Below are 57,671 nucleotides of genomic sequence, written 5' to 3'. Positions count from 1 at the left end.
TTACCATTTGCCAGGGTAAAAGTTATAGCTTTAATGGTGCGACCTATACGACATCCCAATCGGGTTTAAAGGATACCCTGCAAAACGCTGCAGGTTGCGATAGTATCGTAACGCTGAATCTTACAGTAGCACCTTATCTTACCGGAACGGCTGATGTTACCATTTGCCAGGGCCAGGGTTATAGCTTTAATGGGAGTACCTATACCACATCACAATCGGGTTTAAAGGATACCCTGCAAAACGCTGCAGGTTGCGATAGTATCGTCACGCTAAACCTTACGGTAACGCCTTATCCAACGGGTACCGATGTAAAGACCATTTGTCAGGGCAAGAGTTATGTATTCAATGGCGTTACCTATACCACTACGAATAATACCGCCAAAGATACCTTCCAGACTGCTGCAGGCTGCGATAGTATAGTCACGCTGAATCTTACGGTTACGCCCTATCTTACGGGAACGGCTCATGTTACCATTTGCCAGGGCCAGAGTTACAGCTTTAATGGCACGACCTATACCACATCGCAGTCGGGTTTAAAGGATACCCTGCAAACTGCTGCAGGCTGTGATAGTATTGTAACGTTAAACCTTACCGTAACGCCTTATCCCACGGGTATCGATGTAAAGACGATCTGTCAAGGGCAGAGTTATTTATTTAATGGCGTTACCTATACCACCTCGCAATCGGGCTTAAAGGATACCCTGCAGACTGCTGCCGGCTGCGACAGTATCGTAACCCTAAACCTTACGGTCTCACCTTATCTTACGGGTACCGATATAAAGACGATCTGTCAAGGCCAGAGCTATCTATTCAATGGCGTTACCTACACCACATCTAATAGTACGGCAAGGGATACGTTAACCACGGCAGGCGGTTGTGATAGTATTGTCACGCTAAACCTTACGGTCTCACCTTATCTTACAGGAACGGCCAATATTACCATTTGCCAGGGCCAGAGTTATAGCTTTAATGGTGCGACCTATACGACATCGCAGTCGGGCTTAAAGGATACTCTGCAAACGGTTGCAGGCTGTGATAGTATTGTAACCTTAAACCTTACCGTAACCCCTTATCTAACGGGTACCGATGTAAAGACGATCTGTCAGGGCCAGAGCTATCTATTTAATGGCGTCACGTATACCACATCCAACAGTACAGCAAAGGATACGGTAACCACGGCAGGTGGTTGTGATAGTATTGTAACCCTAAACCTTACGGTAACACCTTATCTTACGGGAACGGCTGATGTTACCATTTGCCAGGGCCAGAGTTATAGCTTTAATGGGAGTACCTATACCACATCGCAGTCCGGTTTAAAGGATACCCTGCAAACTGCTGCAGGCTGCGATAGTATTGTAACATTAAACCTGACCGTAACCCCTTATCTTACGGGTACCGATGTAAAGACGATCTGTCAAGGCCAGAGTTATCTATTTAATGGCGTCATGTATACTACATCCAACAGTACGGCAAGGGATACTTTAACCACGGCAGGTGGTTGCGATAGCATAGTCACGCTGAATCTTACGGTTTCGCCTTATCTTACGGGTACCGATATAAAGACGATCTGTCAAGGTCAGAGTTATGTATTCAACGGCGTTACTTATACCACGACGAATAATACCGCCAAAGATACCTTCCTGACTGCTGCAGGTTGCGACAGTATTGTAACCCTAAACCTTACGGTCTCACCTTATTTTACGGGTACCGATGTAAAGACCATCTGTCAGGGCCAGAGTTATCTATTTAATGGCGTCACGTATACGACATCTAATAGTACGGCAAGGGATACGTTAACCACGGCAGGTGGTTGCGATAGTATTGTAACGCTAAACCTTACCGTTACGCCCTATCTTACAGGAACGGCCAACGTTACCATTTGCCAGGGCCAGAGCTATAGCTTTAATGGGAGTACCTATACCACATCGCAGTCGGGTTTAAAGGATACCCTGCAGACTGCTGCAGGCTGCGATAGCATTGTAACGCTGAATCTTACGGTTTCGCCTTATCTTACGGGTACCGATGTAAAGACCATTTGTCAAGGCCAGAGTTATGTATTCAATGGCGTTACTTATACCACAGCGAATAATACCGCCAAAGACACGTTTCAGACTGCTGCAGGTTGCGATAGTATTGTCACGCTAAACCTTACTGTTACGCCCTATCTTACGGGTACCGATATAAAGACCATATGTCAAGGGCAGAGTTATTTATTTAATGGCATCACGTATACGACATCCAACAGTACGGCAAGGGATACTTTAGCCACTGCAGGTGGTTGTGATAGTATCGTAACCCTAAATCTTACGGTTTCGCCTTATCTTACGGGTACCGATGTAAGGACGATCTGTCAAGGCCAGAGTTATCTATTTAATGGCGTCACGTATACGACATCCAACAGTACAGCAAGGGATACGTTAACCACGGCAGGTGGTTGTGATAGTATTGTTACGCTAAACCTTACCGTTACGCCCTATCTTACAGGAACGGCCAATATTACCATTTGCCAGGGCCAGGGTTACAGCTTTAATGGGATTACCTATACCACATCGCAGTCCGGCTTAAAGGATACCTTGCAAACGGTTGCTGGCTGCGATAGTATTGTAACGCTAAACCTTACGGTTTCGCCTTATCTTACGGGTACCGATGTGAAGACCATTTGCCAAGGGCAAGGTTATTTATTTAATGGCGTCACGTATACGACATCCAACAGTACGGCAAGGGATACTTTAACCACGGCAGGTGGTTGTGATAGTATTGTCACGCTGAACTTAACGGTAACACCTTATCTTACCGGAACAGTCCATGTTACCATTTGCCAGGGACAGGGTTATAGCTTTAATGGGAGTACCTATACCACCTCGCAATCGGGCTTAAAGGATACTCTGCAAACGGTTGCAGGCTGTGATAGTATAGTAACCCTGAATCTTACCGTTACACCTTACCTGGCCGGTATCGATGAGCAGGTAATCTGCCAGGGCCAGGCTTATGTGTTTAATGGCATTACCTATACTGCAGCTAATAATACCGCTACGGATACCCTCCTGACTGCTGCAGGTTGCGATAGTATTGTTACCCTGCAGCTTACCGTCAACCCCTTGCCCACGGTCGGTATCAGTATAGATACTGAGCGCAGCGGCGCCTTCTGTACCGGCGATTCGGTGCGCCTCAGGGCAACAGGCGCAACGGATTATACCTGGAGCGATTACCGGGGGGCTATGGGCAATGGCGAAACGATAACAGTACTGCTGACACAGGCCGGTAATACCTTCCGGGTGAAGGGTAGGGATGATAACAGTTGTACCGACACTGCACAGATCGCTATAAATACAGAGCCCTGTTGTAAGGTCTACATGCCCAATGCCTTTAGCCCCAACGGGGATGGGCTGAACGACGAAATAGGACCGGTTACGCAAGGACATCCCCTGGGGTACCGGTTCCGGGTATTCAATCGCTGGGGACAACTGGTGTTTGTCTCGTATAAAATAGAAGAGCGCTGGAAGGGGACTATGAATGGGGCGCCGGCCGACATGGGTACTTATTATTATGTAGTCGGTGGTACCTGCGTGGATGGCACACCCATCCATTTACAGGGGGATATCGTGTTGATCCGTTAAGCCGGGACGATAAAAATAACAGCGGGCTATCTTTATAGGATAGCCCGCTGCCGTATGGGTGCGCCGGTTAGCGGATCACCACATCTTTTACCACCTGCTCTTTAAAATATTCGTTGATATTGGCGACGATCTGCGCCTTGCCGAACTGCAATTCCTGCTTCAGGGGGGCTACATCGGTAGTGATATGCAGCACGCCGTCTTTCAGCGATACGTCGCGCGTGTATTTGGCAATGGTATTGCCCATAATTTTTTCCCATTCTCCCTTAACCCGGATCTCGTCGATCCTCGCTTTTAGCCTTGCACTTTTCAAAAAGCTGCTCAGGGCATCGCCAACACTTACAGAAGCCATATTCCGGTTTTTAATTATTACATTCTTTGCAGATGCCTTTCACCTGTACATCCAGGGTATTCTTCTTAAACCCGCGCGGCACTTTTACATCTTTCAGCGGGAAACTATCTTCGAGGCAAAATACCTCTTCACATTTCAGGCAGATAAAATGGGCATGACAATGATCCTTGTCTGCTTCGTCGGCAGCTGAATAAGCGTATTTGGCTGTTCCGTTGGGATCGATTATCTTATGAAGGATGCCCGCATCTTCGAAGGAATGTAAGGTACGGAAAAGGGTAACCCGGTCGAAGTCCACATCCAGCGCCCGCGACAGGTCCTGGTGCGATAAGCCTTTCTCTGCATGGATCAGTACGGATAATACCGCTTTCCGGAGCTTCGTATTCTTAAGGCCATGTTGTTGCAATATATCTTCTTCACCTTTCATGATGCGAAGATAAGAAATTTAAATGCAACATTGTTGCGTTTTTGTAAAAAAATCAGTTAGTTTTGCCGCCCCATCTTTAAGGATATATGTTTTTGTTCTATAATTTAATTTTGTTTTTAATAACGCTGGCCGGTGGCAGCATTCCCTTGTGGAGCCGCTCCTGGAGCGAGCAGCGTATGAAATACCTGCTGGCATTTTCCGGCGCTTTCCTCTTAAGTATTACCCTGTTGCACCTCGTACCGGAAACGGTGGAACACTCGGGGCACGAAGCCGGTTTGTTCATCCTCGGCGGTTTCTTCCTGCAGCAGGTTATCCAGCGCTTTACCCATGGGGTAGAGCACGGGCATGCGCATGTCGGCGGCGATCACCACCACCATATTCCCGTATTGCCGGTCTTCGCCGGTCTTGCGGTACATGCCTTCAGCGAAGGTTTGCCCCTGGGCATATCCTACAATGATACGGCTACTTTACCCTCGCTGTACCTGGCGGTAGCCCTGCACAAACTGCCCGAGGCCATGCTGATCACTTCGCTGGTTTATGCGGGCAACGGGCGAAAGGGCAGGGCAGCGCTTTCGCTGGTATTGTTCTCGCTCATTACACCGGTGGCGGGGTTGATCACCTATTTCCTGGGCAGCCGTTACGCAGGTATCGAACACTTTATCCATTTGTGCATTCCCGTTATCGCAGGTGCTTTTATCCATATTGCTACGACCATATTCTTCGAAAGTGGTACCAAATCGCACGATATGAACTGGAGAAAATGGGCCGTCACTTTATCGGGGATCGGCCTGGCCCTGCTTACGATGCTGGGCGGTGGTCATTAGTATCCTCTTTTTAGGTAATTTGCAATGTTTTACTGCAATACCGGATTGTTATGTTATGGAAACGAATGCCGATGAAAAAGATTTTTGCCTTCTGCGGCGCTTTGCTGCTGGGCTGGACCGCGGGCCGGGCGCAAAACCGCAAAGCGCCTGAAAATATCCCTGCGGGCGACCATTCCCTGCTCTGGAAAATAAGCGGCAAAGGATTGAAATCACCTTCCTACCTGTTTGGTACGATACACATGATCTGCCCGGATGATTACCTCTGGACACCGGCCATGCAGCGTGCGCTCGACCAGTCCCGGAAAGTAGCCTTCGAACTGGATATGGACGATCCGCAGTTATCGATGCAGGTAGCCATGGGCATGATGTTGCCTCCCGGCAAAACCCTCAAAGATTTTTATACCGAAGCAGAATACAACGAGCTGAAAGCCGCGGTAAACAAAAATGCCGGTATGTCGATAGATATGCTGCAGACCCTGAAGCCTTTTGCCGTAATGAGTATGCTGGCTTCCAGATCTGTAGACTGCAGTACGCCCGATTCTTATGAAGGCAATATTATGAAAGCGGTGTCCAGCAGTGGTAAAGAGATCGTGGGTCTTGAAGCGGCGCAGGACCAGATCGATGTGATCAGCAAAATAAATGCCGATAGCGCGGCGCATATGCTGCTTAAGGTAACCCGGGAAATGGACGAGATGAAAACACAATTTGCCGATATGATCGCTGCTTATAAACAGCAGGATTTGCCGGCACTTTACGAGCTTATTATCGCTTCGCCCGATTATAAAGAAGACCTGAATACCCTGTTGTTTGACCGCAACCGGAAATGGATACCGGTTATAACGCGCCTGTGCAAAGCGCAATCTACCTTTGTAGCCGTGGGCGCGGGCCATCTCTGGGGCGACCAGGGTGTAATCAGCCTGTTGCGCAAGGCCGGTTATACCGTATCCGCAATAAAATAAACAAAGCATCCCGAAGCCGGTTATACCCACCGGTCAATTACCTGCCAACCTCTTGAAATGATGTATCGCAACCTGGAAGAATGCCTGAACGATCTTGAAAAGCATGGACACCTGATCCGGATTAAGGAAGAAGTAGATCCGCACCTCGAAATGGCCGCGATCCATTTACGCGTTCATGCCATGAAGGGGCCGGCCCTGCTGTTCGAAAAGGTAAAGGGCTCCCGCTTCCGGGCTGCATCCAATATATTCGGCACCACCGAACGCAGCCGTTTTATTTTCAGGGATACCTGGAAAGCTGTGGAAGAGATTATCGCATTGCGTAACGATCCTATAAGCGCGCTCAAAAAACCTTTCCGCCATATCGGTACCGGTCTGGCCGCCTTGAAAGCCTTGCCGCTGAAGCGTTCCGGCTTACCTTCAGGCTTCGAGGAGATCCGTATCTCCGACCTGCCGCTCATCAAACACTGGCCTATGGATGGCGGCGCTTTTGTAACGCTGCCGCTGGTATATACCGAAGACGCCGACAAACCTGGTATTATGAATGCCAACCTGGGTATGTATCGCATACAGCTTACCGGTAACGATTACGTAACTGATAAGGAGGTAGGCCTGCATTACCAGATACACCGGGGCATCGGTATCCACCAGGCCAAAGCCAATAAGAAAGGTATACCGCTTAAGGTCAGCTGTTTTGTTGGGGGGCATCCTGCCCATACCCTTGCAGCCGTAATGCCATTGCCCGAAGGGCTTAGTGAGCTTACCTTCGCCGGCCTGTTGGCCGGAAGGCGCTTCCGGTATAGTTATGAAGAAGGTTTCTGCATCAGTCACGATGCTGATTTTATTATTACCGGCGAGGTATTGCCCAACGAAAACAAGCCCGAGGGGCCCTTTGGCGATCACTTGGGTTATTACAGCCTTACGCATCCCTTCCCCTTGATGAAGGTAAACAAGGTATATGCCCGTAAAAATGCCATCTGGAACTTTACGGTTGTTGGCCGTCCCCCGCAGGAGGATACGGCTTTTGGCGCATTGATCCACGAGCTTACCGGCGACGCTATACGCCAGGAAATACCAGGGGTGCAGGAAGTGCATGCGGTAGATGCGGCCGGGGTGCATCCCCTGCTGTTTGCTATCGGTAGCGAACGCTATACGCCTTACCTGCAAACACGGCAACCTGCTGAGATCCTGACCCAGGCCAACCGTATATTGGGTACCGGGCAGCTGAGCCTGGCCAAATTCCTGTTCATAACCGCCGGTGAGTCTTTAAGTACACACGACGAAGCAGCATTTCTACGCTACGTCCTGGAGCGGATCGACCTGCGCAGGGATATCCATTTCCATACCAATACCACGATCGATACCCTCGATTATTCCGGTACCGGGCTGAACTCGGGCAGTAAGGTCGTATTTGCAGCTTATGGCGAACCCTTACGGCAACTGGATACAGCCGTACCTGCTGTGCTTACCGCCCCGGGTGTTTTCCGTGCAGCCCACCTGGTAATGCCCGGTGTAGTAGCAGTAACGGCGCCTGCTTTCGAAAATTATGAAAAAGCTGCTGCGGAAATGCAGCAAATCAGCGACCGCCTGCTGGCTGATGCCAACGCCCTGAAAGGCTTGCCCTTCCTGGTTGTTTGCGACGACAGTGCTTTTATGGCGGCAACGGTCAATAACTTTTTATGGGCCACCTTTACCCGCTGTAATCCCTCGCACGATATCTACGGGGTCGACAGCTTTATACAGCATAAACACTGGGGTTGCAGGGGACCTTTGCTGATCGATGCGCGTACCAAACCGCATCATGCGCCGCCGCTTATTCCCGATCCGGAAGTAGAGCAGCGTGTAGACCGTTTGTTTGAAAAAGGCGGTAGTTTAGAGCGCCTGGGCAACGGGCGGTAAGGGCAGGGCGCCCGGGTATTTACGCGGCGCCTGCACCACTGTTTTAACCAGGCCGTTAATACAGGCTACAATATTGGCTTTCCGTTTCTGTTCCCAGAGGCGTTGCGACTGCTTCAGCTCTTCCTGTCCGTAATTGGCGGCATGATCGAGGTGATAAACGATTGCCCGGAATTTCATGGAAAACAGGTGACAGCCGGTTTGCAACAGGCGCCATTCGATATCCAGGTCTTCCCCGTAAGCGGCCTGCTGGTAATCTTCGTCAAAGCCGTTGATCTCGAGCAGGCGCTCCTTCATTACACCCCAGTTGCAGCCGAGTATTCCTTTGGCTTTGGTCCTGGGCATAAAGGGCAGGTACAATCCTTCTTCAATATGGCTGCTGCCCGCAGCAATAATACGCAACAGCGATAAAGGTTGCAGCGAGTTATACCGGTACAGCCGCTGGGTAATGCGCTGGTGCAGCATCACGCGCCTTCCGGTCATGATGCGGTGGGAGGTCCCGTGCCGGATGTATTCTTCTACAAGACTGGGATGCGGAATACAGTCGCCGTCCAGGAAAATAAGCAGTACGCCTTTTGCTGCGGCAATACTCCTGTTGAGCATCTGGTTTTTGCGGAAGCCTTCATCGGCATCCTGGCTCAGGTGAACAATAGGGAAGGCATGGCGCTTTTGTGCTACGGAAATATAAAAAGCCATTTCCGGGTTATGGTCGTCCTCGGAAATAATGACTTCAAAATTATTGCAGGTTTGCCGGTCCAGGGCTTGCAGGATAAGGGAGAGATTGTCTGTCCGTTTATAGGTGGAGATAATGACAGAGGCTTTCATAGGTTCGATTTTTGAATGGTAATTTTTAACATCACAATTCTTAAACACGCACTACACTGTTCTCAATGCAAAGATATTAACATTTTCTAAGCGCCGTCGCAATGTAGCTTTGCCGCATAAATTTTAACACCTTATAATCATGTCTGTTTTATTCCCTGATTTCTTTGAAACGAATAACTACTTTATCGACGAAAAAGTTGGCTTTTTCAAATTCTCCAATGCCTATAAAGTGTTCAACGAACATGGCGAACAGATCGGTATGATCCAGCAACAGGTGCCCGGTTGGCATAAGGTGCTGCGCATGATCCTGAACAAGGCCATGTTGCCGTTTACGCTCGAGATTAAAGATATGGGCGACAACCCGCTTGTAACGATCAGGCGCGGCTGGACCTTCTGGATGTCGAAGATCGTACTGACCGATAGCAAGGGCATGCCGCTGGGCTCTATTGTACAGAAGTTCAAATTCTTTAAACCCACTTTTCGCATATTTGATGTGCACGAGATGCAGGTAGCCGAGATCACCGGCGACTGGAAAGGCTGGAATTTTACCATCAAAGACGCCCGGGAAATGCCCGTGGGCACCATTACAAAAAAATGGAACGGCATCCTGAAAGAAGCTTTTACCACGGCAGATAAATATATTGTATCGATCAATGAAGAAGTGGCCGAAGATACCCGTAAGATGATTATGGTATCGACTGCTATTACGATAGATATGGTGCTTAAGGAAAGTAAATAATCGGTTGCACCTTCCGTATCTTCGCGTTATGATAAAACAGATCTTAATCGGCATAGCCCTGCTTTTGTCCGCTTCGAAGGCTCCGGCGCAGCAGCGCCTGCCCTTTGCCCTGCAAACCGGCGATCTCCTGTTCCAGGATCTCGATTGCGGCGATATGTGCAATGCAATCGAAGAAGTAACGCAGGGCTTCGATGGTAAGCGGTTTTCGCATGTCGGCCTGGTCGCGCTGAGCGGCGATACCGTACGCGTGATCGAAGCGATGGGGCCGGGTGTACGGATCGTATCCCTGGATGACTTCCGCAAACGCAATGCCAATAAGATCTATATCGGCAGGGTACAACAGCAATACGCGGCGTTGCCGGCTGAAGCGATCGTTTTTGCCCTGAAACAGGTAGGCGCGCCCTACGACGACGACTTTATCTATGGCAACGGCAAATATTATTGTTCCGAATTGGTATACGATGCTTATAAATATGCCAATAAGGAACGGCCTTTTTTCGAATTGCAACCCATGACCTTTAAGCAACCCGGCAAACCGGACTATTACCCGGTATGGGTCAGCTATTATAAAAAGCTGGGCCGGGATATCCCGGAAGGCGAACCGGGCTGCAACCCCGGGGGGCTGTCCCGCTCGCCGAAAATTGAAATTGTTGGTGGATTCTAAGCCGGCCAGCCGGTAAAACGGGTCAGGCGAAATAGCGATTGCAACTGGTTTACAGCCCATTTTGCAATCGCTTTTTTTTCTTGGCGGGCGAAGCGTTATCTTTGTACGATGGCGAAAATCTTTTTAAGAAAAAAAATAAGTTCCCGTATCGCAGATGGACATCCCTGGATTTTTGGTAATGAAATAGGTGATGAAGACGGGGCATATGAGCCCGGAGATATTGTAGACGTGTTCTCCTCCAACGGCTCCTTTGTAGGCAGGGGCTATATCAACCCCGCATCACAGATCAAAGTACGGTTGCTTACCCGCAACCAGCAGGAAGAGATCAACGACGCCTTTTTCCTGAACCGTATCCAGAAAGCATGGAAGTACCGGCAAAAACTGGGATATGTAGAAAACTGCCGCCTTATTTTTGGGGAAGCCGACGAATTGCCAGCGCTTATTATCGATAAATTTAATGACTACCTGGTGATCCAGACCCTTTCGCTGGGTATGGAACGTTGGAAAGATGCGATCATAAAGGCGCTCGAAGTGACCTTTAACCCCAAAGGCATCTACGAACGCAACGATGTGCCCGTGCGGGAACTGGAAGGTATGAAGCAGCAGAAAGGCTTTCTCAGCGCGCCTTTCGACACCAATATCATCATCAATGAAAATGGACTTAAGTTCCATGTCGATATCGAGAACGGCCAAAAGACCGGTTATTTCCTCGATCAGCAGGACAATCGCCGTTGTATCGGCCAGGTGGTAGAGGGTGCAGACGTGCTCGAAGCCTTTTGTTATACCGGTACCTTCTCGATGCATGCGGCCAAATACGGCGCTAAAAGCGTGCTCGGGCTCGATATTTCCGACTTCGCCATCAATACGGCGCGCCGCAATGCCGAACTGAACGGCTTCCAGGATATCTGTAAATTTGAAAATGTAAATGCTTTTGATGTACTGAAGCAATGGGTAAAAGAAGGCCGCCGTTATGATACGGTCATCCTCGATCCGCCGGCCTTTACCAAAAGCAGGGAAAACATACAGAAAGCCGTTACGGGGTATAAAGAGATTAACCTGAGGGGGATGAAACTGCTGAAACCCGGCGGATTCCTGGTTACGGCCTCCTGTACCAACCTGGTACCACCCGAGCTGTTCCTGCAGATCATCGAAATGGCGGCTAAAGATGCCCGTAAAACTATACGCCAGGTAAGCTGGCAGACCCAGGCGGCCGACCATCCTATTCTCTGGAATGTGCCCAATACCCAATACCTTAAGTTCCTGATCGTGGAAGTAAGCTAAAACGCGGCTTCTGCGAACCCTCCGGCTAAACCTGAAAGACAAAGACCGAAAGAACCATGAAGAAAATACTGTTGATCGAAGATGAAGCCAACGTGGTCAATCTTCTGAAAAGAGGGCTGGAGGAAGAGGGCTACGACATTTCTGTAGCCATGGATGGGGTTTCCGGTTATGAGATGGCAGGCAATCATACCTTCGACCTCATGATCATCGATATCATGCTGCCGGGTATGAACGGCATAGATATATGCCGCAAACTCAGGCAGCAAAAGGTAACCACGCCCATACTGATGCTTACCGCGCTGGGCTCTACCGAAAACATCGTATCGGGCCTGGATAGCGGCGCCGACGATTACCTGGTAAAGCCCTTTAACTTCGCCGAGCTACTGGCGCGTATGCGTACGCTCTTCCGCAGGAACCTCGACAGTGATGCCGATTTTCAGCAGGATAAGGTGCTGTCGCTGGCCGACCTGCAGCTCAACCTGGATACCAAAGCGGTAACACGCGCAGGTGGCGCGCTGCAGCTTACAGCCACGGAGTTCCGCCTGCTGGAGTACCTGCTGCGCAACAAAGGCCGTGTGCTGTCGCGCATGGACATACTCGAATATGTATGGGGCGTGGACTTTAACATGAGCACCAATGTAGTGGACGTGTACATCAATTACCTGCGCAAAAAAGCCGATAAAGATTTTGACCCTAAACTGATCCATACCGTAGTCGGTATGGGATATGTATTAAAAGTAGCCTGATATGCAGCCGCAAAGGATCAGAACGCAGTTAAAGATCACGCTCCTGTATACGGGGCTGACCGCCGCTACGATCCTGCTGCTGAGTGTGCTGGTTTATTTTTTTGCCGAACGGATGTCGTCGCAGGATTTCTATAAAAGGCTCGATATACGGGCCGTAATGGTGGCCCAGCAAAACTTTCCGCAAAGTGCAGGTACCAGCGACCTGATCAAGGACCTGCGCAACGAATACCTCGAAAAGCTGCCCAACGAAAAAGAGTACTTTAAAGTAATAACCCCGGGCACCGGCAGCCGCAACATCATGGACTCGGTAAAACTGCCCGAATCCTTTTACCGCGATATCTTCAATAACCAGCAGGCCGTATACCATAAAGGTGATGTGTATTATGCCGGTATCCTGCACCGGCAAAACGGCAAGAGTATTATCGTAGTCGTATCGGCACGCAACGAATATATTAAACGGCAGCTCACCAACCTGCGCAGCATCCTGCTTACCGGTTTTATCGGTTCCACCCTGCTGATCTTTGCGCTGGGCTGGTTCTTTTCCAAACAGGTATTCCTGCCTATCCGCAAAATGACGCAGAAGGTACGCAACATCAATACCGAAAACCTGCATCTGCGGCTGAATACGGGTAAAAAGAACGACGAAGTAAGCGACCTCGCGCTTACCTTCAACAATATGCTCGACCGCCTGGAGACCTCGTTCGAATCGCAGAACAACTTCGTGAGTAATGCCTCCCATGAACTGAGCACGCCCCTGACCTCTATTATAGGCGAGGCCGAGCTGGCGCTGCAAAAGGAACGCAGTCCCGAACGGTACCAGGAGGCGATGAACATCATTCTCAAAGAGGCCGAGCGCTTAAAGGCGATCATCCAGAGCCTGCTAAGCCTTGCCCAGACCGGGTTTGACGGCAAGCGGCAGATCCAGGAGACGCTCCGGGCCGATGAGCTGCTGCTGATGGCCAAAAAATCGGTAGACCGTATTTATCCCGACAACAAGATCCGGATCGATTACACGCTGTTGCCCGAGGATGATGAAAAGCTGAAGATAAAAGGCAACGATCACCTGCTGGTGCTTGCCTTATCCAATATCATGCTCAATGCCTGCAAGTATTCTGAAAACAAGGAAGTGGTGGTGGCTATAGCCGCCAGCAATACGCGTTTATTCCTTATCATAAAGGACCAGGGTATCGGCATTCCCGAGCAGGAACTGCGTTATATCTATGATCCCTTCTTCCGGGCCTCCAATACCGGCGAAGTAAAAGGGTATGGTATCGGCCTGCCCCTGGCCCGCAATATCATCCGCCTGCACGACGGCGAGCTGGTTGTGAGCTCGATCGTGAACCAGGGTACAGAAGTACAGATCTCGTTCCCGATTGACAAAAGTCAGCCTTTCTAATCTGGTTCTAATCTTCTAACCGGATTTTAATCTTCTTTTTAAAACATTCTAAGATTGCTGTTAGCCCGTTCTAATGGTGTGGTCGCACCTTTGCATTATACACATCGATAATTAATGCTAAAACTTGTGCTGCTTTATGAAGAATGTTATCATACCGACCGACTTTTCCATTAAGTCCCTGAAGCTGATTCATGCTGCTGTCGACCGATTTGGTGAAGCAACGCTGAACATAACCCTGGTGCATGGTTTAACGCCGGATCATTCTATTTCCGGTTTGCTGATGCTGACCAAGCGCCTGGATGTGAGCAAACTGATGACTGAAGAATTTAATGCCGCCTGCGAAGTGATCCGTAATAAGTACGGTACCACGATCCATAGGTTGAAGATAGAGTGTTACTACGGTACCTCCAGGAGTTATATGCGCAGTTTTCTGGAAGCGCGGCAAACGGATGCCATAATCCTGCCTGCCGATTATGAATTTAAGAAGGCTGTAAAGGCCAGCACCGATATCGTGCCGGAACTGGTCAAAGCAGGATACCCGGTATTTTACGAAACACTGCGTACTGGCGGGTTGCAGGTTGCGGAGGATGCTTCGCTTTCGGAGCTGCTGCATATATAACTAAGGCGGTGTTTCCATTATCCCTTAAAATAAGAAGTTATGTTGTTGAAAGAAAATATTCCCTTTAAATACGTCTTTGGGAAGATACGGAAAGAGGTGATCCTGATCACCCTGTATGTGACGATGATAGCGCTGATACAGCATTTCTTTAACCTGAAACTGGCCATACCTTTATCTGTGCCGATGTTGCTGGTTACGGTAATCTCGCTGCTGCTGGCCTTCAGGGCCAACCAGGCCTACGACCGCTGGTGGGAAGCCCGCATCGTTTGGGGCGGTATCGTAAACGATTCGCGCACTTTTGCCCGCCAGGTGGTATCGTTTATAGACAATGCCTACGAGAGCGATGAGAAAGCCGAGATGGAAGCGCGCCTGGTTAACCGGCAGATCGCCTGGGCACATAGCCTCGGACGGGCGCTGCGCGACCGCGGTACCGAAAAGAAACTGCATAAATGGTTGTCGGCCGATGATCTCGAATTTATCGAACGGTTCAGCAATACGCCTATGGCCCTGCTGGAGCTGCATGCCCGCGATCTGAAATTCGCGTTGGACAACGGCTGGATCAATACTTACCAACATGTGGAACTGGATAAGACCCTGACCCGCTTTTCGGATCATATGGGTAAATGTGAAAGGATCAAGAAGACCGTATTCCCCTCTACTTATGGGTTGTACCTGCACCTGGCCATGAACCTGTTCATTATGCTGTTGCCTTTCGCGCTTATCGAGTTTTTCGGTTGGGTAATGATCCCGCTGGTAACCGTTATCGCTTCTGCTTTCTGGCTGATCGAAAAGATGTCGGTGCATATGCAGGATCCTTTTGAAAATAAACCGACCGATACGCCTGTTACTTCGATCGCACAGACGATCGAGCGCGACCTGAAACAGGTAATCAGGGAGCACCATTTAAGCCATAGCCTCGATACAGATAGCCGGGTAGAAAAATTTTATGTACTCTAGGAAATATTGCAGGGTCCGATAGCAGGATAAACGACGTTAAAGAAAAAATTCAAGTTTTGTTTCAGGGATGGTTGTATGCCGGTTCGCGCAAGCGGGCCGGCATTTTTTTATGTTGTTTGCGGTTCCGGCAGGGCCTCTACCATCCAGCCCGGTATTTTAATAAAATAATAGCGAATCCCGGTTACATACGATAGGAACAAAATCAGTTTTTTTTCAGATATTTAGCCCCAGTAAATAATCATACATGGCCGATCCGCACGCTTCTTCCCGTCCCGCTACCGAGGGGCATTTTAATCGTTCACTCAGTCTTACCGATGGGGTATTGCTGGTTGCCGGCTCGATGATCGGGTCCGGCATTTTTATTGTAAGCGCCGACATTACCCGCAACGTGGGCGGGGCAGGCTGGCTCATCGCCGTATGGCTGCTTACCGGCCTTATGACCATGACGGCCGCTATCAGTTACGGCGAATTGAGCGGTATGTTTCCCAAAGCCGGCGGACAATACGTTTACCTCAAAGAATCCTATAATAAACTGATCGCCTTCCTCTATGGCTGGAGCTTTTTTGCCGTGATACAAACGGGAACCATAGCCGCCGTGGGCGTGGCCTTTGCCAAATTTGCCGCTTACCTGTTACCCTCGCTCAGCGAAGACAATAAGATACTGCGCATCCCGACCGGCACCGACGCCTGCAACCAACCTACCTATTTTACGGTAAGTGTGGCACAGGTGGTGGCTATCGGTATCATCATCTTACTTACCTATTCCAATACCAAAGGACTCAAGGGAGGTAAGCTCATCCAGAAGGTGTTTACCTCTACCAAATTACTTTCCCTTTTCGGTTTGATCATTGCCGGTTTTGTTATGTTCCGTCCCGAAGTATGGCATGCCAACTGGGCCGGCGCCTGGACAGCCACCAAGACCGCACTGATCGATAATTGTGTACCCGACAAAGGTTTTAACGTTACCGCTATTTCCGGTACGGTATTCCTGGGCGGTATTGCGGCGGCCATGGTGGGTTCCGTATTCAGCAGCGATGCCTGGAACAATGTGACCTTTATTGCCGGAGAAATGAAGAACCCGCAGCGTAATATAGGCCTGAGCCTGTTCCTGGGCACCCTTATCGTTACCTTTATTTATGTGTCGGCCAACCTGGTGTACCTTGCCGTATTGCCGATGGACCAGATCGCGCATGCCGAAAAGGATCGTGTGGCCGTTGCCGCCTCTACACAGATCTTCGGCGATATGGGCACCAAGGTGATCGCGATCATGATCATGGTCTCAACCTTCGGTTGTAACAATGGCCTGATCCTGGCCGGGGCGCGGGTATATTATACCATGGCCCAGGATGGCCTGTTCTTCAAATCTGCGGGCAAGCTCAATCGCTTTGGCGTACCGCAGTGGGCGCTCTGGGCGCAATGCGTGGTAGCTGCCATTCTTTGTCTTAGCGGTAAGTACGGCGACCTGCTGGATATGATCTCCTTCGTGGTGGTTATCTTTTATATGCTTACCATCGGCGGTATCTTTATCCTGCGCCGCCGCATGCCCAATGCAGAACGGCCTTATAAGGCTTTCGGTTATCCTTTGCTGCCGGCTTTGTATATCATCATGGGCCTTAGCTTTTGCCTGTTGCTGATCTGGTTTAAACCCCAGTTTACCTGGCCGGGCCTCATTATCGTGCTTGTCGGTATTCCCATCTATTACCTGCTGCGTAAAAAGCAGCCGGCGCCGGACGCGGAGGTTTGATCGTGCTTTTTTTCGTTTTTTAAAACCGTAAATACAAGCTTATGCACATAGCGCCTAATATACGCCTGAGCCGTATCTGGAAGGATACCTGGCAGGTCGATATCATCATGATCCTGAGCAGTACGGGGGCGTACCTGGTGCATGCCTTCCTGATCCAGCACAAATTCGAGATCCCGGCCATTATCCCCACCGTATTGGGTACGGCCATTGCTTTCTTTATCGGGTTCAACAATAACCAGGCCTACGACCGCTGGTGGGAAGCCCGTAAAATATGGGGCATGCTGGTCAACGATTCGCGCTCCTGGGCCAGGAGTATTATTAATTATGTACAGCTGGGCGATATACAGGAACATGAGAAACTGGCCATTCAAAGCCGCATGATCACCCGGCATATCGGTTTCCTGTATGCGCTCAAAGGCGCGCTGAGGGCGGCCGACGACTATATGTACAAGAACTACCTCAATGAAGAGGAACTGGCCGAGGTAAAGCTGCATGCCAATGTACACAATGCGATCCTGCAGATCCAGGCGCACGATCTCGATGTATTGCACCGCAAAGGTTATATCGACGGCTTCCGGTTTATGCAGCTCGATGCCCTGCTGGTTAAATTCACCGACGAAATGGGCATGTCCGAACGCATTAAGAACACCGTATTCCCGACGACGTACAATTATTTCACCAAAATATTTATTTGGTTGTTCGTCGTATCTATCGCCCTGGTCACCAGCCAGTATATGGGTATCTGGTCTATCTTTATGAGCTGGCTCATCGGTTTTGTATTCATATCCACGCAGATCAATGGCATGAGCCTGCTTAATCCCTTCAGCAGCAACTCGGCAGCCATCCCGCTCAACCAGATTACGCGCACCATCGAGATCAACCTGTTGCAGATGTTGCACGAGCAGAATATACCGCCGCCGGTAACGCCGGTCAACGACGAATATGTGTTGTAGGCCGCAACGATATTGTCAGCCGGGGGTAAAAAAATGACCGGGTTTATTTATTAATTGTTATCTGTTTTTCTGGTCAGCAGGCAAGGACTACCTTTGCGCGATGAAAACCCTGAGCATCCCTGTGCACCTCTTTTTACGCGCTTTTACTGTATTCCTGTTTTCTTTATTGCTGCTGGCCGGGCTACCGTTTTCGCCGGTATATGGCCAGGCCAAAGCCAATATGCAGATCCGCGGAACGGTAACAGACAGCAAACAAAATCCTGTTTCCTTTGCCACCGTAGGCGTGTTCCGCCAGGCCGATTCCGGTTATGTGGAAGGCGTAAGCGCCGGCGATGAAGGCGACTTTATGCTCGATGTACCCACGGGTAAATATTTCCTGCGCATCAATATGATCGGTTTTGAAAACAAAGTTGTACCGGTTGCTGCACAAAAGCAGGTACAGCTGGGCACAGTAGTGATGAAGGAAAGCAGCCACCAGCTGGAAGAAGTACAGATCAAAAGTGATAAGGAGCAGATGGAGCTGAAGCTGGATAAACGCGTGTTCAATGTGGCCTCCAGCCTCAACGCTTCGGGCGCCAATGCCACCGAAGTGCTCGAAAACATTCCGGCGGTAACCGTCGATGGCGAAGGCAATATCAGCCTGCGGGGCAATGCCAATGTAAGGATCCTGGTGGATGGCAAGTATTCGGGCCTGGCCAATTCGGCCGATGCCCTGCAACAGCTGCAGGCCAGTATGATCGACAAGATCGAGGTGATTACCAATGCCTCGGCCCGCTACGATGCCCAGGGACAAGCCGGTATCATTAATATCATCCTGAAGAAAGATCATAAAGGCGGCTGGAATGGCGCTGTAAATGGTAATATAGGCTACAACAGGCAGTTTGGCGGCGGCTTTAACCTCAACTACCGTAAAGGTAAAGTAAACCTGTATGGCAACTACGCGATCAGCCAGCGTGACCAACCGGGTAAGAGCCATACCTACCAGCGCTATAACGGCGCAGATACGGCATTTACCTACGAACAGGAATATACGCACGAACGCAAGAAGTTTGGCAACAACGGTATGATCGGCCTGGACTATACCATCAATGCCTACAATACGCTTTCTCTATCGGCCTTCGCTAAATCGGGGCTGGGCAATAACTTTTACTGGCGCAAGTACAACGACCTCACCAAGGCCGACGAAATGATCGGTTACTCGCTGCGGCTGGAAGACCAGAAGGAGATCGAGGACTACTACGAAGCTTCCTTATCCTACAAACGCACCTTTACCCGCAAGGATAAATTATGGACGGTGGATATGAAATGGTCCAACGACCAGGATATCGAACGCTCGGCCTATACCGAAACCAGCACCTACTCTGCGAATACAGACCTCGAACGTTCGTCGGTAGCCAGCACGGAACGCAACTGGCTTTTCCAGACCGACTTTGTACAGCCCTTTGGTAAAGAGGGCAGGGTGGAAGCCGGGCTGCGTTCGGCCATCAGGCAGATCTCCAACGAATTTGGTTTTGCCGAACTGACGAACAACGGCGCCATATATCCACCCCGGTACAACGACCTCTATCATTACGACGAGTATGTGCATGCGGCTTACCTGATGGCAGGCAATACCTTTGGCCGCCTGTCGGCCCAATTGGGACTCCGGGGCGAACTGTCGGATGTTACGATCAAACAGCGTTCTATCGATTCGAAGAATAACAAGCGATACTTTAACCTCTTCCCGAGTCTGTCGCTGTCCTATAAACTGATGGAACGGAATACGCTGCAGCTCAGCTATAGCCGCCGGGTAAACCGTCCCGACCAATGGGACCTGCTGCCCTTTACCAAGTTTGGCGATAACCGCGAAATGCGATTGGGCAATCCCGATCTGAACCCCGAGTTTACCCATTCTTTCGAACTGGGACTGATGCAGAACTGGGAAGCCGGGTCTTTGTTGTCCAGCGTGTATTACCGTAATACCAGCGATGTGATCCAGTTCCTGAGCACGGTCGACGCCAATGGCCTGGTGCAGAACATAGCCCGCAACCTGGCTTCCGAACAGTACTATGGTTTCGAATTTAACTTCAACTACCAGTTATTGTCCTGGTTAAAATTCACTACCGGGCTCAACCTGTTCCGCTCTTCCGTTTCCGGCACCTTCCAGGGCCGCGACCTCGAGCGCAGTTCCTTTGCCTGGACCGACCGGAGCGCGCTTAACGCTACTTTGCCGGGTGGTATCAGGGCGCAGGCCTCCTTTAATTACCGCGGCGCACAGGCCACCGCCCAGGGCCGGAGCCTGGCTACCTATTACCTCGATATGGCTGTTTCGAAAGAGTTGCTGAAAGGCAATGCCACGGTTACTTTCAACGTCCGCGACGTATTCAATACCCGCAAGTGGCGCAACGTAACCGATACGCCCGAACTCTTTGCCCAAACAGAGATGCAATGGCGTCCTCGTTCCTTCCAGCTGAGCTTTAGCTATCGCTTTAATCAAAAGGCAGGCCAGGAGCGCAATAGCCGCTTCGATAGCAATAATGAAGGCTAAAGCTTTATATGCTTATTTTTGTCGCAAACACAATATCCGCTTATGGAAGGGTACAGGTTATTTATGGTGATCGTGGGCTGTAAGCCGCCCGGGCGTTTTACCGAACAGCATGATGTTTTTTTCGGTATTGCCGGTAGTATGCAGGAGCTGGTGCCGGATATCGTAGCCTTCTGGCCCGAAGCCAAAGGCGCTTTACATGTCGATGCCTGGCGTGCTGTAACCAATGTGGATGGCTACCCGGTATCGGTGGTGCCTGCCGGCGGCATTACTGCAGCCAACAGGCAACAGGGCAATCACTTGTTTTTCTTAAACCTGGGTGGTTACCGGGAAGGCGAGTTTGAAGAACTGCATTATAAAATGCTGAACGTGGCGCCGGAACCCTCTGCGGCCATCAGCGCAGCCAAAAAGACGGCCTTCTACAAGCATTGCGGCTTCGAAGGGGCCGTTTCGCATATCGACGATAAGTATGGCGTTGATGTGGACGACATTTATCCCGTAAAAGATATCATCGATCCTTTTTATAAACACCGTTTTGCGCTGTTGATCGGCGACGAGCCGGAAGCCGGCCTGGCGCCCGATCCGCTGCATATCGGTTATTTTAAACTCGATAAATTATAGGCCGTAACGCTTAACGTTCGTTGCCTGCAAACCGCAGGATGGCGTCGACGATCTGCGTGGCGCCATCGCCGTACAACATCGTCTGGTGGTTGCCATCTACCCGTACATAATGGCCGTCGGGCAACAGGGATGCGCTTTCCCGGGCTTTAAAGTCGGGTAGTATGGGCTCGCCCATATTGTAGATATCCGGGCCGTTGATCAGCAGTGCCGGCTGGCGTACATCGCTGAATAATGAACGCCAGGGCTGGTTGGCCACGCCTATGGCCACTTTTATCATTTTATCCAGGCTGGAGTAGGAGCGTACGCTGCCATCGGGCAGGGTTCTTACATCGGCGCGGTAATAGGTTTTCATTTCCTCTTCCCAGAAGTTATTCTGCGGGGCGGCTTTGGCGTAGTCGATATAATGTTCAAACGAGGGGAAGATACGGTCGAGCCTTTTTAAGATCGGCATCAGCATTTCCGGCACCTTGGCATTCATCTCTGCTGCGGCATCCAGGATGACCAGCTTTTCGATACGGTCGGGAAAATGATTGGCGAGATATACGCTGAGCAGGCCCCCGAACGAATGGCCGCCGATAAAAGCTTTTTCAATACCCAATTGGTCCATCATACCGATAATATCTTTGGCATGATGTTTTAACCCGTATTTGAACACGGGTTTTTCGCTATGCCCCCTACCGCGCAGGTCGGGCGAAATAACCCTGAAATGTTGTGCCAGTCCGCGCGATATCAAACCGTCGAAAGCATGTGCATTGGCCGTAAGACCATGCATCAGGATCAGGACAGGTTTGTTTTTTTGGGGATTGTACTCTATGAAATGCAGGTTAATCCTATTGGTAGTAATGAAGTGATCTGTATAAGGCATTCTTTCTTTGACGCTGTTGAAAAAATTGCAGGGAAACCGAGTTTTTACCTGCTTTTACCAGCTGCTCCGGGCAGGCTGTCTTTCAAAGCTAATATAATTTTCTGTTTTTTGCCAGCTATAGTTGCTAAAATGATATACTACTCATCCTGCTTGTATGGCTTTTTTTTAACCTTTTGGGTATACACTAAAAACCAGGTAAAAACCTGGTTTTTGCATTTCTTGTGTTAAAAACTTTAAATTTTAATAATTTATATATTGTGCTAAACAAAGGTGTTCCGGCCTCTTGACTTAGAAATGCTTATAAATTGGCATAAAATTTGATCTTAAGTTTTTAACAATTATTTTGTCTTAGCCTTTATCAATGAATTTGTAGCTATTAACAACGGTTTATATGAAACAAAAGATTGCATCAGCCGCCCAACAATTTTCGATCCGGCACTTTACGGATATCAACCTGGATCAGAAAGAATTTGCCTCAAAAATTAGTACGCAACTGGTTCAGTTCGCGGATATCGAAGATAAGATTGATTTTATTTCCGAGATTATACGCCTGGGCCGGGAATTGCTCAATTCCTCGGTAAAGAACCTGGACCGCATCGAACGCACGGGCCTGGACCAGCGTTCAAGCCTGTTGCAATTACCACTGAATTATAACTAAGCGGCCACCGGCACGCCCTCCATGCGCCGGAGCAGTGCTTATTGTTTATTGTCTGCATCTGTACCCTTGATATTGACCGGTTGCACGCATAAAAATAGCCTGTTCCTCTTGCTGTAATGCAGAGGAACAGGCTGCTTAAACAGTTGCTGTTATTTATTGCAGTCCGTTGATATACGCCCGTATCACCGAGGCGATATAATCGTAATGCTCCTGGTTCAAACCGGGCCATACGCCCAGCCAGAAAGCATGGTTCATGATCATATCCGTGTTCTCCAGCGAACCTACAATCCGTTTTTCGATATTGAGGTACGCCGGTTGTTTAATCAGGTTGCCGGCAAACAACAGGCGGGTGCCTACCTTCTGTTCTTCGAGGTAGCGTACCAGGTCGTTGCGCACAATAGGACTGCCCGGCCTTACAGTCAGCATAAAGCCAAACCAGCTGGGATTGCTATGTGGCGTGGCTTCCGGTAGTATAAAATGTTCTTCAAAAGGTTTTAAGGTGCGGTACAGCAAGTCGAAATTGGTTCTTCTTTTTTTGACAAAGGCATCGGCCTTGTTCAGCTGGCTCAGCCCGATCGCGGCCTGCATATCGGTCACCTTCAGGTTAAACCCGATATGTGAATAGGTGTATTTATGATCATAACCACAGGGCAGTTCGCCCAGGCATTGATCAAACCGTTTACCGCAGGTATTGTCTTTGCCCGGTTCGCACCAGCAATCGCGGCCCCAGTCCCTGAAGCTTTCCGCTATTTTTTTCAACGATGCGTTATTGATCAGTACCGAACCGCCCTCGCCCATGGTAATATGGTGGGCCGGGTAAAAAGATACGGTGGCCAGGTCGCCGAAGGTGCCTGTCTTCTGGTCGCGGTAGGTTGCTCCCAGCGAATCGCAGTCATCCTCGATCACCCAGAGCTTATACTTTTTGGCCACGGCCATAACGATGTCCAGGTTAAAAGGATTGCCCAGCGTATGTGCCAGCATAATGGCTTTGGTCCTGGGACCGATTGCGGCTTCGATCTGTTCGGCCTTGATGTTATAGGTCGGTATAGCTACGTCGATAAATACGGGGATACAGCCAAACTGTACCATCGGGTTTACGGTTGTCGGGAAACCCGCAGCAACGGTAATCACTTCATCGCCCGGTTTCAGGGCGCGGTCGCCCAGCTTGGGCGAGGTAAGGGCATAAAAGGCAACGAGGTTAGCCGATGAGCCGGAGTTGACCAACAGGGAGAAGCGGCTGCCGAAGTAACGCGCAAACTTCCGTTCAAACTCTGCGGCATAGCGGCCGGTAGTCAGCCAGCCGTCGAGCGTGGCATCCACACCATACAGGATATCGTCTTCATCCAGTATCTTACCCGTTACCGGTATATAATCTTTACCGGGTTCGATCGGGCGTTTCACATTCCGGGCGGCCACCGCCTGCAGCAGCGGCTTTAATGTATCATCTATATTTTTGAAGTCCATAAAAATGGCTTTGCTTTTCCAACTGCTTACCGGCAGCCGGTATGAGGTAATATTCCTGTACAGACAGGAAAAAGGATGGCAAAGAAAAGAAATATTGCAGGATTTTCAGGCATTCTTCCCGGCTATTAACCATTTTCTTTTAAAATAGGGCCGGGCGCCGGTACTGCCGTCAATAAAAACGCCCTCCTGCAGGCAGGAAGGCGTTTTTGAGGGTGTCCGGCAGATGATTAATGTCTGATCATCACCTTTTGTTGATAAGCGTCTGTATCCTGGTTCAGCTGCAACAGGTAGAGGCCGTCGCTGAGTTGCTGCACCGGTATTTCAAACTTGTTGGCGCCCGGTGTGGCACGCAGTTCATAGGATCCTACCTTGCGGCCGGTAGCGTCGGTAAGCACGATGCGGGCTGTGGCATCGCTGTTGCTGTTCCAGGTTATGTTCAGCAGGTTACGGGCTGGGTTGGGGTATACATTGAAGCTGGCAGTACTGATGAGCGAGGACTGGCCCGGTGTGCCCCCGGGTGCTGCGCCGGTAAAGCAAAAGGTTTTGACATCCTGGGTGGTATACTGGGCGCCGCTTGCGAGCACCTGGTTGGCACTGTTTTTCAGGCTGTACGAACCGTTGCCGTAAGAGCAGCAGATACCATCGCCATAGGAGTCCATCATCGTTAAAGTATAACAGCCATTAGGCAGGCACAGGTTGGTGGTAACGGTACCGCCTGCGGTGGCATAAGGGCCGCCTGATGCAACGATCGCGTTGGCGCTGTTTTTGATGTTCCAGGTAATTTCGCTGGGGTAGTTGTCGGCGGTAACGGTAAGCGTAGCGCTGTTGGCCGTGCAGCCGCCGGTAGGCGCGCAGGTGGTCAGGCAGGAGGCATTGCTTACCCGGTTGCGGATCAGGTTGCCGGGTTGGGTACCAAAGCCGTTGTTGAAATTAATGCCATAGCTGGTCAGGTGGCAATAGCTCATAATGGTACCGCCATTGCTCGGGGCGGGACCTGCCGCGCATCCGCCTTCGGTAGTATAACAGTTGTCGAGTGCACCGCCGCTCCAGCTGCAGCTTTGCGTATGCGGCGAACCCAGGTTGTGGCCCATTTCATGGGTCATAACATATACCGACCAGGAGTAGGTAGGTACGGTGCTGTAGGAGCTGTAGATATTGCTATAGGCATAACGGTAGGAGGAATTGCAAAGCACGTCGATCCAGGCAATGCCGCCTACGTTTTGTCCACCGAGCGCAGCCAGGTGGGCAAGGTCGCCGTTAAAGCTGGTACGGGTAGCTTTAAAGCTGTTAAGCGCCGAACTGCTGCTGGCAGTAGGGTAGCTGTCCTGGCTGGTCCATACGAATACCTGCGAGATCACGGTGGTGATCTGTTCGTTGGCATACAGCGTGGCCAGGTTATTGAATACGGCTGTTATAAAATTGGTAGCGCCGGTTACACCGCCTTTGTTTTGGTTCAATGCATAGTCGCACTCGAGGTACACCCGCACGCATTTATCGATAGCGGTACCTTTCTTAGCGGTCTGCATGTATTCCCGTATTTTCTCGGCATAACCCAAAGGCTCTTCGGTACTGCAACCCGCAGGCTGCGGTGCGTTCAGGTTCTTGTCGGAGTAGAGGATGTAGTCGGATACATTACCTGCTTTCTGCAGTTTGCCCAGTACCAGGCTGCCTTCCGTTTCCGTAGCGGCAACGCCTATAATTTCGTCCTGGAATACACTTATGGCTACCGTAGTGCCCGGCATGCCTTTAATAACGCCGCGGTAGTAAACGCCCGGTGTGTAAGCCACGGGTTGTCCGTTGCTGCTGCTGGTGCTTACAAAAAAACTTTTATCGAATGGTGATTGCTGTACCAGTTCCATTTCCAGGCTTGCGCCGTCCTGTTTCGGAATACTGAGGGTAAGGGCATCGGGATGCTCGCTCCAGAGTTTACGGGTATTGGCCGGGGATAACTGCAGGTAGGTGGCATCGGTCACTACCTGGCTGGTGCCACGGGCAGCGGTGCCTGCCTGCAGGACAAAGGGACTGACGGTCTGTTTGAAAAGTCCCTGCGACTTTGCGTTTATGACCTGCTGGTCGATAGGACGTAAAGCATTACCCTCTTGTGCGTAACTCCCGATTGCGCAGAACAGGCCAAGGCCGGCAAAAAGGGATTGTACATACTGTTTTTTCATAAAATGCAACATTTATGGAGGTGAACAATAAAGAATCATCCGGTTAGGTTACAGGAAAGGGCTGCCTGGCATCGCCGGGCGGTTGAAGGCGCCGGGATGTTTCGGGGGGAACGCGATAAAGTTTCAGGAAAATAAAATTGCTGCTATAGGTTCTTGGTTTTGAATTTTAGCTCTTTCGTTGATAACTTCTGTTTAACCAAACCTATATTTTTTTGATGCTAAAAGATATTTTTTAATGCTAAAAAAAACTTAATTATTCTTGCGCATCCTGCAAGCTGCTGAGTGTTAAATGATAGGACAGGCGCGGATTTGCGGCTACTCGTGTGTTCTATATTTTTTGCCAGTTTTTTACCTGTAGTGCGCAAGGGGAAAAACGAAAAAATGAACGCCAGGACTATGTTATGCGGAGTGAAATTACTTTGAATTTTGGTATAGTATTTATTGTTATGTGTAATTGTTGTTTGTATTTTTGTTTTTTGCCTGTCTTTTAATCAAAAATAGCAGCCCGGTAAAGTTCTGTTTGGACCAGGAGATATTGGCAGCCATGCCCTGTTACAGCCGACTGTTTCCATAAAACGGGTAAATAGTAAAGCCAGTCTCCAGCAAGAGGAGACTGGCTTTACCTGTATAGAAATTGCCTTGGCGTATAAGGTTACAGTCCCGATATAATTCCGAGCGATTTGCGGATCATATTTTCTACTGCCGCTGCGGCATCTTTCGAAAATGTTTTGGCCTGCCTGTTGGCCACGATCGTATTTACCGAAAGACAATGATGCCCCATTAATTTACCCAGCCCGTAAATAGCAGACGTCTCCATTTCAAAATTGGTAATACGGTGGGTACCGCTTTCGAAGCTCGACAGAGTATCGACCAGGGTAGGGAAGGCCAGCGGCAGGCGCAGCTTCCGGCCCTGCGGTGCATAAAACCCCGGGCAGGTAACGGTAATGCCGTGTATATAATCGCCGGAGAAGTGATTGAGCAACCGGATCGATCCTTCTGCGATATAAGGTTGTATGGGGTTGCCGGTAAGGTGGGTATGCTGGCTGAAGGCATTAAGCAGGAAAAGCTCGTCGGCATTGTTTTCGAAACGGTAGTAATGCAGCAGGTTGTCGAGGCCGATACCAAAGGACGAAGCTACCAGGCTGTCTACCGGTATGTCCTCCTGCAGCGAGCCCGAAGTGCCCAGGCGGACGATGTTGAGCGAGCGTTGCTGTGCTTTGGGTTCGCGTGTTTCGAAATCGATATTGACCAGGGCATCGAGTTCGTTAAGCGTGATGTCGATATTATCGGGGCCGATGCCGCTGCTTACCACGCTGATGCGCTTGTTGCCGATATAACCGGTATGGGTTACAAATTCGCGGTGTGCTTTTTTATGTTCGACGCGGTCGAAGTGTTTCGACACTTCGGGTACCCGGCCCGGGTCGCCTACGGTAATAACAGTATCGGCAATTTCATCGGGGTGTACGTCGAGGTGGTAGATGCAGCCTTTTGGAGTAATGATCAGTTCCGATTCGCCTATCATAAATGTATCAATTAATAAGGGTTGATTGAAAAAATAACAGGGTCCAAAAGTCTGTAATTAAACTGATATGCGCGTCAAAGCCTGTTTTAAGCGTTAATTAAAAAAAAGACAAAAAACTGTTTGCAGAATGAGGAATGTTTATTACTTTTGCACACCTTCTAAGGAAGCACTGGTATCGTGGCCGAGTGGCTAGGCTCAGCTCTGCAAAAGCTGCTACAGCGGTTCGAATCCGCTCGATACCTCCGAAAAAATCCCGCAGACTTCTGGCGGGATTTTTTTTTGAAAGCGGGGTTATGCAACCCTGTTTACAGCCGGCCGGTATCATGCCGGGTTGCGGCTTTCTTTAACGAACGTTTTGCGTATCTTCCGTGTTAACGTTAAAGAATCGCGAAATCCATAAATCTGTATTGAATCTGTTATGACTAAACCCAATGCTTCCTCCTCCAAAGGAGTCTATCTGAAAAATAAGCCGGCTACGTTCGAGTTTGCTATTGAAGATAAGCTCACGGCTGGCGTTGTATTGACCGGGTCGGAGATCAAGTCGGTACGCCTGGGCAAGGTAAGCTTTAACGATAGCTATTGTTTCTTTCACAAAAATGAATTGTGGATACGCAGTCTGCATATTGCCGAATACGTCAATGCGGGTTACGCAGGACACGATCCCAGGAGAGAACGCAAGCTGCTGCTGACCAAAAAAGAGATCAAGAAGTGGATGCAGAAGATTAAGGAAAAAGGGCTTACCATTGTGCCGCTGTCCATGTATATTAATGAAAAGGGCTATGCCAAACTGGATATAGGCCTGGGTCGTGGTAAAAAACAGTATGACAAACGCGAGACGATTAAGAATCGCGATGCCGAAAGGGACCTGAAAAGCAAGAATTGGTAAACCTGCTGCATCTTAACTTATTTTTCTGAATTTATTAGGTCTTCATTTGTTGTCAATTAAGAAAATCCATCTATTTTTGGCACACATTTTGCATTAGCCAAGGAAAGCTATGTGAAAATGAGAAACATGATAATAAAAATAGTTTTAGCTATCCTGTTTATGGTATGTGCATTTGGGATTCTCGGCTATAACCTGGTTCATTAATTTAATCGTCTAATAACTCACACAAAAATAAAATCAACAAGTATGAAAAAAGCACGTCTGTTACTCACTGCTTCTATGCTGACCATTGCCGGTTTCGCTTCCGTAACCCTTACTTCCTGCTCTAAGGATGATAAGATCTGTAACGAAGGCTACGAAGGCAGCAATTGCGATGTTGAAGTACGCACCAAGTTCCTTGGTCAGTGGTCTGCCCAGGATAGAAAAGAAGACGGCACACAGTTACCGGCTTACACTGCTAATGTCGTGAAGAACCCGAGCTCTATCTCTAAAATGAATATCGGTGGTTTCTCCGGTATACCTTCAAACGGTGGTTTTGCAGCCGATGTTATCGTAAGCGCCAGCGGTACTACTTTTACTATTCCGCCACAGGAGCCCGATGCTGATGGTTTCAGCGTAGAGGGTAACGGTTTTATCAACAGCGCAGGCAACAGCATTACCGTAAACTACAACATCACTAAAATAAGCACAGGCCAGGTAAATAAATACACTGGTACCTGGACTAAATAAGTTACCGGATTATTTTTACAAAGCGGCCCGTTGATGGGCCGCTTTTTTTGTGTTTACGATAGCGGCGGGAGCATTGCCAACGGGGCGCAGGGCATACGCGGCATCCAATTCCTGATATCTAAAATCCGGCACCCAACATCTCATACCCAACATCTAATACCTAACATCTCATATCTAATATCTAATATCTAATATCTAATATCTCACATCTCACATCTAATATCAGGCACCAGGCATAAAAAAAAGCGAAAGGAATTGTCCTTTCGCTTTCTGTTTTTATACAATAGGCCTATTTAAAACGAGCGTCTTTAGCGTTCGTATTGGCTTCCTGTGTTTTCTTTTTTGCTTCTTCGTTACCGAACCGTGCATCTTTTGGATTAACCGGTTTTGCTGGTTCAACTACTTCAGGTACGGGTTGCGGTTTGGTGCCCGTATTTTTGGAAGGCGCCGGTTTTTTAGTAGGTGTTACCGGCTTGGTAGCAGGTTTAGCGGCTACTGCAGCCAGGGAATCGTTTACTCTTTTAAGAGAATCAACAGCTGTTGCATTCTGTGCATTTACAAGAGAATCGCTCTGGCGTTTTTGTGCATTGGCGATCGAATCTTCTGTAGCCTGCCTTGTAGCCTGTTGGATAGAATCAAGCTGTGCAGGTGTCAGGGAACCCTCATTGTTACCACCGCCGCAGGAGGCGAAGCCAACTGCGCTAGCTGCTGCTAAAATTAAAAGACTTTTTTTCATGAGTTGTTATTTTCGTTTTCCTTTATCGTGCAAATTTAATACCAAATTTCAATTCTTTATATTAAAGGGCTGAAAACTTTATTTAAAAACAATTAAAATAATTATAAAATGACGAGTGTTTTAAGGACTGGCTCTATCACAGCTGCCTTACCTGCGGCCCGATCCACCGGTATTGCCTGTTTAAACGCAACGCCGGCGAAAATGTTGTATAAAAAATTAAGCGCCGCTTATGGAATACCGGGGGTATACGCATCTTGAAGAAAAAAGCCCTATGCATACCCTGATACAAATACCCAAACCCTGTTCTGCTGATTGGCAAACGATGACCCCGGATGCCGGGGGGCGGCATTGCGGCCAGTGTTGTAAAACGGTAATCGATTTTACAGATTGGAAGTCCGAAGACATTGTACAGTATCTCAAAAGCAATACCGGTACCTGTGGCCGGTTCCGCAAGGACCAGCTGGATGTGCCCATACCTGCGCCGGAGGTATTTGTACAACAGCTCAACCGTGCTTTCCTGCCGGTGTCCCGCAAGGCAGCTGCTATACTCCTGTTCGTATTTTGTATTATGGGGGCATCCTGTACTTCCTCGGGGCCGGGGCAAAGCCTGCCTGCTGCCCAACATACAACCCTGTCGCATAATGCAGGCATTACTTATCTTACGGGCGATACGGTTATGCCGGTGATCCCGCCCGAACCCGATGAGCATCGCCTGATGGGGGAACCGGCTATTGTCGAGGACACCGGTACCGTGGAGGCACAACCGGTGTCTACCCTGGGTGGCGCACCGGTATTGGTCGATGAGCCCGAGGTAATCGTGCCGGACACAACTTCTGCATCATCAAAGCGCTAGCGTATTTAAGCGTTGCGGCCGCAGATCGGGAAATAATGCCCGCGCTTTGTAATCCTATAAAATATTTAGCAAAGTGGCCGGATAAATTTGTTTTGTATTCAGCCGGGTATATCTGCCCGGTTCATCCCTAAACGAACAAAAACAAGTTTTTATGAAAGTACAGAACATGCAGAAGAAACCACTGGAAGAGGTCATGGACGGCCTGTCCGGCAAGTATCCCGGCGCTGTAATCAAAAAGCCCTTTCTTACGCCGCGCACCATTATCGTACCTAAGGATAATTTCAAGTTCCTGGTACGCGATAAGAAGACCTTTTTTATGATCGACTTTATTCCCCCCGTGCTTTGGGTGGTCGGGGCCATCGTACTTGCCGCTGTATTGCTTTCGACCATATTGAGCCTGCTTGCCGGACAACTCGCCTTTGGCGTAGGCGGTGCATTATGGATCGTACTGGCCATGGTTATCGTTAAAGCCATATTCAAAGGCAGGAACAAGGAAAAATTCGAAACCTTCAAGGCCGATGTGGAAGATGCGCTGAACCGCAGGCCCGATGCCTCTTCTATATTTTAAACCGGGTAACAAGAGATGGCTTCCAGGATCCTGTTGATACTATACCTGCTTACTATAACGGCTGTAGCCCGGGCCCTTACACCGGGCGGGGACTACAGCCTGGGTACAGGACTGCTGGAGCTGGCGCGTACGCACCATGTGCTTCAATGGACCGATACGGTTCCGGTATACCGCGACACGGGGCTTACCCAATTGCAAACCCAGCTCACGGTGGCGCAAACCAATTGTCCGCAGTGCATGGCTTGTGCCGAGCCCAACTCTTTTTACGAAGGGCCCTTCCAGCCTTTTCAATGCGGCGGGGGTAATGGCCCGGCATTTATATGTACCCGCGTTACCCCGCGTTATTTCGAGATCCTGGCCGATACTACCGGCGCCCGTGCCTATATCCCGGCCGCTTATGGGCGTTATGCCAGCTGGGAACAGTACCTGCTCGCCGAAGCGGCTGCCGGCGAGTATTTCCGCATTGTGCGGCAATGGGATACTTCGGTACTCTACGATAAACCCTATCCCGAAGGGCAATTACCCGCTGCGGATAAATACTATTGTGCCGGGGTAAAACTGGTACACCCCGACGATCTTAAATTTGTCCCGGTAGCCGTGCAGGGGCATTGGGTAAAGCTGAATGCCATGCGGAACAAGCGCCTGGCCGGCTACTGCTGGGTCATCTGGCGCGATGAGCGGCGTTTATATCATTGGTTTGCCTGGAATGCGGACTGAGCTTTTATATTTGCGTTCAAAAAAAACAGGGATGAAAATAAAATACTTATTACCCGCCGTATTGCTTTGCAGTAGTATAAGCCGGGCTGCAACGGTTACCGGCAGTTGGCTGTATAAAGGTAAGGTAGACGGAAAAATGCCCGTGACACTTTATATCAATGCTACCGATCCCTGCGGCGGACATGTGATTTACGACGCCATTTATAAATACGATGGTAAAAGCCGCTGGCTGTCGCTGAATGCGGAAGTAAATGAAAAAGACGACTATTGCCTTACGGAAAGCGGCTTTACCGGTGTAATGATATTGCACCGCAATGGTAAAGAGCTGAAAGGCGTATGGATTAGCCCCAACCGCAAACGCAGTCTGAACGTGGTATTGCAACAGCAGTTATTAAGCCCTGAAGAAAAGCAACGTATGGAACAAGCCAGGGAGCAGGCCGCCTACGAGCTAAACGATTGTTAGCTGCTGTTTTGCTTGTCGTTGACGTCCGCGTACCGCTTACCCGCTCAGTAATGATCATACGCCAACAAATATTTTCCCTATGGCCCGGTATATTGCCGGGCCATTCCTTTACCGGGCGCCTGGTTATACCGGATCAAGCGGACAAGTTGGGGGACTCCGGTGTACTTACCCTGGTTTTTTATTCTTCTTTGTCTTAATACAAAGAAGCAAAAATCAAGACTGTAGAAAAAGTGCTAAAAATGCCTTGTACGCCTAAAAGAAATATTCCGGGCAATAGTAAAAATTGGACGAAGGAATGACGAACGAACTAAAGTACAGGGCCAGACTGTGGGAACTGTATTTCTTTCTATACGGCGTCCAGCAGCATTTATTCGCTGTATTTTTTATTGTCCTGTTGGTGCTCATGAGCGCTACGCGGTTTATTAACGCCCTTTTTCTAAAGGTCGGTATGTTTGGTCGTTTCCTGGCTTGACGTCCCGGCAGTGCATGTAATGGGCGTTGGGCAAAGCATTTCTACGCGGTTGGTGACCATATGTTATAACCAATATGTACCTGTTCGCTGCGAGAAAAAATGAAATTCGCAGGATTCTATTCGCCGCCAGGACCTGGTATTGCAGTATATTTATCTATCCAGGATAGCTTAAATGCTCCCCATTAATTTTCCTTGAATAAATAATAGAGGAACAGATCTGCGGGCTCAATTTTTAATCCCCCAGAAATTCTGCCTGATCCGTTATACCCTGTGCAACGATGTAGGCTATGGGTTTATGGTTATAGCTGTAGCTCCTGTTATTTATTTCCCGGTTTGCTTTAATTTTAGGCTTTTCTTCCTAATCCCCGAACCATGGACCTGCAGCCTGCCCCGGATCGTAACCAACATGCCATTGCCCGGCTTACGGCTTTATGGGCCTTTAGCGAATCCGGTCTTGGTGGCCTTATGTTTGCGCTGAAGATACCGCTTACCGGTTTTTTTGTCGGCGGTTCTGCCGTGCTCATGATCGGGCTTATTGCCTGGTATGCCCGCCGCGACTACGGGCAGGTGCTGAAGGCCCTGGTACTTGTACTCCTGGTTAAGGCTACCGTAAGCCCGCATTCGCCGCCACCGGCCTACCTGGCGGTGGCCTTCCAGGGATTGGTGGGCGCGTTGTTTTACCGGTATATCCGCAATTTCAGGCTGGCATCGGTACTGCTGGCTATCCTGGCAATGGCGGAGTCGGCATTGCAGAAGATTATTGTAATGACCCTCATCTATGGCAAGTCGTTTTGGGTGGCCCTCGATAAATTGTTTGAGAGTATTTGCAAAGAGTTTTCGCTTAAGGTCGATGTTTCGTTCAGCTTGTTGCTGATCGGGACTTACCTGTTGGTATACATCGTATGGGGTGTTGTGGTGGGCTTGTTTTCGGCCGCGCTGCCGGGCCGTATCGATCAGCGCAAGGCCGAGATCCTGCAGTGGTATGATGAGCATCAGGCAGTACTCTCGGTCGATGGCACTACAGGTAAAGGCAAACGGAAACGCCTCTGGTTGGTCTACCTGCTTGTATTAGCTTTTATGGTTACGGTATTTCTGTTGTCGGGCAACAGCAAACAAGTGCTGTTTATCCTGGTACGAAGCCTGGCGGCCGTCCTGTTACTGTTCTTTGTACTGCGCCCGGTCATCAATTGGTTGTTGCAACGCTGGTTGCGCCGTCAGCGCGGGGCGCATGGCCGGGAGGCGGCTGTGATTATTGCGTTGCTGCCGGGTATACGCAGTTATGTAAAGCCTTGCTGGCAACTCGCAAGCCGCCGGCAGGGCCTATTACGCAGGCTTCAATATTTTATTTACTATATGGTTGCGCTTACATTGTATGATGAAAGAAAAGAAAGGACAGATCTACCTGTTCAGCCGGGCTATCAGAACGGGTAAGACTACGGCTTTATATAACTGGGTGCAGGACCGGCCGGGTGCGGCCGGCATCCTTACGCCCGATGTGCACAACCGCCGGGTGATCTATGATATCGCTACGAAACGCTATCATACCTTCGAGGTGGCGGACAGTTATGGCGGCGAAAAAATAACCATAGGCCGTTTTCTTTTTGCCAAGGAAGCTTTTGCCCGTGCCCGCGACATCCTGGCTGCGGCTGTGGCGCAACACCCGGCCTGGCTTGTTATCGACGAGGCCGGTAAGCTGGAACTGGAGCAGGGAGAAGGCCTGGAGCCGGCTATCCTTAATACGGTACGCAGCTACCAGTCGGGACAACAGGACGGTCAGCTGCTGATCGTGGTACGCGACAGCCTGCTGCCACAGGCCATCAACCGTTATGGGCTACAGGATGCTATTGTACTTTCAGAACATTTACCCTGATGCAGGAAAAGAATAAGATAACGGGAATCGTAGTGTGCGGCGGACAAAGCAGCCGTATGGGTACCGGCAAATACCTGCTGGACTACCACGGCCGGCCACAGGCCTTATACCTGTACGATATGCTGCAGGGCTTGTGTAGCGAGGTGTGGTTGTCGGTAAATGCGGAACAGGTTGCCCGGTTGCCCGCAGGCTTCCCTTTATTGCCCGATCTGCCTGCTTACGAACAGGCCGGACCTATGGCTGCCTTACTTACGGCTGCGGACCTGCTGCCCGGGCATAATTTCCTGTTTGTGGGCTGTGATTATCCCTTCCTGCGTCGTTCAGAGCTGGAGCGCTTCCTGCTATACCTGAGCCCCGGGAGGCCGGCCGCCTTTTACAACGAAGCGGCCGGGGTATACGAACCGCTGCTGGCTTATTATCCGGCTACGTGCGCGCAGGCTGCCGGATTGGGGTTTGCGCAGGGCCGCGCCTCGCTGCAGGCCCTGCTGCGCGCCGAAAAGGCCGACCCTTATCTTCCGGCCGATCTAAACTGTTTATCGGGAGCCGATACACCGGAACAATACGAGGCCGCAAAGGCAATAACAAGCAGGCCCGAATTCAAAAAAGAAGGGTAATTTTGGCTATGGAACAAACCGCAGTCGCCAGGTGGGCGATTACCAGGGTACAGGGCGCCGGTGTAACGCCGGACGAAGATCTGCTTGCCGTGGAAGAGCCGCTGGAAGTACAGTTACGGTATACTGAAGCCGGGCAGCCGCACTATAAAAGTGTGGCGGTAACCATGCGTACCCCGGGTAACGACGCCGAACTGGCCACCGGCTTTTTATTTACGGAAGGTATCATACAGGATTATACACAGGTGGCTTCGGTAAGCGAGGGCGCTGCAGGCGACAACCGGGTGCTGGTTAAGCTTACCGGCGATACGCGCCCCGTGCTGCAGCAAAGCGACCGGAATTTTTATATGACCTCCAGTTGCGGGGTATGTGGTAAGGCCAGTATCGATGCCATTCGTACGGTAATGCCCTTTGCCACACCGGCGGCAGCGTTACAGCTCGATGCCGCTGTTTTGTTCCGCCTGCCAGATCTCCTCCGGGAGCAGCAGGCGGTATTTGGCCAGACGGGTGGGTTGCATGCCTCCGCCCTGTTTGACCGCGAAGGCCGTTTTATACAGATGCGGGAGGATGTGGGCCGGCATAACGCCCTCGACAAGCTGATCGGTTATGCCCTGGCCGGCGGATACTTACCCTTGCACCAGTCGGTATTGTTGTTGAGCGGCCGGGCTAGTTTCGAACTGGTACAAAAGGCGGCCATGGCCGGTATCACGATCATAGCGGCAGTAGGCGCACCCTCCAGCCTGGCTGTAAGTCTTGCCGAGGAAAGAGGCATAACACTCGCCGGTTTTTTAAGAAACGAAAGGTTCAATATATACAGCGGGGCGCACCGGATCATTGCCTGATGCAGGCCCCGGGTAAATAATTAAAAGGAATCAACTATTCCGACCCAATACTATGAAGATCAGAATAAAAGGAAACTCCGTGCGGTATCGCTTGTCCAAAACGGATGTAACGATATTGGTCCGCGACGGTTATCATGAGGAGCATACCGTATTTGCTACGGGTACGCTGACCTACGCCCTGCAACGTAAAGAAGCAGAAGAAGATCTGACGGCTACTTATACCGGTAATAAGATAACCCTGTACCTGTCTGCGGCCTTTCTCAAAGACTGGGAAACTAATGCCGTGATCGGCTGCGATGCCCGTATGCCCCTTAACGACAAAGACAGTTTATACCTATTGGTTGAAAAAGACTTTAAATGTCTCGATGATACGACTGAAGACCAGTCGGATAATTACGATAATCCGAATCAAACCTGTTGATGATGGACGACCTGCAAAAACAGCCCGATGCCGAAAACCCGGAGCAACTTACCGGGCTCCGGCTGGGCCCGATCAGTAAAGTAGCCGCCGGTATCCCCGCAGTGCTCTCGGCCTTTAAAATGGTAATCTCCGAAGCCGGTTTTTTCCGGGGTAATAAGGCTTTATTTCATTTGAATAAAAAAGGCGGTTTCGATTGTCCGAGTTGCGCCTGGCCCGATCCTGATGATGAGCGTTCGGGTATAGCCGAGTATTGTGAGAATGGCGCCCGGGCCGTGGCCGAAGAGGCGACGGCTAAAAAACTGACGGCTTCTTTTTTTGAACAGCATTCAGTATACGACTTATCCCTGTTGTCCGATTACGAGATCGGTGGTAAGGGACGTATCGCCCAGCCCATGTACCTACCCGAAGGCGCTACCCATTACCAGCCCATCAGCTGGAAAGCGGCCTTCGAAAAGATTGCAGAGCATCTGAACGTTTTGCCTTCCCCGCACGAAGCGGTATTTTATACTTCGGGCCGTACCAGCAACGAAGCAGCATTTTTATACCAGTTGTTCGTACGCGAATACGGTACCAATAACCTGCCCGATTGCAGCAATATGTGTCATGAGAGCAGTGGAGTAGCGCTGGGCGAATCGCTGGGCATCGGTAAAGGCTCGGTAACACTTGCCGATTTTTATGAGTCCGAAGTGATCATGATCCTGGGGCAGAATCCGGGTACCAACCATCCGCGCATGCTCTCTGCCCTGCAGAAGGCTAAAGCCAACGGGGCGATTATTATTTCTGTTAACCCCCTGCCCGAAACCGGGCTGATGGGGTTTAATAACCCGCAGCAGATCAAAGGTATCCTAGGTATCGATCCCATGCTCACCGACATTTTCCTGCAGGTAAAGATCAATGGCGATATGGCTTTGCTGCAGGCGCTGGAAATGCTGTTGCTGGAAGCCGAACGGCAGGAGCCGGGTACGGTACTCGACCATGATTTCATCGCGGCGCACACCGAAGGTTTTGAGCCTTTACGGCAACACCTGTCGGGCCTGGATTTCGATGCCCTGGTACAGGCTTCGGGCATACCCGAAGATCAGGTAAGGGAAACCGCCGCGATATTGAAAAACAAGAAAAAGATCATTGCCTGCTGGGCTATGGGGCTTACGCAGCACAAGAATGCGGTAGATACGATAAAAGAAGTGGTGAACCTGCTGTTGTTAAAAGGCAGTATCGGTAAGCCGGGCGCGGGCACCTGCCCGGTGCGTGGGCACAGCAATGTACAGGGCGACCGTACGATGGGTATTTATGAAAAACCCAAAAAGGCCTTCCTGGACAGCATAAACCAAAACTTCGGTTTTACACCCCCCTCCGAACATGGGTACGACGTGGTGGAATGTATACATGCCATGTACGAAGGCAAGGCAAAAGTATTTATAGCCATGGGCGGTAATTTTCTTTCGGCAACACCCGATACGGAATATACAGCCAAGGCTTTACGCCGTTGCAACCTGACGGTACAGGTATCCACCAAACTGAACCGCAGTCACCTGGTGCATGGCCGCGAGGCGCTTATCCTGCCTTGCCTGGGCCGCAGCGATAAAGACATGATCAATGGCGAGAACCAATTCGTGTCCTGCGAAAACTCGATGGGTGTGGTACAATCGTCGCAGGGTGTGCTGAAGCCCGTATCGCCAAAGCTGCTGAGTGAGCCGGTAATCGTATGCCGCATGGCCCGGGCTGTACTGGGCTGGCGCTCTGCAGTAAACTGGGAGCAGTATGCGCAACATTACGACGCCATCAGGGAAGATATAGAACGTACCATACCCGGATTCGACCAATACAATGAACGGGTAAGACAACCCGGCGGCTTTTACCTGCCCAATTGCAACCGCGAGGGCAGTTTCGATACGGAGACCGCCAAAGCGCAGTTTAATATTGCCGTAGCCGAAACGGTTACGTTGCAGGAAGACGAGTTGCTGATGATGACCATAAGAAGCCACGACCAGTTTAATACCACGGTATACGGGCTTAACGACCGTTATCGCGGTATTTATAATGAGCGCCGCGTGATCCTGATGAACCAGGCAGATATGAACCGGCGGGCATTACAGCCTGGCGACCTGGTCGATCTGTATAACCGTCATAGCGGCAGGGTAAGGATTGCGCGCGGATTTATCGTGGTGCCGTACCCTATACCCGAAGGTTGCACGGCTACTTATTTCCCGGAGGCCAATGTGCTGGTACCTGTTGACAGTGTTGCCGATAAAAGCAATACGCCTACCTCGAAGTACGTAGTATTGTCGCTGGAGAAGAGAACGGCTGAAAGCCTGGTTTAATAACCGGGCTTGCGGGTAAGCGCAATACCGGTCAATATGTTTTTTAAAATATCGAGGCTGAGAAAGGCGTAGATTGCCATACCCGGTGTAGCAGGATAGCCGCCCAGGTTATGCAGCAGGCAAAGCAACAGGCTGCCTGCCGCGTACATGCCCAGCGCTGTATTGGCCCAGAAGAAAGAAGACTTTTCGAGAAAACTGTTCTTTTGCTCCCGGAGCAGCATCCGGTAACCGGCCAGCGACAGGAGTATATAATAAAAATTCAAAATGCAGGCCCCGGTATAATAGAACAGCAGCCAGCCTTCGCGGGCGAGAGTTGTACCGGCCAGGAAAACCACAAGGAGCGCGGCGCTTAATAATTGAAAGGAGGTCTTTTTAACGAAGACCTCCTTTTCATAATACACCACGATACAGGTAAACTCCAGCGCCAGGTAACCGTTGCGGGTCCACAGCTCCTCATTGCCGGTCCAGGCCTGCAGCACCAGCAGCAGGCTATTGTATAAGCAGCAGCAGAGCATGTAGATCCATAACACGCCTTTCGATTTCGTACCGGCAATAAAAGAGAGTAAAGCAGAAAGCGCGGAGCACAGGGTCAGGAACATGCGGTATAACGTTAGGATAAGAAAGGAGCATTAAGATCGCCGAAATAAACCGGTTTGCCATCCTGGTAGACGGCCATGACGATGGTTACCTGCATACCGGCGCCGGTATGGGGCTTTTTCGCTTTATAGAACTGGCATACCGATTGTTTGAACAGCATACAGACGCCGCGCAGTAAGCCGGCAGCGGGGTAGCTGGTGCCGCTTCCGGGTTGGGGTTCAAACCGGAGATCGGTATTCGTGGCCAGTCCGCTGATATGTATCCGGATATAAGTGCGATCGGGCAGGCGGCCTACCATTTCCGAAATCGATTCCGTATTCCGGATGCAGGGGCCTATGTTTTCGGGCGTGTCGCCGAAATAGGCGTAGACAAGTTGTGTGAACCGCTCCGCAGAAATAGCATGCGACCGGATCGCCTCTTCGTAAAATTCAATAAGTGCCATGTTGCAATGCTGGATTTAAGGGTTATGGTGCATTCAAAATTCCATAAATATCAGCGTATGGCCATTAGCATAAATACGGTTTTTGACTGCGTAGTTTTACTGTTTTTCCAGGGCGCTGCGGCCTGTAGTATAACCAAACAACGGGCCTTTAACTGTACCTGTAGTGCTACCGTTTACCGGTATCGCTCCAAAAATTTCACCGCTGTAATTACTCCGTTAACCTAATTTATGGGACGGCTTACCTATTAACGTTTTCCCGTAAAGCCGGGACCGGATACTTTTGTACCAGCATATTGAAACAGGTCACCGGGCGGTGGCACAAACAGCAGGATCATGGTCAAGGAATTACTTTACGGGAAAAATGTAGCCATCATAGGTGCGGGCCCCGCGGGCCTTACACTTGCCAATCTCTTGCAGCAGCAGGGAGCAAGGGTAAGGGTATACGAAAGGGAACCGGATGCCCTTACTGCTGCACGGGGCGGTACTATGGAGTTACATGCCGGTGCGGCTCTTAAAGCCCTGGCACAAACGGGCCTCGAAGGTAAAGTGGCGCTGGTGCACCGTCCCGAAAGTACCCGGCTGAAGATGTATGATAAATATAAAGCCCTGGTGCTGGAAGTGCCTCCCGGTGCGGCCGGCGGGCATCACCCGGAGGCCGATCGCAAGGAAATCTGTCTTGCTCTTGCCGCATCGCTGGCTCCCGGCACCCTGCAGTGGGGACGGCATTTTAAAACCCTGGCCATAAAGGATAACCGTTACGAACTCCAATTTATGCAGGGCCAGTCCGAAACCGCAGATATCGTGATCGGCGCCGATGGCGCGCGGTCCAGCATCAGGCCCTTCCTTACGCCGGTGCAGGCCATGTACTCCGGTAGTACGCTGATCCATGGGGTTACCGCCGATCCGGTTAAGACATGCCCTGAGTTATATGCCATGGTGCAACAGGGCACCCTGTTTGCGGTGGGCAATGGCAAAAGCATTATTGTGCAGGAAAAAGGCAATAGCAGCCTGGAGTTTTATTGCAGCATCGGCGCTACGCCCGAAGGCGAGCTGGCCGCCGCGACCAATTTTCAGGATCGCGCAGCAGTGGTGCAGCAGTTGGAAACGCTTTATGCCGGTTGGCACCCCGTGTTTTACGAACTCTTTGCATCGGCCCGTGCTTTTGTACCACGCGCCGTATATGCCACCCCGGCAACACAGCATTGGAAAACACAGCCCAACCTGACCCTGATCGGCGATGCCGCACATGTGATCCCTTCCTTTGCCAGCGCCGGTGTGAATATGGCGATGCTTGATGCCTGCGAACTGGCTGCGCAGCTGGGTAACAGCAGCCATAAGAGCATTGGCGCAGCCATCAGCGCTTACGAACAGGAGATGTTGGCCCGCACAGCCAGGGTACAACTCGAGGTACGCGATTCGGAGCATATTTTCCATGCGCATACCAGCACCGCATCGCTTTATTGAAAACAGGCAGCGCAGGACTGCCCGCAACCTGCAGCAGTGTAATCATCTAAACCAATAAAAATGGAAACGCCTACTTTACAAAAAATCAGGAGAAAAGCGAGCCGCTTGCTGGAAGATCGATTGTTGAGCACCGGCACCGTACTCGCCATCAGGAAATGGGACGACTCTACCTTCCTGGAAATAGACCTGCACCTGCCCGCAGCCGATATGACGCTCTGGTGGGAGGTGCCTTTTATCAAATTCCGGGTAGACGACTTTACCTACCGCTATTATACGCCATCGGGATGGGATGCCGAAACCCGCACCTGTACGATCTATGCCGATACCGGCCATGAAGGCCCGGGAGCAGCCTGGATCCGGCAGTTACAGAAGCTCGACACCGTTTATTATATCCGTATCGGCACTACGCATAACCACCCCGGGGAGGTAACCAATATCCTGGCGCTGGGCGATAGCAGCAGCCTGGGGCATTTGCTGGCCCTGGGCGAAACCCTGCCGCAGAGCGTCCGGTTTGCCGGCGCCTGTCTTATGGAACGGGAAACCGACCGGTTGTCGCTCGAGGCTTATTTTCAGCCTTCGGTACAGGCTGTAGCCAAGCAGGACCCCTACGGGCATTACAGCCTCAACGAGTGGTTGCTGCAACAGCGTTACAGTGCCGATAACTATTGTATTTACCTGGCGGGCAATAATGTTATGGTATCGGGCCTGCACCAATTGCTGCGGCAGCAGGGACATGCGGCTTCGCGGCTTAAAGTACTCAACTTCTGGTCCTGACCAGGATACGATAAAGAGCAAAGGCCCGGTAAAGACCGGGCCAATGTCGCTAAATAAATCGTATGAATAAAAAATTACTCATAGGCAAAGACACCGGTATCGCACCGGAATGTTGGGTTTGAAATAAAAAATAAACGTTAAGAAAAACAGCATCCATCATAATGAATTTATATTGTTGTTTTTCAGTTATATACGTTCGTTTTCCCGGTTTTTAACTTTTCTCTTGTTGCCCGGGGGCATTTTATGCCCCCGAAAAGCCCCAACTTCGGACTGCATTAAAAACCAGATATTATGAAAAAGCAAAAAGTAGCCTTAGGTAAAAAACTTTTCCTCGACAAAGGAACGATCGCACAACTTTCGGATAGCAATGCCGGCCAGGTTATCGGCGGTATTCTGCCTACCGACATGACCTGCAACAAATCGGTATTGGTATGTCCGGCCACGGCCATCAATGGTGCACGTACACAATGTTGCCCGTCCTGGCCGCCACGTTGTTCGGCTTTTGTAGCCTGTGTCGGTTAAGCAAAAGAAAAATAAATGGCCCGGAGGCATGTCATGCCCCCGGGCTTTTTGATTTTTACAGGATAAAAATCAATCTATGAAAAAGATCCTGCTTGCTTTATCCCTTGCGGTGCTTGCTGCAACGGGCGCCAAAGCCAATGGCCTTACCTTTATGAACTGGACCACCTGCACGTTTACCTTCGGGATCAACGGCACCGTCGGCACCGACATTTTTGGCGCCAATAATGTATTTGTCGGTCTGGGCAATACCGTGTTTGCCGATCCATCGGCCTTGCCTAATATGAGTTATTCCGGCTCGGCGCCTTTGTCGACGGGCACTTTCGGTTTTATTAAAGGCTATCCGCTTCCCTCCGGTGTATCTTTTGCCCTGGGTGTTTTACCCGGTTTTTCTACCAGCTTCAACAGTGCTAACGTATCCAGCTATCCGCCCTGTAACAGCGGTGCAGCTTATGTGGCTTCCTGGAACCCCGGCGGCACCGGCGATGTCATTGTGCTGATATTCTAAAGGCGTACTGTTGCAGTAGCTGCTCCTTCTTTTTACTTACCACAGGTCAATACCCCGGGCGGTAGCTCTGCGTATCTTTGTAGCTAATTACAGGTAATCACAAAAACAGCACAAGGATATGGAATTAGGTATAAGTATGTTTGCCGACCTGCCCGCCGATCCGGCCACAGGCCGCCAGAAGGATGCCGGAGCCCGGTTGCGCGAGTTGATCGAAGAAATAAAACTCGCCGACGAAACCGGCCTGGATGTGTTTGGCATAGGCGAGCACCACCGGGGCGATTACGCCGTGTCTAACCCCGAAATCGTACTGGCCGCCGCCACTACGGTAACGCGTAACATAAAACTGGGCAGCGCCGTAACGGTATTGAGTTCGGCCGACCCGGTAAGGATCTACCAGAACTTTGCCATGGTCGACCTCCTGTCCGGCGGCAGGGCAGAACTGATGGTAGGCCGGGGAAGTTTTATAGAATCGTTCCCGCTTTTCGGTTACGACCTGGAGGATTATAACCAGCTCTTTGAAGAGAAGCTGGACCTGCTGTTGCGCATCAACAGCCAGGAAGAGGTAACCTGGAACGGCAAATTGCGTGCGCCCCTGCACCAACAAAAAGTGCTACCCCGGGCCCAGGACAATGCATTGGATATCTGGATTGCCGTAGGCGGTACACCTGAATCGGTAGTCCGTGCGGCGCGACTGGGCCTTCCGCTTATGATCGCTATCATCGGTGGTTATCCCAAACAATTCCAGCCGCTTGTACGGTTGTATAAAGAGGAATACCTGCAGAGCGGCCACGATCCGGCAGCCATGCGCATCGGCGTACATGCCCATACCTTCCTGGCGGCCGACGACAAGACCGCTGCCAATAGTTATTTCCCGGTATATGCGGCACAAATGACCAAAATAGGTAAAGAGCGCGGTTGGCCGCCTTACAGCCAGGCCCAGTTCGATATGGGCCGTAGCGCCGAAGGTGCTTTGTTTATCGGCGATGCTTCGGCAGTGGTCGATAAGATCCTGTACCTGCACGAGCTTTTCGGGCTCACGCGTTTCGTGGCGCATATGGATGTAGGTGGTCCTGCGCATAAAGACCTAATGAAGGCGATAGAACTGTTTGGTACCAGGGTAGCGCCCGAAGTAAGGAAGGCCTTGCAATAGCACCGTTTTATAAAAATGTAAAAGAGACCGCTCCATGGGGCGGTCTCTTTTTTTATAGCAAGCAGGTGTTGTATACTTAGCGGGCAACAACCAGTTTGTATTGCATTTTCTGGCTACCGGCACGCAGTTGTACCATGTAGAACCCGTTATGGAAGCCCGATGCAGCGATGCGGATGCTCTGGCTGCCGGTTACCTGGTTGCGGTTGATCGTGGCCGCTGCTTTCCTGCCCTGGATATCGTATACATCAACGCTGATGTCGGTACGTTGTGCCAGGTCGAATTCGAGCACGGCGTCGCGGGTAGCGGGGTTAGGGTAGAGCCTTACCAGCGATACGGCATCGATATCATGCACTGTGGTAGGCGGTGTAACCGGCGTATACAGGTTAGGAATCTTGTTGGCGCCTTTCAGTCCGTATACCAGCACATGGCTTAGGGTACCGGTAGCGATTGCAATACCATCGGCATTGGGACATACCTGGCCGAAGTCGTTATCGTTACCTACGGCAAGCGTACTGTCGTTGATAATGGCAAGGCCTTCCGATTTGTCCAGCTCTGCAGGCCAGCCATTCGCAGTAAGGTCGATAAATAATTTTTTCCGGATGGCTTTGATGCCTTCGCCAGCCAGGCCGGCAGAGTCTACCAGCGCTTCAACGGTTTTACCATTGTATAAAGCAGAAGTGATCGGTGTTGCCTGGGCAATATTGACCAGGTAGATATTCTTTCTTACCGTATTGCCCCTTGTGGCGGCTTCGATTACCAGGAAGGTGCTGTCGTTTACGGCGGCCATGTCGCCGATCTTCCAGTCGCTCATGCGGATCTGGTCGGGGCCTGAAGCGCCGATCACGCCTTCGTTAAGGTAAGCAAACATACGGGTTGCATTGGTAACCGGGTCGATCTCCAGCATACGGTGTACTTCGGTACTCTCGCCGATGGTTTTGCTGGGGTTCAGCAGCGGGCTTTGTATAATGGTGTACAGTTTGCCGTTGGGCGCCATCGCCATCGATTCAAAGCCGCGGTTATTTTTGCGGGTCTTGAACACGGTATCGATCTGGATATCGATGCTTGCCGAACCGGTCTGGCTGGCATAGGGGGTATACCGGGCAAGCGCTTTACCGGAAGCATCCATTTTCCAGATGGTCGGACCATTTTCTTCAGAGATCCAGAAGTTATTGTTCTTATCTACTACAAGACCTTCCGGATCGAGCGCCCACTGGTCTTTTGCGGCAATCTTGGTGGCAAAGGCGCTACAATCGAGTACGGTGTCGGTAGAGGCCTTTTCTGCATCTTTACTGCCAAAGCCGGCAGGGTTCAATACACCGGTAGCTGTAGTGCCATCGGGCCTTTTCATGGTAATGGTCTGCAGTACCTGTACGGAATCGCCGTTGAGTTTGATCCTGTGGATCTTTGGTGCATAGGCCGGGAAGCAGAACATCTTATCGTAAGTAGGATGACAGGCCGCAGGGTTGGCACTGGAGCAGTCTACGTTTACACCCCTGTCGGAACAGGTCCAGAACTCTTTGCCGTCGGTATTGGCAATCGGGAAGAGGGTAGAGAAGCCGCCTTCCTTAAACTGGATTTGCTGGAAGGTGCCGATAGGGGCAGCAGTATTGTTTTTATAATCCTGCTTTAATGTGATCTGGGCATATGCCGAATAAGATCCGCCGGCGAGGGTTGCGGCCAACAGGAGGGGTAGTGTTTTTTTCATGAGAAAAATTTGAGCGCAAATGTCCTACTCCGGTTTTTCCGTGGTGTTACCGAAAGATTAAGCCTGTGTTATCAATGGCCTGTCTTTGGCGGCTTAGAACTTGAGTACAATGCCGGCTAACCGGCTAATTAGTGTGAATTACTGCAAACGATACTGCCAACTTCGAAAGCATGTTGTTATCTTCGTTCTACCTTCATACCGATGGATATATAGTCAAAAGTACCCGGCCGTTGAACCGGGTACTTTTTTTATGTGCGGAGGATAGGACGATACGCAATACATTTGAGCCCTAAAGGATTTAAGATAGATTAAAGCCCTGGTCCATGTCCGTCATGCGGTGCACAACGTAGTTTGCAGGATACGTCGCGGGAAAGAGCGCTTTTTACCGACACTTCCGATCAAGCCGCGGCGCTGCGAGAAAAAATAAAATTCACGGCATCACATTTGCCTGCCAGGACCAGGTATTGTAGTATATTTATCTATCCTCGATAGCTTAAGCGCTTCCTATTATTCCCACTTGGATCAATAACATAGAAACACATCCGGAAGCCCTATTTTTAATACCCTCCAGAAATTCTTTTTGACCCCGATCCTGTTTGGTACCGCCATGTTATACCTAGGTAACGACAATCGGTGCGTTGGTCCAAATAATTTGATGCGCTGTGCAGATACATTTATTTTTAAGCATCTTAACTTTAGATTTCATGAAAAAGAAGACACAGATCAAATCATTGAAAAGCCTGCGTTTCGATAAGGCTTATATTATGGAACTGAGCAACGGCGCCGGCCAGGTACTGGGCGGTAGAGGATCGGTAAGAACCATCATCGACGATACGAGCGTTATCGATCCGACAGTAACCACTACCGATATGACCCTGGGCATTACCTGCGTAGGTTGTCCGCCGCAACGTACCAAGCCGCCATTCTGCATTTTTTAAACGAGTAAGCCCGGCTAAGGCCGGGCTTTTTTTATAATACTTAGCCTGCAAAGACCATGTTTACGGGGGCTTAGCGAACTACCAGTTCCACGCGGCGGTTGCGGGCTTTGCCTTCTTCATTGCGGTTGCTGGACACGGGCGCCAATGGGCCCACACCCTGGGGTATAACCTGGCTGCGCTTTACGCCATATTGGGTAACCAGGGCCTCGGTCACTGCGGTAGCCCGGTCTTTGGACAGGGCGCTGTTGCGGGCAAAATCGCCGGTATTGTCGGTATGACCGACCACGTATACCGTAACCGGGTTGCTTTTCAGGAAAGCAGCAATAGCCGTAAGCGTAGGCGCAGATTCACTTTTGACGACGGCTTTATCCGTATCAAAATAAATCCCGTAAAACGATACGCGTCCTTCTGCGTCCAGTGTGTTTTTTATCTCGCCGGCGTTCAGCACCACGTCCTGTTTCATCGCTGTTTCGCGGATACTGGAAATCGTATAGTTGCCGATGCCGTCTGCATATACTTTGACCCAATAGGTATCGCCGTCTTTTTTGAGCTTCAGGTAGATCTTGTCTTTGTAAAATTTGTCTTCGAAAATGACCTGTCCGCCTTTTTGGGTTACGGCATTTTTAAAGTTTTGCAGGATCTGCAGGTTGGATGGCGCCTGCTGCATGGTACCGTTAAAGGCAAAACGGCATTCTTCAAACGCCCCCTCTTTCAATACTTCGGCATAACCTGCCGAATTTTTTGCGTCAGGTACCAGGTATTTGAGCTGGTCAAAGTCTCTTTTGATGATGCTGTATTTGTCTGCGCTGTAGTTAGGCATCATGCTGAACAGGGAGTGGCCGCTTGTTCCGGACTCCTGGCCGCGGGCAATGCTGAAGGATGCAATCGCCAGGATCGCAAAGAAGATCTGTTTCATAGGTTATGGTTAATAGGTAAACGGGTGATGTAAAATAAAACAAATTTATAATGCCAGGTTGATCTCTCCGTTAATTCTTTCAGCGGGCGGCGGTGGCAAGGGCTTTTTGCCGTTTCAGTAGCTTCTTTACCGGTTTGATGTGGGCGGCGCCATATAATACCAGGATCTTACGGGGGGCGGCGGCAAGTAAAGTGGCGGCAAGCTGCCGGTTCCTGAAGTCCCCGACTACGGGGCGCATGCGGCTCCTGGGCAGCCCGTTGCAGGTATAGGCTGCGCCCAGCGGCGTATGCAGGTCGCAGGAGTCGAGCGGCACGGGGCCGTATAACCGCTCGTATTCTGTTATAAACATCACCAGGTCTACATCGGCGTTTACATCGGTGGCCGTTACCCCCAGCGAGTCGTACAGGGGTTGTACCATTTTGTTTTTAAATACGTCGCCCAGCGATTCCTTATAGTCGCCCCGGCTATGGCCCTGGCCGCCGCTCATTTTACGGTACATGCGCCGTAGGCTATCGTACCGTTCCTGCGATACCTGTAATGTGCCATACCGGGCCCTGATCTGTTCATAGTACACGGTATACCCCTGCTGCTTATAGGCGATTACTTTTTGTTTTAGCCGGGCATAAAACTCCTTGCGTCCGAAATGCATGATCGGTATAAAGGTGATGGTCTTATCTCCGGTACGGACTGTACTTTCGTCCGGCGTTTTCTTATTCATCATGGTAACGCCCTGCGCAATTTTGCAGCTTTGAACGCCGGACAGCAGGATGCCGGACAGGCTGAACAGTACTGCCCTGCGGAGGTAAGCGTAAGGATTTTTCATAGGAATACACGGAAAGAAATAAATCCGGGTTGTAAACATACGACAGGGCAGGTATAATGTCAAGTCTTACGCGGATTGCCGTATTTATTTATCTTCGCAGCATGAATGATAAAGAAGAATTACAAAGACTGAAACGATTTTTTCATGACATCAAATTGCCGGAAGGACGCCTGGACCTTGGCTTCTTCCAGATCAACGATGTAGAAAAATACCTGGATGCCTGTTTTACCCGATTGGAAAGAAATGATGGCAACGACTGGTTTGCTCCAAACCTGAAAAAATTGCAGGACATGGAACAATACTTTCTCGATCAGCCTAATATCATAAAAGGCATGCCTTAAAAGCGTTTGCCTGCATTGCAGCAACGGGAATACGCCGGAACGGTGTTATTCCCGTTTTGCTTTTGGTACCTACTCTGAATAGATTTATTTTACCAGCTATACGGGTATGCTTGATTTTTAATAGTGGTACGATGCCGCACCAGTAATACAGGCTTTACTTACAGGTATGTGGCACGTAGTAGTATAATGTTTAAATAGTTGATTGTTACCCCTATTTATGGTAATTTTTTATTTAACCATTTTTTTACTTGTTAAATGCCGTGATTTTTTTTCCGCTATCAATCTTTCATTAGTTTTGCTCCCCAAATGAGAGCAGTTGTATTTTTGGTGTGTTTATTTTATCTTCTTTTCGGGGGATACAATTACCATTATGCAGGCGCTCATTACCACAGCTTCCGCCATACTGATGTGGCGCGTAAAAAACTGCAACAGCTAAAGTTTACCACTGCCGACCGAGACCGGCTTGTTTATAAAGAAGCCGTTTCGGGCGAGCCGCAGGAATACCTGCTCGACGATTGCGAAGACAGCGACGACGACAGTGATGAATTGCTGGTACGCAAAACCAGGTTGCTGGCCCGTTGGTGCGCCTTCTTTTCCTACCAGTCTATGCTCCGTTACCAGCATAACTGTTACAAATCTCCTCCTGTCTTTTACGGACAAATTTTCTACAGGTACATCCTCCAGGGTGTATTAAGAATCTGAATACCGTTATACGTCGGTTGCCGGCGGCAGGTGCTTACCTGCCCGCTGATGTATCGTTGCGGGTACCCGCTCTGTAATTGTGCCGACCGGTAATCTATCCGGCGACCGATCTGCGCTTATTGTTCCCCCGGTTCTTTCAGGACCGGACATTCCATTGCTCATTATCCATTTTTTACCATGAATAAAATTGTCCTGTTCACGGGCCTTCTTGCCCTCGTGTACCAAACAAGTTGTACCTCGCCGCAAGAGCACAAAGAAGAAACCGGCAAGTATACGGCCACCAGTCCTTTAAGGGCCGATACCGCTTTCACTAAAGAGTATGTTGCACAGATCCGTTCGGTCCGCAATATCGAGATCCGGGCCCAGGAGAAAGGGTTTCTTCAAAACATCTATGTGGACGAAGGCCAGTTCGTAAAGGCCGGCCAGGTACTGTTTCGCATTATGCCCAAGATCTATGAGGCCGAATTGCTTAAGGCTGAAGCCGAAGCCAAAGCTGCCGAGATAGAACTGCAGAACGCGAAAACACTTGCCGAAAAGAACATCGTATCGAAAAACGAGCAGGCTATGGCCCAGGCAAAACTGGATCATGCCCATGCCGAGATCGCCCTGGCGAAACTGCATTTGTCCTTTACCGAGATCAGGGCGCCTTTCGACGGTACTATCGACCGCATTCCCAAAAAGCTGGGCAGTCTTATCGACGAGGGCGAACTGTTGACCAGCCTGTCCGATAACAGCCAGATGTTTGCCTACTTCAACGTATCCGAACCCGAGTACCTGAGTTATGCCACCCATGTAAAAGACCGCGGTAATACCACCGTAAACCTGTTGCTGGCCAATAACGAATTGCTGCCTGTAAAGGGAGAAGTAGAAACCATCGAAAGCGAATTCGACAGCGAGACCGGTAACATCGCCTTCAGGGCCAGGTTCCAGAACCCCGACAGGCTGTTGAAACACGGGGAGACCGGTAAAATACAAATGATCATGCCGGTAAAGAATGCGCTGATTATCCCGCAGAAGGCCACCTACGAGATCCAGGATAAGAAATATGTTTTTGTCGTGGATCGCAACAACGTAGTGCATTCCCGCAACATCACCATCAAAGGGGAAATGCCCGATCTCTATGTCGTACAAACCGGTCTTGCCGAGAACGACCGTATCCTGCTGGAAGGTGTTCAGAAGGTTAAAGACGATGATAAGATCCGGTATGAATACCAGGATCCGCAGCAGGTTGTCGCTCACCTGAGATTAAAAGCGGAATAAACCCTCAATCCCTAATCAACGATTCATGTTTAGTAAGTTTATACAGAGACCCGTTCTCTCCATAGTGATATCGCTTATCATTGTTTTCCTGGGGGCCTTGGCCATTACCAACCTGCCGGTAACACAGTTTCCTTCCATCTCGCCGCCCAAGGTAAATGTAACTGCAGAATACCCGGGCGCCAACGGCGAGCTGATGATTAAATCGGTGATCATTCCCCTGGAACGCGCGCTTAACGGTGTGCCCGGGATGAAATATATGACCTCGGATGCCGGTAATGATGGTGAAGCTACGATCCAGATCGTGTTTAACCTCGGTACAGACCCCAACCAGGCAGCGCTTAACGTACAGAACCGCGTGGCCTCGGTAGTGAATAAGCTGCCGCCGCTGGTCGTACGCGAAGGGGTTAAGATCACCCGCGAAGAATCGAACATGCTGATGTATGTAAACCTGTACAGTAAAGACCCCAATGCGGATCAGAAGTTCCTCTTCAACTTCGCAGATATCAATTTACTTTCGGAGCTGAAGAGGGTAAACGGTGTGGGTTTTGCCGACATCCTGGGTAACCGGGAATATGCGATGCGTATATGGCTGAAACCCGATCGTATGCTGGCTTACAAGATATCGGCCGACGAAGTGATGGAGTCGCTCAGCAAACAGAGCCTGGAAGCCTCGCCCGGTAAAGCCGGCGAAAGCTCCGGCAAGCGGTCGCAGTCTTTCGAATATGTACTGAAATATTCGGGCCGGTTTACCACCAAAGAACAATACGAAAATGTAGTGCTGCGGGCCAGTGCCGATGGCGAACTGCTACGCCTTAAAGATGTAGCCGAGGTAGAGTTTGGCAGTTCGATGTATGATATTTACTCCAACCTTAACGGCCGCCCATCTGCGGCTATCGTGCTGAAGCAGTCGTACGGCAGTAATGCCAGCCAGGTAATCAAAGACGTGAAAGCCAAGCTGGAAGAGATCAAGAAGAGTTCTTTCCCCAAGGGTATGGACTACGAGATCAGCTACGACGTTTCCCAGTTCCTCGACGCATCGATCGAGAAGGTGGTCCACACCCTGGTAGAGGCCTTTATCCTCGTGGGTCTTGTCGTGTTTATCTTCCTGGGCGACTGGCGTTCTACCATCATTCCTGCCTTGGCCGTACCCGTATCGCTGATCGGTACGTTTATGTTCATGCAGTTCTTTGGCATTACCCTCAACCTCATTACGCTATTCGCCCTGGTATTGGCAATTGGTGTAGTAGTGGATGATGCGATCGTCGTGATCGAGGCCGTGCATGCCAAAATGGAAGAAGATCACCTGAGCCCGCGTAAAGCCACCAAGAAGGCCATGCGCGAGATCTCCGGCGCGATCATTGCCATCACCTTCCTCATGGCGGCGGTATTTGTACCCGTAGCCTTTATGTCGGGACCGGTTGGTTTATTCTATCGCCAGTTCTCCATTACCATGGCAACGGCCATCATCCTGTCGGGCGTAGTGGCGCTTACGCTTACACCCGCGCTCTGTGCTATCATTCTTAAAAATAATCATGGCAAGGCAAAGAAGAAGACACCCGTCAACCGCTTCCTCGATGCCTTCAATACCCGGTTTAACCGCTCTGCAGACAAGTACCAGAGTTTCCTGGGCCGCGTAGTCAATCGCAGGGTATTTACTTTCGGTACCCTGATCGCATTCAGTGTCGGTACCTTTTTCCTCAGTAAAGTAGTGCCTTCCGGTTTTATTCCCAACGAAGACCAGGGTATGTTCTATGCCATTATCCAGACGCCTCCGGGCTCTTCGCTGGAAAGGACCAACCAGGTGGCTGAGCGCCTGCAGAAGATTGCAGAGCATGTAGAAGGCGTACAGTCGGTATCGGCGCTTGCCGGTTACGAGATCCTTACCGAGGGTACGGGCGCCAATGCCGGTACCTGTCTCATTAACCTTAAAAGCTGGGAACACCGTAAGCATTCCGTACAGGAAATTATTACCGAACTGGAAGAAAAAGCAAAGGATATAACCGGCGCCAATATCGAATTCTTCCAGCCGCCGGCTGTGCCGGGTTATGGCGCTGCCGGTGGTTTCGAACTACGCCTGCTCGACAAAGCCGGTACGGGCGACTTTAAGAAAATGGAGAAAGCCAATAATGATTTCGTACGCGAACTGAGTCGCCGTCCCGAGTTGTCTTCCGTGTTCAGCTTTTACAGCGCCAGCTTTCCACAGTATATGCTTCGGGTAGACAATGACCTGGCCCAGCAAAAAGGTGTATCCATCGACAATGCGATGAACACGCTTTCCACCCTGGTGGGCAGTAACTACGAGATCAGCTTTATCCAGTTTGGCCGGCAGTACAAGGTAATCGTACAGGCCTCGCCGCAATACCGCGCCCTGCCCGACGATATCCTGAAGCTGTATGTAAAGAATGATAAAGATGAAATGGTACCGTTCTCCGCTTTCATGAAAATGGAGAAAGTGTATGGCCTTTCGGAGATCACGCGGCATAATATGTACAACTCTTCCGAGATCAGCGGATCAGCTGCGCCCGGCCATAGCAGCGGCGAAGCGATCAAGGTGATTAACGAAGTAGCCGAGAAGACCCTGCCCCGTGGCTTTGGCATCGACTGGGCCGGTATCTCCAAAGATGAAGTGGCGCAAGGCAACCAGGCCGTTTATATTTTCCTGATCTGTCTGGGTTTTGTATACCTGATCCTGGCGGCGCAGTATGAGAGCTTTATCCTGCCCTTGGCCATCATTCTTTCTTTACCTGCCGGTATCTTCGGCGCCTTCCTGTTACTGAAGTTGTTTGGCCTTGAAAATAATATCTATGCACAGGTAGCCATGGTGATGCTGATCGGCCTGTTGGGTAAAAACGCGGTACTGATCGTAGAGTTTGCCGCGCACCGGCACAACAAAGGTCTGCCGGTATTACAGGCTGCGCTCGAAGGCGCCAAGGCCAGGTTCCGGCCTATCCTCATGACCTCCTTTGCCTTTATCGCGGGGTTGATACCGCTGGTATTCGCTACCGGTCCGGGTAAGCTGGGCAACCGTACCATCGGTACTGCTGCTGCCGGTGGAATGTTGCTGGGCACCATTTTCGGTGTGATCATCGTACCCGGCCTGTATTACATATTCGGTAGTATCGCCTCAAAGCATAAGTTGATTAAGAACGAAGACGAAAACCCTTTAACTGAAAAAATCTGATGACGATATATCAATATAAAATCGGTCGGAGCCTGCTCCTGTTGGGCTTTTTCCTGTATGCGGCCGGTTGTAAGATACCTGCTATCGTACAAACTACACCGCATGATGCCCTGCCCGCAGTCTACCAGCCGGGTTCGGATACGACTAACCTGTCGGTGCTGCCCTGGCGCAGCTTTTTTACCGACCGCAACCTGGCCGACCTGATCGACACGGCGCTTAAAAATAACCAGGAACTGATGATCACCCTGCAGGAGATCGAGATCGCCCGCAACGAGATCCGGTCGCGCAAGGCAGCTTTATTGCCCAGCGTAGGGTTTAGGGCTGGTGCGGGTTTCGAAAAGGTAGGCCGCTATACCAGCCAGGGGGCCGGCGATGCCTCTACCGAAATTACCCCCGGCAGGCCGGTCCCCGAAGTATTACCCGATTACCTGGTAGCGCTGCAGGCTAACTGGGAGATCGATATCTGGAAGAAGTTGCGTAATGCAAAGAAAGCGGCACTTACCCGCTACCTGGCAACTGTAGAAGGCCGGAACTTTGTACTGACCAATCTTATTGCCGAAGTCGCCAATACCTATTATGAGTTGCTGGCGCTCGATAATCAGCTGGTTATTGTACGACAGAATATAGACCTGCAGAAGAATGCGCTCGAAGTGATCAAGGTGCAGAAAGAAGCTGCGCGGACTACCGAGCTCGCCGTGAAAAAGTTCGAAGCCGAGGTGTTGGGTTCACGTAGCCTGGAGTTCGATATCCTGCAACAGATCAAAGAAACCGAGAACCGGCTTCATCTTTTATTAGGCCGTTACCCGCGGGAGATACCACGGGCAAAAGGCGATCTGCAGGACCTGGTGCCACAGGTGGTGCGTGCGGGTATTCCTTCGCAGTTGCTGGCCAACCGTCCCGATATCAAACAAGCCGAATTGCAGCTTACCGCGGCCAGGCTGGATGTAAAGGTAGCGCGGGCCGAGTTCTATCCTTCGTTCGGTATATCCGGTACGCTGGGCTTCCAGGCATTTAATCCATCTTACCTGGTTCATCTTCCCGAGTCCTTGCTGGGCTCGCTGGTAGGCGATCTTGCCGGTCCGCTGATCAACAGGAATGCGATCAGGGCCGAGTTCAATAATGCCAATGCCAAGCAGGTGCAAGCCTTGTATCAATACGAGAAGACCGTTCTGAATGCCTACCTCGAAGTAGCTACCCAGCTTTCGCGTATCGATAACCTGGGCAGGAGTTATGAGCTGAAAGCGCAGCAGGTAGCGGCCTTGACGCGTTCGATAGAAGTATCCAACGATTTGTTTAAGTCGGCAAGGGCCGACTATCTCGAAGTGCTGATGACCCAGAGGGATGCCTTGGAAACAAAGCTGGAGCTGGTCGAAACCCAAAAAAACCGGCTGAATGCGGTGGTCAATATTTATAGACAATTAGGTGGCGGCTGGCGGTAAAGCCTGTTGCACCTGCATTACAGAAAGAGCCGGCAATTAATATTGCCGGCTCTTTCTGTTTTTCTTTTACAGGATAGCCACCTGTTGCCGGTTTGCGCGATTTCCTTTTAGCTGTTTTTGGCGAGCAGCAATGCAACGTGCCTTGTTGCGGATAACCCTGTGTTTTCCGTTTCTATTTTTATTTAAAAATAATTTTTTAGATTAATTTTATTTAACATTTAAATATTTTATACATTTATGAAAAATAATTTAGTGCTCCCCAAAAAAGCAACTTATGAAGATCTTTCGGATCCATTCGTTATTGAGCTTACTCCTGGCTGTGCCGGGTTATATATCCGTAGCGCAGCCTGGTGGTAATATCCCTGTTTCGGATTCGCCGTCTACAGCGGTGCAGGCGCCGTATCCGGGCCTGGTCAATATGGCCAACCCCGGCAAGTACAACTATATCCAGAGCATCACCCCCGATCAGCCTATGCAGAGCCTGCCTGCCTCGGGTTACCAGTACCGGCAGCAACGCGACTATTTCGACGGGCTGGGTCGCCCGCTGCAAAGCATCCAGCGCCGGGCGCATGCCGATGGCAATGATATCATCCAGGTGCATGTATACGACAGCCTGGGACGGGAACGGTACCAGTACCTGCCCTATGCCAACCAGCCCTTCGCTAACCAGGTGCCGGGTACGATACAGCTGCATGTCAATACCATGATGCGTAACTTTTACGACCTGTCCGGCCCTGATGAAGCGCCTTACAGCCGTACCGACTACGAGGCATCCGTTTTAAGCCGCCCGCTTAAACAATTACAACCCGGCCGTGCCTGGGTAGGGGGCAACAGGGGTGTGCGGAACCTGTTCCGGTTCAATACGCAAGGCGAAGTAATGCTGTGGAATATCGACCGTGCCTTACATGCCAAGCCGTATGTAAACGGGACCTATAGTGCAGGGGAGTTGTCGGTTACCGAAACCACGGATGAAGACGGGCGTATCAACCAGGAGTTCAAAGATAAAGATGGCCGCCTGGTGCTGCAGAAACGTTATGTCAACAATCCGGTTCCCTATTACGCCCATACGGGTTATGCCTGTACCTATTACGTATACGACGACCAGGGTCGGCTGCGTTTCGTAATCCCGCCACAGGGCGTTAATAATGTGCCCCTGGGCTGGGATGTAGACCCCATACGGGAGTTCTGCTACAGTTACGAATACGACCGCCGTGGCCGGCTGATCGAACGGAAGATACCGGGTAAGGCCGTAGAAGAATTCGTCTATGATGACAGATCTTTAGCCGCGACGGCAACCAGAAGCAAAACAACAAATGGGCCTTTACCCTTTATGATGGCAATGACCGGCCCATCGTAACCGGGTTGATCGCTTATACCTCGCCGCGTGATGTGTTGCAGAACCTGGTAGACGACCCGGCTTACCAATACCCGGCGCCCGATATGTGGGCCTATATCAAAAACTACAGCCTTTACAACACCTATCCCACACAGATCAATGGAGCAACCTTCCTGAGTTATACCTATTACGACGATTACAGCCAACTGCCCGGCTTTAGCTACGATGCCACCCAGTTCAATGGCGAACTGCCTGCCGCCAGCCAGCCCCAG

The 57,671-nt window shown here is 50.4% G+C and carries 54 protein-coding genes and 1 tRNA gene (1 of these 55 running past the window's edge); 42 read left to right on the top strand and 13 right to left on the bottom strand.

The window, feature by feature from the left end; all coding sequences use genetic code 11:
• A protein-coding gene (locus tag B0I18_RS23435; protein WP_106525203.1) for a T9SS type B sorting domain-containing protein crosses the window boundary here: on the top strand, window positions 1-3,617 show its 3' portion. The gene continues 1,456 nt to the left of window position 1, outside the view; the window shows 3,617 of its 5,073 coding nt (coding positions 1,457-5,073); the start codon falls outside the window, past its left edge; its stop codon occupies window positions 3,615-3,617.
• A 67-nt stretch (window positions 3,618-3,684) separates the two neighbouring features.
• Here the strand turns inward: B0I18_RS23435 and B0I18_RS23430 are convergent, their stop codons facing one another.
• Window positions 3,685-3,966 carry a DciA family protein gene (locus B0I18_RS23430; RefSeq protein WP_106525202.1) on the bottom strand — a complete coding sequence of 94 codons (282 nt, stop codon included), beginning with the start codon at window positions 3,964-3,966 and terminating at the stop codon, window positions 3,685-3,687.
• 10 nt (window positions 3,967-3,976) lie between these two features.
• Window positions 3,977-4,390, bottom strand: coding sequence for a Fur family transcriptional regulator (locus B0I18_RS23425; protein WP_106525201.1), 414 nt, complete (start codon window positions 4,388-4,390; stop codon window positions 3,977-3,979).
• Between the two features lie 110 nt (window positions 4,391-4,500).
• Here B0I18_RS23425 and B0I18_RS23420 point away from each other — a divergent pair, with 110 nt between their 5' ends.
• From B0I18_RS23420 to B0I18_RS23410, 3 genes are all read left to right on the top strand, one after another.
• Window positions 4,501-5,214, top strand: coding sequence for a ZIP family metal transporter (locus B0I18_RS23420; RefSeq protein ID WP_181358598.1), 714 nt, complete (start codon window positions 4,501-4,503; stop codon window positions 5,212-5,214).
• A 71-nt stretch (window positions 5,215-5,285) separates the two neighbouring features.
• Complete coding sequence (locus B0I18_RS23415; protein WP_181358597.1) at window positions 5,286-6,173, top strand: TraB/GumN family protein; 888 nt, start codon at window positions 5,286-5,288, stop codon at window positions 6,171-6,173.
• 57 nt (window positions 6,174-6,230) lie between these two features.
• A complete protein-coding gene (locus tag B0I18_RS23410) occupies window positions 6,231-8,069 on the top strand; it encodes a UbiD family decarboxylase (RefSeq protein ID WP_219906039.1) in 1,839 nt (612 codons plus the stop codon).
• On the opposite strand, the gene B0I18_RS23405 is transcribed toward B0I18_RS23410, so the two are convergent.
• Window positions 8,043-8,891: a glycosyltransferase gene (locus B0I18_RS23405; RefSeq protein ID WP_106525197.1), complete on the bottom strand. Its 849-nt coding sequence runs from the start codon at window positions 8,889-8,891 to the stop codon at window positions 8,043-8,045. The genes B0I18_RS23410 and B0I18_RS23405 overlap by 27 nt on opposite strands.
• A gap of 139 nt (window positions 8,892-9,030) precedes the next feature.
• Between B0I18_RS23405 and B0I18_RS23400 the strand changes: the two genes are divergently transcribed.
• The 11 genes from B0I18_RS23400 (at window position 9,031) to B0I18_RS23350 (ending at window position 21,135) form a co-directional block, all read left to right on the top strand.
• Entirely contained in the window at window positions 9,031-9,630 is a 600-nt protein-coding gene (locus tag B0I18_RS23400) for an LURP-one-related family protein (protein ID WP_106525196.1), read from the top strand.
• A gap of 28 nt (window positions 9,631-9,658) precedes the next feature.
• Window positions 9,659-10,294 (top strand): YiiX/YebB-like N1pC/P60 family cysteine hydrolase, encoded by a 636-nt coding sequence (locus B0I18_RS23395; protein ID WP_181358596.1) that lies wholly within the window; start codon window positions 9,659-9,661, stop codon window positions 10,292-10,294.
• A 108-nt stretch (window positions 10,295-10,402) separates the two neighbouring features.
• Window positions 10,403-11,575: a class I SAM-dependent rRNA methyltransferase gene (locus B0I18_RS23390; protein ID WP_106525195.1), complete on the top strand. Its 1,173-nt coding sequence runs from the start codon at window positions 10,403-10,405 to the stop codon at window positions 11,573-11,575.
• Between the two features lie 56 nt (window positions 11,576-11,631).
• Entirely contained in the window at window positions 11,632-12,321 is a 690-nt protein-coding gene (locus B0I18_RS23385) for a response regulator transcription factor (protein ID WP_106525194.1), read from the top strand.
• A gap of 1 nt (window position 12,322) precedes the next feature.
• On the top strand, window positions 12,323-13,717 hold the full coding sequence (locus B0I18_RS23380) for a HAMP domain-containing sensor histidine kinase (protein WP_106525193.1): 1,395 nt from the start codon (window positions 12,323-12,325) through the stop codon (window positions 13,715-13,717).
• Between the two features lie 136 nt (window positions 13,718-13,853).
• A complete protein-coding gene (locus tag B0I18_RS23375) occupies window positions 13,854-14,336 on the top strand; it encodes a hypothetical protein (RefSeq protein ID WP_106525192.1) in 483 nt (160 codons plus the stop codon).
• Window positions 14,337-14,375: 39 nt separating this feature from the next.
• Complete coding sequence (locus B0I18_RS23370; protein WP_106525191.1) at window positions 14,376-15,293, top strand: bestrophin family protein; 918 nt, start codon at window positions 14,376-14,378, stop codon at window positions 15,291-15,293.
• A gap of 244 nt (window positions 15,294-15,537) precedes the next feature.
• Window positions 15,538-17,037: an APC family permease gene (locus B0I18_RS23365; protein WP_106525190.1), complete on the top strand. Its 1,500-nt coding sequence runs from the start codon at window positions 15,538-15,540 to the stop codon at window positions 17,035-17,037.
• Between the two features lie 41 nt (window positions 17,038-17,078).
• A complete protein-coding gene (locus tag B0I18_RS23360) occupies window positions 17,079-17,990 on the top strand; it encodes a bestrophin family protein (RefSeq protein ID WP_106525189.1) in 912 nt (303 codons plus the stop codon).
• A gap of 100 nt (window positions 17,991-18,090) precedes the next feature.
• Window positions 18,091-20,517: a TonB-dependent receptor gene (locus B0I18_RS23355; RefSeq protein ID WP_106525188.1), complete on the top strand. Its 2,427-nt coding sequence runs from the start codon at window positions 18,091-18,093 to the stop codon at window positions 20,515-20,517.
• Between the two features lie 18 nt (window positions 20,518-20,535).
• Window positions 20,536-21,135 carry a DUF1543 domain-containing protein gene (locus B0I18_RS23350; RefSeq protein ID WP_245882148.1) on the top strand — a complete coding sequence of 200 codons (600 nt, stop codon included), beginning with the start codon at window positions 20,536-20,538 and terminating at the stop codon, window positions 21,133-21,135.
• A gap of 10 nt (window positions 21,136-21,145) precedes the next feature.
• Here the strand turns inward: B0I18_RS23350 and B0I18_RS23345 are convergent, their stop codons facing one another.
• A complete protein-coding gene (locus tag B0I18_RS23345; RefSeq protein WP_106525186.1) occupies window positions 21,146-22,000 on the bottom strand; it encodes an alpha/beta fold hydrolase in 855 nt (284 codons plus the stop codon).
• 391 nt (window positions 22,001-22,391) lie between these two features.
• Here B0I18_RS23345 and B0I18_RS23340 point away from each other — a divergent pair, with 391 nt between their 5' ends.
• The gene (locus tag B0I18_RS23340) at window positions 22,392-22,658 is read left to right on the top strand and encodes a hypothetical protein (RefSeq protein ID WP_106525185.1); all 267 of its coding nucleotides are present in this window, start codon (window positions 22,392-22,394) and stop codon (window positions 22,656-22,658) included.
• Window positions 22,659-22,811: 153 nt separating this feature from the next.
• Here the strand turns inward: B0I18_RS23340 and rfbH are convergent, their stop codons facing one another.
• From rfbH to B0I18_RS23325, 3 genes are all read right to left on the bottom strand, one after another.
• Window positions 22,812-24,122, bottom strand: coding sequence for a lipopolysaccharide biosynthesis protein RfbH (gene rfbH, locus B0I18_RS23335; protein WP_106525184.1), 1,311 nt, complete (start codon window positions 24,120-24,122; stop codon window positions 22,812-22,814).
• 227 nt (window positions 24,123-24,349) lie between these two features.
• The gene (locus B0I18_RS23330; RefSeq protein ID WP_181358595.1) at window positions 24,350-26,293 is read right to left on the bottom strand and encodes a zinc-dependent metalloprotease; all 1,944 of its coding nucleotides are present in this window, start codon (window positions 26,291-26,293) and stop codon (window positions 24,350-24,352) included.
• 652 nt (window positions 26,294-26,945) lie between these two features.
• Complete coding sequence (locus B0I18_RS23325; protein ID WP_106525182.1) at window positions 26,946-27,815, bottom strand: nucleoside phosphorylase; 870 nt, start codon at window positions 27,813-27,815, stop codon at window positions 26,946-26,948.
• Between the two features lie 171 nt (window positions 27,816-27,986).
• On the opposite strand from B0I18_RS23325, the gene B0I18_RS23320 reads away from it, so the two are divergent.
• The 3 genes from B0I18_RS23320 (at window position 27,987) to B0I18_RS23310 (ending at window position 29,430) form a co-directional block, all read left to right on the top strand.
• Window positions 27,987-28,057, top strand: a tRNA-Cys gene (locus tag B0I18_RS23320).
• 176 nt (window positions 28,058-28,233) lie between these two features.
• Window positions 28,234-28,701 carry an SsrA-binding protein SmpB gene (smpB, locus tag B0I18_RS23315; protein ID WP_106525181.1) on the top strand — a complete coding sequence of 156 codons (468 nt, stop codon included), beginning with the start codon at window positions 28,234-28,236 and terminating at the stop codon, window positions 28,699-28,701.
• Window positions 28,702-28,947: 246 nt separating this feature from the next.
• A complete protein-coding gene (locus B0I18_RS23310; RefSeq protein ID WP_106525180.1) occupies window positions 28,948-29,430 on the top strand; it encodes a hypothetical protein in 483 nt (160 codons plus the stop codon).
• Window positions 29,431-29,719: 289 nt separating this feature from the next.
• On the opposite strand, the gene B0I18_RS23305 is transcribed toward B0I18_RS23310, so the two are convergent.
• On the bottom strand, window positions 29,720-30,166 hold the full coding sequence (locus tag B0I18_RS23305; protein ID WP_106525179.1) for a hypothetical protein: 447 nt from the start codon (window positions 30,164-30,166) through the stop codon (window positions 29,720-29,722).
• Between the two features lie 271 nt (window positions 30,167-30,437).
• Here B0I18_RS23305 and B0I18_RS23300 point away from each other — a divergent pair, with 271 nt between their 5' ends.
• The 10 genes from B0I18_RS23300 (at window position 30,438) to B0I18_RS23255 (ending at window position 39,304) form a co-directional block, all read left to right on the top strand.
• A complete protein-coding gene (locus B0I18_RS23300; protein WP_146146860.1) occupies window positions 30,438-31,019 on the top strand; it encodes a hypothetical protein in 582 nt (193 codons plus the stop codon).
• Window positions 31,020-31,170: 151 nt separating this feature from the next.
• Window positions 31,171-31,587 carry a hypothetical protein gene (locus tag B0I18_RS23295; protein WP_106525177.1) on the top strand — a complete coding sequence of 139 codons (417 nt, stop codon included), beginning with the start codon at window positions 31,171-31,173 and terminating at the stop codon, window positions 31,585-31,587.
• A gap of 15 nt (window positions 31,588-31,602) precedes the next feature.
• The gene (locus B0I18_RS23290) at window positions 31,603-32,304 is read left to right on the top strand and encodes a hypothetical protein (protein ID WP_106525176.1); all 702 of its coding nucleotides are present in this window, start codon (window positions 31,603-31,605) and stop codon (window positions 32,302-32,304) included.
• Window positions 32,305-32,335: 31 nt separating this feature from the next.
• On the top strand, window positions 32,336-32,767 hold the full coding sequence (locus tag B0I18_RS23285) for a hypothetical protein (protein WP_106525175.1): 432 nt from the start codon (window positions 32,336-32,338) through the stop codon (window positions 32,765-32,767).
• Between the two features lie 844 nt (window positions 32,768-33,611).
• Window positions 33,612-34,670 carry a hypothetical protein gene (locus B0I18_RS23280; RefSeq protein ID WP_106525174.1) on the top strand — a complete coding sequence of 353 codons (1,059 nt, stop codon included), beginning with the start codon at window positions 33,612-33,614 and terminating at the stop codon, window positions 34,668-34,670.
• Window positions 34,615-35,109: a hypothetical protein gene (locus B0I18_RS23275; protein WP_106525173.1), complete on the top strand. Its 495-nt coding sequence runs from the start codon at window positions 34,615-34,617 to the stop codon at window positions 35,107-35,109. The genes B0I18_RS23280 and B0I18_RS23275 overlap by 56 nt, the downstream gene beginning before the upstream one ends.
• Window positions 35,109-35,723 (top strand): molybdenum cofactor guanylyltransferase, encoded by a 615-nt coding sequence (mobA, locus tag B0I18_RS23270; RefSeq protein WP_106525172.1) that lies wholly within the window; start codon window positions 35,109-35,111, stop codon window positions 35,721-35,723. Before B0I18_RS23275 ends, mobA begins: the two co-directional genes overlap by 1 nt.
• Before the next feature lie 8 nt (window positions 35,724-35,731).
• The gene (gene fdhD, locus B0I18_RS23265) at window positions 35,732-36,562 is read left to right on the top strand and encodes a formate dehydrogenase accessory sulfurtransferase FdhD (protein ID WP_106525171.1); all 831 of its coding nucleotides are present in this window, start codon (window positions 35,732-35,734) and stop codon (window positions 36,560-36,562) included.
• 52 nt (window positions 36,563-36,614) lie between these two features.
• The gene (locus tag B0I18_RS23260) at window positions 36,615-36,983 is read left to right on the top strand and encodes a DUF7009 family protein (RefSeq protein ID WP_106525170.1); all 369 of its coding nucleotides are present in this window, start codon (window positions 36,615-36,617) and stop codon (window positions 36,981-36,983) included.
• Window positions 36,984-36,985: 2 nt separating this feature from the next.
• Entirely contained in the window at window positions 36,986-39,304 is a 2,319-nt protein-coding gene (locus B0I18_RS23255) for an FdhF/YdeP family oxidoreductase (protein ID WP_106525169.1), read from the top strand.
• Here the strand turns inward: B0I18_RS23255 and B0I18_RS23250 are convergent.
• Both B0I18_RS23250 and B0I18_RS23245 read right to left on the bottom strand, forming a co-directional pair.
• The gene (locus B0I18_RS23250; protein WP_106525168.1) at window positions 39,301-39,903 is read right to left on the bottom strand and encodes a hypothetical protein; all 603 of its coding nucleotides are present in this window, start codon (window positions 39,901-39,903) and stop codon (window positions 39,301-39,303) included. The genes B0I18_RS23255 and B0I18_RS23250 overlap by 4 nt on opposite strands.
• Window positions 39,904-39,914: 11 nt before the next feature.
• Window positions 39,915-40,343 carry a hypothetical protein gene (locus tag B0I18_RS23245; RefSeq protein WP_106525167.1) on the bottom strand — a complete coding sequence of 143 codons (429 nt, stop codon included), beginning with the start codon at window positions 40,341-40,343 and terminating at the stop codon, window positions 39,915-39,917.
• A gap of 333 nt (window positions 40,344-40,676) precedes the next feature.
• Between B0I18_RS23245 and B0I18_RS23235 the strand changes: the two genes are divergently transcribed.
• The 5 genes from B0I18_RS23235 (at window position 40,677) to B0I18_RS23215 (ending at window position 44,758) form a co-directional block, all read left to right on the top strand.
• On the top strand, window positions 40,677-41,807 hold the full coding sequence (locus B0I18_RS23235) for an FAD-dependent oxidoreductase (RefSeq protein WP_106525165.1): 1,131 nt from the start codon (window positions 40,677-40,679) through the stop codon (window positions 41,805-41,807).
• 60 nt (window positions 41,808-41,867) lie between these two features.
• Window positions 41,868-42,581, top strand: coding sequence for an SIP domain-containing protein (locus B0I18_RS23230; RefSeq protein ID WP_106525164.1), 714 nt, complete (start codon window positions 41,868-41,870; stop codon window positions 42,579-42,581).
• Between the two features lie 291 nt (window positions 42,582-42,872).
• Window positions 42,873-43,103: a class I lanthipeptide gene (locus B0I18_RS23225; RefSeq protein ID WP_106525163.1), complete on the top strand. Its 231-nt coding sequence runs from the start codon at window positions 42,873-42,875 to the stop codon at window positions 43,101-43,103.
• A gap of 76 nt (window positions 43,104-43,179) precedes the next feature.
• Entirely contained in the window at window positions 43,180-43,608 is a 429-nt protein-coding gene (locus B0I18_RS23220; RefSeq protein WP_106525162.1) for a hypothetical protein, read from the top strand.
• A gap of 118 nt (window positions 43,609-43,726) precedes the next feature.
• Window positions 43,727-44,758 (top strand): LLM class flavin-dependent oxidoreductase, encoded by a 1,032-nt coding sequence (locus B0I18_RS23215; protein WP_106525161.1) that lies wholly within the window; start codon window positions 43,727-43,729, stop codon window positions 44,756-44,758.
• 76 nt (window positions 44,759-44,834) lie between these two features.
• Here B0I18_RS23215 and B0I18_RS23210 read toward each other — a convergent pair whose 3' ends face one another.
• The gene (locus B0I18_RS23210) at window positions 44,835-46,463 is read right to left on the bottom strand and encodes an esterase-like activity of phytase family protein (RefSeq protein WP_106525160.1); all 1,629 of its coding nucleotides are present in this window, start codon (window positions 46,461-46,463) and stop codon (window positions 44,835-44,837) included.
• Between the two features lie 704 nt (window positions 46,464-47,167).
• On the opposite strand from B0I18_RS23210, the gene B0I18_RS23205 reads away from it, so the two are divergent.
• Window positions 47,168-47,401: a hypothetical protein gene (locus tag B0I18_RS23205; protein ID WP_106525159.1), complete on the top strand. Its 234-nt coding sequence runs from the start codon at window positions 47,168-47,170 to the stop codon at window positions 47,399-47,401.
• 70 nt (window positions 47,402-47,471) lie between these two features.
• Here B0I18_RS23205 and B0I18_RS23200 read toward each other — a convergent pair whose 3' ends face one another.
• A complete protein-coding gene (locus B0I18_RS23200; RefSeq protein ID WP_106525158.1) occupies window positions 47,472-48,317 on the bottom strand; it encodes an OmpA family protein in 846 nt (281 codons plus the stop codon).
• A 79-nt stretch (window positions 48,318-48,396) separates the two neighbouring features.
• On the bottom strand, window positions 48,397-49,140 hold the full coding sequence (locus B0I18_RS23195) for a hypothetical protein (protein ID WP_106525157.1): 744 nt from the start codon (window positions 49,138-49,140) through the stop codon (window positions 48,397-48,399).
• 101 nt (window positions 49,141-49,241) lie between these two features.
• On the opposite strand from B0I18_RS23195, the gene B0I18_RS23190 reads away from it, so the two are divergent.
• From B0I18_RS23190 to B0I18_RS23160, 7 genes are all read left to right on the top strand, one after another.
• Entirely contained in the window at window positions 49,242-49,481 is a 240-nt protein-coding gene (locus tag B0I18_RS23190; protein ID WP_146146859.1) for a DUF6965 family protein, read from the top strand.
• Window positions 49,482-49,805: 324 nt separating this feature from the next.
• The gene (locus tag B0I18_RS23185) at window positions 49,806-50,183 is read left to right on the top strand and encodes a hypothetical protein (RefSeq protein WP_146146858.1); all 378 of its coding nucleotides are present in this window, start codon (window positions 49,806-49,808) and stop codon (window positions 50,181-50,183) included.
• A 177-nt stretch (window positions 50,184-50,360) separates the two neighbouring features.
• Window positions 50,361-51,443, top strand: a complete 1,083-nt coding sequence (locus B0I18_RS23180; RefSeq protein WP_106525154.1) for an efflux RND transporter periplasmic adaptor subunit — start codon at window positions 50,361-50,363, stop codon at window positions 51,441-51,443.
• A gap of 25 nt (window positions 51,444-51,468) precedes the next feature.
• Window positions 51,469-54,624: an efflux RND transporter permease subunit gene (locus B0I18_RS23175; protein WP_106525153.1), complete on the top strand. Its 3,156-nt coding sequence runs from the start codon at window positions 51,469-51,471 to the stop codon at window positions 54,622-54,624.
• Entirely contained in the window at window positions 54,624-56,063 is a 1,440-nt protein-coding gene (locus tag B0I18_RS23170; RefSeq protein WP_181358594.1) for a TolC family protein, read from the top strand. The genes B0I18_RS23175 and B0I18_RS23170 overlap by 1 nt, the downstream gene beginning before the upstream one ends.
• A gap of 274 nt (window positions 56,064-56,337) precedes the next feature.
• Entirely contained in the window at window positions 56,338-57,420 is a 1,083-nt protein-coding gene (locus B0I18_RS23165) for a DUF6443 domain-containing protein (protein ID WP_106525152.1), read from the top strand.
• A 5-nt stretch (window positions 57,421-57,425) separates the two neighbouring features.
• Window positions 57,426-57,671 (top strand): hypothetical protein (locus B0I18_RS23160; protein WP_146146857.1); only part of this gene is annotated, 246 nt, incomplete at its 3' end.

Origin of the sequence: Taibaiella chishuiensis, assembly GCF_003014535.1 — a bacterium.
GTDB classification, from domain to species: Bacteria; Bacteroidota; Bacteroidia; order Chitinophagales; family Chitinophagaceae; genus Taibaiella; species Taibaiella chishuiensis.
The sequence above is the reverse complement of the archived record's forward strand: the minus strand, read 5'-3'. Positions and strand labels throughout refer to the sequence as shown.

What these genes read in the sequence shown, in the direction of transcription:
- B0I18_RS23430 (WP_106525202.1), bottom strand. Translation starts at nt 3,966, where the DNA reads ATGGCTTCTGTAAGTGTTGGCGATGCCCTGAGCAGCTTTTTGAAAAGT.
- B0I18_RS23205 (WP_106525159.1), top strand. Translation starts at nt 47,168, where the DNA reads ATGAAAAAGAAGACACAGATCAAATCATTGAAAAGCCTGCGTTTCGAT.
- B0I18_RS23395 (WP_181358596.1), top strand. Translation starts at nt 9,659, where the DNA reads ATGATAAAACAGATCTTAATCGGCATAGCCCTGCTTTTGTCCGCTTCG.
- B0I18_RS23385 (WP_106525194.1), top strand. Translation starts at nt 11,632, where the DNA reads ATGAAGAAAATACTGTTGATCGAAGATGAAGCCAACGTGGTCAATCTT.
- B0I18_RS23405 (WP_106525197.1), bottom strand. Translation starts at nt 8,891, where the DNA reads ATGAAAGCCTCTGTCATTATCTCCACCTATAAACGGACAGACAATCTC.
- B0I18_RS23245 (WP_106525167.1), bottom strand. Translation starts at nt 40,343, where the DNA reads ATGGCACTTATTGAATTTTACGAAGAGGCGATCCGGTCGCATGCTATT.
- B0I18_RS23280 (WP_106525174.1), top strand. Translation starts at nt 33,612, where the DNA reads ATGGACCTGCAGCCTGCCCCGGATCGTAACCAACATGCCATTGCCCGG.
- B0I18_RS23165 (WP_106525152.1), top strand. Translation starts at nt 56,338, where the DNA reads ATGAAGATCTTTCGGATCCATTCGTTATTGAGCTTACTCCTGGCTGTG.
- B0I18_RS23345 (WP_106525186.1), bottom strand. Translation starts at nt 22,000, where the DNA reads ATGCCTTATACAGATCACTTCATTACTACCAATAGGATTAACCTGCAT.
- B0I18_RS23375 (WP_106525192.1), top strand. Translation starts at nt 13,854, where the DNA reads ATGAAGAATGTTATCATACCGACCGACTTTTCCATTAAGTCCCTGAAG.
- B0I18_RS23210 (WP_106525160.1), bottom strand. Translation starts at nt 46,463, where the DNA reads ATGAAAAAAACACTACCCCTCCTGTTGGCCGCAACCCTCGCCGGCGGA.
- rfbH (WP_106525184.1), bottom strand. Translation starts at nt 24,122, where the DNA reads ATGGACTTCAAAAATATAGATGATACATTAAAGCCGCTGCTGCAGGCG.
- B0I18_RS23290 (WP_106525176.1), top strand. Translation starts at nt 31,603, where the DNA reads ATGGCTTCCAGGATCCTGTTGATACTATACCTGCTTACTATAACGGCT.
- B0I18_RS23275 (WP_106525173.1), top strand. Translation starts at nt 34,615, where the DNA reads ATGAAAGAAAAGAAAGGACAGATCTACCTGTTCAGCCGGGCTATCAGA.
- B0I18_RS23250 (WP_106525168.1), bottom strand. Translation starts at nt 39,903, where the DNA reads ATGTTCCTGACCCTGTGCTCCGCGCTTTCTGCTTTACTCTCTTTTATT.
- B0I18_RS23225 (WP_106525163.1), top strand. Translation starts at nt 42,873, where the DNA reads ATGAAAAAGCAAAAAGTAGCCTTAGGTAAAAAACTTTTCCTCGACAAA.
- B0I18_RS23330 (WP_181358595.1), bottom strand. Translation starts at nt 26,293, where the DNA reads ATGAAAAAACAGTATGTACAATCCCTTTTTGCCGGCCTTGGCCTGTTC.
- B0I18_RS23410 (WP_219906039.1), top strand. Translation starts at nt 6,231, where the DNA reads ATGATGTATCGCAACCTGGAAGAATGCCTGAACGATCTTGAAAAGCAT.
- B0I18_RS23215 (WP_106525161.1), top strand. Translation starts at nt 43,727, where the DNA reads ATGGAATTAGGTATAAGTATGTTTGCCGACCTGCCCGCCGATCCGGCC.
- B0I18_RS23380 (WP_106525193.1), top strand. Translation starts at nt 12,323, where the DNA reads ATGCAGCCGCAAAGGATCAGAACGCAGTTAAAGATCACGCTCCTGTAT.
- B0I18_RS23235 (WP_106525165.1), top strand. Translation starts at nt 40,677, where the DNA reads ATGGTCAAGGAATTACTTTACGGGAAAAATGTAGCCATCATAGGTGCG.
- B0I18_RS23305 (WP_106525179.1), bottom strand. Translation starts at nt 30,166, where the DNA reads ATGAAAAAAAGTCTTTTAATTTTAGCAGCAGCTAGCGCAGTTGGCTTC.
- B0I18_RS23255 (WP_106525169.1), top strand. Translation starts at nt 36,986, where the DNA reads ATGGACGACCTGCAAAAACAGCCCGATGCCGAAAACCCGGAGCAACTT.
- B0I18_RS23325 (WP_106525182.1), bottom strand. Translation starts at nt 27,815, where the DNA reads ATGATAGGCGAATCGGAACTGATCATTACTCCAAAAGGCTGCATCTAC.
- B0I18_RS23370 (WP_106525191.1), top strand. Translation starts at nt 14,376, where the DNA reads ATGTTGTTGAAAGAAAATATTCCCTTTAAATACGTCTTTGGGAAGATA.
- B0I18_RS23200 (WP_106525158.1), bottom strand. Translation starts at nt 48,317, where the DNA reads ATGAAACAGATCTTCTTTGCGATCCTGGCGATTGCATCCTTCAGCATT.
- B0I18_RS23355 (WP_106525188.1), top strand. Translation starts at nt 18,091, where the DNA reads ATGAAAACCCTGAGCATCCCTGTGCACCTCTTTTTACGCGCTTTTACT.
- B0I18_RS23175 (WP_106525153.1), top strand. Translation starts at nt 51,469, where the DNA reads ATGTTTAGTAAGTTTATACAGAGACCCGTTCTCTCCATAGTGATATCG.
- B0I18_RS23195 (WP_106525157.1), bottom strand. Translation starts at nt 49,140, where the DNA reads ATGAAAAATCCTTACGCTTACCTCCGCAGGGCAGTACTGTTCAGCCTG.
- B0I18_RS23340 (WP_106525185.1), top strand. Translation starts at nt 22,392, where the DNA reads ATGAAACAAAAGATTGCATCAGCCGCCCAACAATTTTCGATCCGGCAC.
- B0I18_RS23390 (WP_106525195.1), top strand. Translation starts at nt 10,403, where the DNA reads ATGGCGAAAATCTTTTTAAGAAAAAAAATAAGTTCCCGTATCGCAGAT.
- B0I18_RS23220 (WP_106525162.1), top strand. Translation starts at nt 43,180, where the DNA reads ATGAAAAAGATCCTGCTTGCTTTATCCCTTGCGGTGCTTGCTGCAACG.
- B0I18_RS23365 (WP_106525190.1), top strand. Translation starts at nt 15,538, where the DNA reads ATGGCCGATCCGCACGCTTCTTCCCGTCCCGCTACCGAGGGGCATTTT.
- B0I18_RS23170 (WP_181358594.1), top strand. Translation starts at nt 54,624, where the DNA reads ATGACGATATATCAATATAAAATCGGTCGGAGCCTGCTCCTGTTGGGC.
- B0I18_RS23400 (WP_106525196.1), top strand. Translation starts at nt 9,031, where the DNA reads ATGTCTGTTTTATTCCCTGATTTCTTTGAAACGAATAACTACTTTATC.
- B0I18_RS23300 (WP_146146860.1), top strand. Translation starts at nt 30,438, where the DNA reads ATGCATACCCTGATACAAATACCCAAACCCTGTTCTGCTGATTGGCAA.
- fdhD (WP_106525171.1), top strand. Translation starts at nt 35,732, where the DNA reads ATGGAACAAACCGCAGTCGCCAGGTGGGCGATTACCAGGGTACAGGGC.
- B0I18_RS23425 (WP_106525201.1), bottom strand. Translation starts at nt 4,390, where the DNA reads ATGAAAGGTGAAGAAGATATATTGCAACAACATGGCCTTAAGAATACG.
- B0I18_RS23415 (WP_181358597.1), top strand. Translation starts at nt 5,286, where the DNA reads ATGAAAAAGATTTTTGCCTTCTGCGGCGCTTTGCTGCTGGGCTGGACC.
- B0I18_RS23310 (WP_106525180.1), top strand. Translation starts at nt 28,948, where the DNA reads ATGAAAAAAGCACGTCTGTTACTCACTGCTTCTATGCTGACCATTGCC.
- B0I18_RS23285 (WP_106525175.1), top strand. Translation starts at nt 32,336, where the DNA reads ATGAAAATAAAATACTTATTACCCGCCGTATTGCTTTGCAGTAGTATA.
- B0I18_RS23190 (WP_146146859.1), top strand. Translation starts at nt 49,242, where the DNA reads ATGAATGATAAAGAAGAATTACAAAGACTGAAACGATTTTTTCATGAC.
- mobA (WP_106525172.1), top strand. Translation starts at nt 35,109, where the DNA reads ATGCAGGAAAAGAATAAGATAACGGGAATCGTAGTGTGCGGCGGACAA.
- B0I18_RS23180 (WP_106525154.1), top strand. Translation starts at nt 50,361, where the DNA reads ATGAATAAAATTGTCCTGTTCACGGGCCTTCTTGCCCTCGTGTACCAA.
- B0I18_RS23260 (WP_106525170.1), top strand. Translation starts at nt 36,615, where the DNA reads ATGAAGATCAGAATAAAAGGAAACTCCGTGCGGTATCGCTTGTCCAAA.
- B0I18_RS23230 (WP_106525164.1), top strand. Translation starts at nt 41,868, where the DNA reads ATGGAAACGCCTACTTTACAAAAAATCAGGAGAAAAGCGAGCCGCTTG.
- smpB (WP_106525181.1), top strand. Translation starts at nt 28,234, where the DNA reads ATGACTAAACCCAATGCTTCCTCCTCCAAAGGAGTCTATCTGAAAAAT.
- B0I18_RS23360 (WP_106525189.1), top strand. Translation starts at nt 17,079, where the DNA reads ATGCACATAGCGCCTAATATACGCCTGAGCCGTATCTGGAAGGATACC.
- B0I18_RS23295 (WP_106525177.1), top strand. Translation starts at nt 31,171, where the DNA reads ATGAAAGTACAGAACATGCAGAAGAAACCACTGGAAGAGGTCATGGAC.